Source organism: Streptomyces sp. NPDC001617 (genome assembly GCF_053596855.1).
In genome coordinates this window covers 171,251-225,510 of record NZ_JBSFHA010000003.1, presented here as the reverse complement: position 1 = coordinate 225,510, position 54,260 = coordinate 171,251, and the positions used below count along the sequence as shown (strand labels likewise).

Sequence of the window (54,260 nt, the reverse complement as noted above, 5' to 3'; positions counted from 1 at the left end):
CCCGAGGCAGCGGAGGGAGACCGCTCGCCTCTTGTCCAGGTACTGAACGGCGGTTCTCCTGTGCTGCGGCAGGAGGAGGCGGAGACGACGGCCCCGCCCGGCTCCCCCCTGGCCGCCCTCCACAGCGACTTCCTGCACACGGTGCACGCGACGTCGGTCATCACGGTGCCGCTGGGCTCCCGACGGCAGATCACCGGCGCGCTGACGCTGGTGCGCACCGACCCGGCGCACCCCTTCGACACCGCCGACCTGGACGTGGTGAGCGACATCGGCCGCAGGGTGGGCCTGGTCATCGACAACGCCCGCCGGTACGGCCGCCAGCGCGCCGTCGCCGAGGCCATGCAGCACAACCTGCTCGCCCCGCTGCCCCAGCCGGGCCGCCTGCGGCTGGCCGCCCGCTACCAGCCCGCTCCGGTCGGCTCCCAGGTCGGCGGCGACTGGTACGACGCGTTCGAGCTGAAGGACGGCGCGCTCGCGCTGGTCATCGGGGACGTCGTGGGCCACGATCTGACCGCGGCGGCCGGAATGGCCCAACTGCACGGCATCCTGCGGTCCCTGGCCTGGGACCGCACCGAACCGCCCAGCGCCATCGTCGACCGCGTCGACGACGCCATGCCCGCCATCACCACCGTCCCGATGGCCACCCTCGTCCTCGCCCGGATCGAAGGCCACCCGCACACCGGTCCCTGGACACTGCGGTGGACCAGCGCCGGGCATCCGCCGCCTCTCCTCCTGGCCCCCGGCGGACAGGCGCAGTACCTCGACGCCGGACAGGGACTCGTCCTCGGCGCTCCCCCGGCCACCGGCGCGAGCAGGCCCGACGCCACGCTGCCCCTGCCGCCGGCCGCCACCCTCCTCCTCTACACCGACGGCCTCATCGAGATCCCCGGCAGTGACCTGGACACCGGCCTGGTCCGGCTGCGCCGCCACGCCGTCGCGCTCGCCGACGCACCCCTGGACACGCTGTGCGACGAGCTGCTCGCCCGGATGCCGCCCGGCAGCACCGACGACGTGGCCCTCCTCGCCCTGCGTCTGCCGACGCCGTGAGCACCGCAGCCGGAGGAGCCGGTGTCAGTAGCCGTAGCGGGACTTGAGGGGACGTGTTGGACCGCAGTGGTCACCGCTGGGGAATCGGTTGCCGGTGCGGTGGTGCGGTTCAGTCGGTGAGGTGGGCGATCGACAGGGTCGTGGTGGTCGGGGAGGCGCCGGACATCGTCGAGCCGTAGTCGGGAGTCGAGGACGCGAAGGCCCAGGTGAGGCTCCCGTCGGGGAGGGTCGCGATGAGGCGCTGGACGGCCTTCGCACCGTCCGCGGTGGAACTCCCCGCGACCTCGAGCACCTTGCCGCTGCCGACCGACACCAGGCGGTAGTAGGCCGTGGGGTCGATCGTGGCGGCCTCGGACTTCGACTGCGACAGCAGCAGATACGGGCCCAGCACCGCCGGCACACCGAGCAGCAGGCCGGTCGCGGTCCAGCGTCTGCGGTGCCGGCCGCGCGGCCGATGCCCCGGTTCGGCCGCCCGGTCCGTGAGGGCGGGCGGGTTGGTGTCACTCATGCGACAGATCTCCTCGAACGCAGAACCTGGGAGACCCGGAAGGGAGACCTCCGAATCAGCCCGTAAGTGGTCGCCGAGGAAGCGAAGGCTGCCGTGCAGATCCCCCTCTTCACACACCCGGCAGGGCCCCCTCCTCGGTGAGTCCCGCGCCCGAAGATCGCGTGTCGTCGCCGCAGTACGCTGGGTGCACGGCCGCCCGTGACCCCGGCCCTCTCCGTGCAGTACCGTTCCGCGCAACAGAGGCCCTGCGCAAGGCGAAAGCCACTTCACCGGCAGAGGAGATGGGCGCGGATGAGCCCGTATCCCGATCTGTTCGACGAGTGCCGCGTGGTCCGGGTCGGCGGTGAGCTGGACGTGACGACCGCGTCGGCCTTCGCGCACGACCTGGAGGGCGCCCGGTGCGACGGCGGCCCGCCGTTCCTCATCGTCGATCTGCGCGGCGTGACGTTCATGGACCGCAGCGTCCTGGATCCGCTGTGCGCGGCGTGGCACGACTGCCGCCGGCGGGGCGGATGGGTGCGCGTCGTCCACGTCCGGCCGGGCACGACTCTCCTGTTCCGGGCCTGCGAGCTGCTGGCCCGTTTCCCCCGGTACGCCAGCCCCCGGCACGCCTGGCGGGGCATCCCCGCCGGCCGCAGGGCACCGGACCGGCCCACGTGAGGTGCGACGGCGGCCGCGCGGTGCCCCGTCGCACGGAGCCCCGCCCGTGGCAGAATCGGGCGCCGTGATCAGCGACGGCATGGCCGAGGTGCTGCGCCGACTGCACCTCGACGCGCCCCGTGATCCGGCGTCGGCCTGGGCGCGCGTGCTCGGCGCCGAGGGCGTCGCGCTGAGCCTGCTCGTGGGCGCCGAGCGGACGCCCGAGCCGATGTGGTGCCACCCCGAGCTGAGCGCGCGGTTCGAGGAGCTCCAGTTCACGTTGGGCGAGGGCCCGGCACCGGACGCGATCCGTACCGGCTCGCCCGTCCTGGAGCCGGACCTGGACCGGGTGCGCCCCGAGCGGTGGCCCGCGCTGCTGTCCGCCGCGGCGAAGCTGGGTGTGCACGGAGTCTGCTGCTTCCCGCTCGGCATCGGCGCCATCCGGGTCGGTGTACTGACCGTGCTGTGCGACGGGAAGCGGGGGATGGGCGCGCAGCAGTACGCGGACGCCGGCGCTTTGGCGGCGGCGCTGACCAGCGCGTTCCTGGGCGGGGACGTGCGCCGCGACGGGGACGGTTCGGCGCTCGGTGTTCCGGAGCCGCCGTCGGGGCTGCACCGCCCGGCCGTACACCAGGCCACCGGAATGATCAGCGTCCAGCTCGGCGTGTCCATGCAGGAAGCGCTGCTGCGCCTGCGGGCTCACGCCTACGGCAGCGAACGCCCCCTCGGCGAAGTGGCCCAGGACGTGGTCGCCCGCCGGCTCCGTTTCCACGGCGACCTCACCGACGACTTCACCGACGACTTCGACGACGATGGAAGCGGGCCGCATTCGCCCGACGGAGGAAAGGGATGATCGGCATGGCCCGCGAACGACGTCTGGCCGAGATCTTCGTGGAGGTCGCGGACTCCCTCGTCGACGACTTCGACGTGATCGACCTGCTGCAACGGCTGTCCACACGCTGCGTCGAGCTGCTCGACGTGTCGGCGGCCGGCATCCTGCTCGCCGACGCGTACGGCGAACTGCAGATCATCGCCGCCTCGGACGAACACACCCGGCTGCTGGAGCTGTTCGCGCTCCAGCAGGACCAGGGCCCGTGTGTGGAGTGCTACCGCACCGGCAACGCCCGCACCAACATCGACCTGACGCGCCCGGAGACGACCGTGGCCTGGCCGCGCTTCGCCGCCCGCGCCCGCGAGACCGGGTACGTGGCCACGCACGCCATCCCCCTGCGCCTGCGCAACCGGGTCGTCGGCGCGCTCAACCTCTTCCAGGCCACACCGCAGCGCCTCGGCGACGACGACATCGCGCTCGCCCGGGCTCTCGCCGACGTGGCCACCATCGCGATCCTGCAGCAGCGCACGCTGGAGCAGTCGCACGTCGAGAACAGCCAGCTGGAGACCGCGCTGAGCAGCCGCATCCTGATCGAACAGGTCAAGGGCGTGCTGGCGGAGCGCTGGAACACCTCCGTCGACGACGCCTTCGCCGCGTTCCGCTCGTACGCCCGCGCCCGTCATCTGCGGCTGTCGGAGTTCGCCAAGCAGATCATCTCGGGCGGCTTCGACACCGCGGACATCCCGCCACCGGCACAGGACCGGACCGGGGATCACCACGGCTGACCGCTCTCACGTCCCGGTGCCGGTGTCGATGAGGATCTGTGCGGCCTGGGTGACGTTGTCGGCGCGTACCGCTTCGGCCATCGCGGCGCGCGCCGCGTCGGGTGTCGCGTGCGGCGGGACCACCAGGAGGGAGAAGTGGTCCGCCTCGCCCCGGGTGACGAGGACGGTGTCGTCGCCGACCGGGAAGGAGTCGATGCGGACGACACGGTCGCCGACGACCAGACGCGTCGGCAGTTCCTCCCAGGCGCTCGCGTCCAGGCCGACCCGGGTGACCGGGCCCACCAGCGCGGTCAGCGCGGTGATCAGGGCGGGGAGTTCGGCCGCGATGTCACGGGAGCGCGGCCACCACGCCCCGTCGAGAACGCCCCGCCGGTCAGCTGTCGTCTTCAGCCGTACGACGGCCGTACCGGGCTTCACGGCCCGGTGGACGGCGTCCGGCGGGAGCGGGGTCACCCGCGGGGAACCGGATCCGGTACCCATGGCGAACCTCCCTCGACATCGGCCACCGCGGCCGCCATGAGCGGTTCCGCGGCCTCCTCGGTCGTGTCCGGGGGCACGACCAGCAGGTCCCAGCGCCCCCGGCCGGGGGCGAGCAGGACGACGGTGTGCGGGGCGGACGCGGCCAGGGTCCTGCGCAGCCGTACGACCTGGTTGGACACGAGCATCCGGCCGGCCGTCACGGGCCAGGCCGCCCCGTTGACGGTGACGCTGGTGATATGACCCCACTCCCGCGGCAACCCGGCGAGCAGACGCGGGAGTTCGACGAGGAGGTCGTAGGAGCGCGGCCACCACGCTCCGTCGATGGACCGGGGCATGCCGCCGTGGGGAGCCAGGCGCAGGCGCAGGACAGGGTGCGAGGGAAGCGGGGGTTGCAGTGCGGTGGTCATGGGCTGGGCTCCTGTCGACTGCCGTGCGCGAGTGGGTGGTTGACGTCAGGCGCGACGGGCCGCTACCCGGTCCGGCGTCGGCCAGCGCACGTCGTGCACCCAGCCGAGGCGTTCGAGGAGGCGGATGACGGCGGCCGACGGGTCGATCTGACCGCGGTCGACGCCGTGCCGGGCGCTGGTGGGGTCGGCGTGGTGGAGGTTGTGCCAGCTCTCGCCGAAGGAGAGCAGGGCCAGCGGCCACAGGTTGGTCGCCCGGTCGTGGCTCCGGGTGCGGAAGGGGCGCTCGCCGATCATGTGGCAGAGGGAGTTGACGCTCCAGGTGACGTGGTGGAGCAGGGCGATGCGGACGAGTCCCGCCCACAGCAGGGCGGTCACGCCGTACAGCCAGGTGCCGCCGATCGCCCAGCCCAGGCCGAAGGGCAGGGCGAGGGTGAGGACGCACAGCGCCGGGAAGGCGCGGTCGACGGCGCGGATGTCCGGGTCGGCGAGCAGGTCGGGGGCGTAACGCTCGGCGGGCGTGCGGTCGTTGCGGAACAGCCAGCCGACATGGGCGTGCGCCAGACCGCGCAACTGGCCGCGCAGGTGCGTGCCGTAGCGGTACGGCGAGTGCGGGTCGCCGGGGCGGTCGGTGAAGGCGTGATGGCGGCGGTGGGTGGCGACCCAGCCGATGACATCGCCCTGGAAGCTCATCGAACCGGCCACGGCGAGCGCGATGCGCACGGGGCGGACGGCCCGGTAGCTGCCATGGGTGAGTCCGCGGTGGAAGCCGACCGTGACGCCGAGGCCCGTGATCGTGTAGAAGACGGCGGCGAGCAGGATGTCGGCGGGGTGGATCAGGCTGCCCCACAGCAGCCGGCCGGCCAGGCCGAGGGCCACGAACGGCAGGACGACGATCACCGCGGTCACGGCCAGGTACAGCCGGTCCCCGCTCTCGCGCGCGGGCGCCGGGCCGTCCGGCGGGAAGGGTGAGGTGCCGTCGTAGGTCCGGGGCGGCGGGTCGGTGTCCGGCGGGGCTGCCGTGACAGGCGTGACCGGCGTGATGGGGCTGGCTGACATGGACGGGGCTCCTGCCCTCGATGAGGCCGCTCTGACGGAGGTGCGGCCGGGGTCACGGGCTGCCCCTGGGACGGGTGGTGTGCTGTGGACGACCTGTCGCGTTGGCACGACACACCCTCGTTCTCCCCACCGTACTCCTCGTGCGGGGGAACACCCGGACACCGCTGGTCAGCGCCGTCCGGCCGGTGTGCCCGGGCCGGCCGCGCGTTGACACCCACCGTCGCCGGACGTTGACTGGCAGCACGGCGCAGGGCCAGGAAGGGCAGGGCCGACCGGGTCTCCGGAAGCCTGCGGCAGACCGTCGAGAAGGCGAAGGGCGCCTTCGGGCGGTGACCCTCATCCCCAGGGAAGCGGTACACACGACCATGTACGACCAGACACGCGCCCAGCAGCCCGCGGACCGGCCCTCGGGCACCGTCGGGCACCGTGCCACGGGCCCGGAGCCGCTGCTCCCCTCGGACGGACGGGAGGAGATCGTGCGCCGCCTCGGACATGCCGTCAACACCTTCGCGGACAGCCCGCGCGAGGCACTGGAAGAGGCCGAGGGCGCGTTCGACGAAGCCGCCGCCCAGTTGGCGAACGCCCTCGCGGAGCGGCGGCAGGCCCTGCGCGCGGCCTGGGCGGACCTCGACCCCGAGACGCAGTCCACCGAACTCCGGTTCGCGCTGCGGGAGTACCGGGAACTCGCCGGGCGGCTGCTGCGCGCCTAGGCCGCGGGTCCAGCCGTCGGTGGGTGTGCCGCCGACCGCTGGAGTGTGCCCGGCACCGCGGCTTCCGGCGGCCGCCGCCGGTCTCTCGGACCTGGACGGCGGCCGTCGGGGGCTCCCCGCGCGACCGCTCCCCCCTCTTGGGCGCGCGATCGGGAGCCGGGTGCCCCGCGTCGGACCGTGCGACGGCACGCGGGAGTTGCCGCGTCGGTCTCGCGACGAAGGGAAGAGACGGGGTGAACACAGGGACGGCCGGAACGGCAGAAGAGCCGACTGCTCTGCAGGGGCCGGGAATCGGTCCTTGCCCGTGGTCAAGGGGCACGGGCAGCCCTCAGGGCTGCCGAACGGTGTGCGTCTCCCACGGGATCCCGCGGGCGGCCGAACACCGTAACCCTACGTGCACGCACCCCGGGTGAGAACCCTCCCGTACACCCGGCTCGCCCGACCGCGGGGCGGAGTAGCGTGGACCGCACCGGGAGTCACCCGTACGCCGGCCCTCCGTCGGCGTCGTTCTCGGCGCACCACGACACCGGTCCGTCGCACGGCGGCCCGGGGACAGGGACCGCGACATGAACGCGCCCACCGGTCGACGCGCCTCACCCGACCGGGAACCCCCCTCATCACTTCCCGCCGCCCGGCTCACCCTGCGCCCACCGACTTTTCCGCCCGGTCCGGTGAGCGGCGCCTGGTGGCCCCGTTCCGACGACCTGGCGGCCGAACTGCCCGCTCTCATCGAGGCGTTCGACACATCGTGGGGCCGTGTGACGCGGCTGGCCGCGCACCGCGGTGTCTGGCGCCAGGCGCCGTGCGACCTGCCCGTCGCCGGTCACACCGTGCGGGCCTCGTGGTACACGTCCGGGTTCGACCCGCATGCCGTCCGGCTCTTCGCCTACGGCGTCGGACGCCGGGACCTGCTGGTCGTCCCGCCCGGGACCGAGAAGGCCACGGCCCAACGGCTGATGAGAGCCGCGGCCGACCCCACGCACCACCTCACCGCGAGCGCGCTCCTGGCCCTGTGACGCGTGTCGAACAAGAAAACGGGCGGAATTGTTCCCGGCCCGTGATCGAGCACGCCGTGCTACTGTCGAACCAGGTTGCAGTTGTGGTTTGCCAAAAGGGTTCATTTTTCCGACGGGTTGATCATCACGGCGACACGGAGTCCGCACAAGGCGAACTCCGAGCCCCGTTTCCGAAGGAGAAATGACATGGCCACAGGCACTGTGAAGTGGTTCAACGCCGAAAAGGGTTTCGGCTTCATCGCGCAGGACGGCGGCGGCGCCGACGTCTTCGCCCACTACTCGAACATCGCCACCCAGGGCTTCCGCGAGCTGCAGGAGGGCCAGAAGGTGTCGTTCGACATCGCTCAGGGCCAGAAGGGCCCGACCGCCGAGAACATCGTTCCGGCCTGACACCGGCTCTGACGCTTTCGCAGCTGGGGCCCGCACCTGAGGGTGCGGGCCCCAGCTCGCTGCTTTTCCCAGGGGATTCACCCCAGTTGTCTTCGGCCCGTTCTCGCGATTCTCTGCGCCGTTCATCGTGCTGCGGGAATTCCTTGATACGAGCCCGCATCGAGGAAGGTTCCGCATGAACCGAGCACGCCCGTCCCGCAGTTCACGCACCACCCGCACCCACGACCGCTTCGAGGGCTCCGCCGCAGGCCGCTCCGGCACCCGGCACCGTCCCAAAGCCAAGCCCAAGGGCCACGGCGGCGGCCGACCCGCCGCGACCGGCGGCGAATTCACGCCGCCGAAGACGATCGAGCCCGCGCTGCCCGCTGTCGAGTCGTTCGCCGAACTCGCCCTGCCGGCACCGCTGCTGGCCGCACTCGGCCAGGAAGGCGTGACCGTGCCCTTCCCGATCCAGGCGGCCACCCTGCCGAACTCCCTGGCCGGCCGTGACGTACTCGGCCGGGGCCGTACCGGTTCCGGCAAGACCCTCGCCTTCGGCCTCCCGGTGCTGGCCCGTACGGCGGGCCGGCGCGCCGCACCGCGGCAGCCGCTGGCCCTCGTCCTCGTACCCACCCGCGAACTCGCCCAGCAGGTCACCGACGCGCTCACCCCGTACGCCCGCGCCGTACGGCTGCGGCTGGCCACCGTGGTCGGCGGGTTGTCGATCGGCAGGCAGGCGCATGCGCTGCGGGACGGGGCCGAGGTCGTCGTCGCGACGCCGGGGCGGCTCAAGGACCTCATCGACCGAGGTGACTGCCGACTGAGCGACGTCGCCATCACCGTCCTGGACGAGGCGGACCAGATGACCGACATGGGGTTCATGCCCCAGGTCACCGCGCTGCTGGACCAGGTGCGTGACGGCGGCCAGCGGATGCTCTTCTCGGCCACCCTGGACCGCAACGTCGACCTCCTGGTCCGCCGCTACCTGAGCGACCCGGTGGTCCACTCCGTCGACCCGTCGGCGGGTGCCGTCACCACGATGGAGCACCACGTCCTCCATGTGCACGAGGCGGACAAGCACCGCACGACCACCGAGATCGCGGCGCGAGACGGCCGGGTGATCATGTTCCTGGACACCAAGCACGCGGTGGACCGGCTCACCAAGCACCTCCTCGGCAGCGGCGTCCGCGCCGCCGCCCTGCACGGCGGCAGGTCCCAGCCGCAGCGCACCCGGACCCTCGCGCAGTTCAAGGACGGCCATGTCACGGTGCTGGTGGCGACCAATGTCGCGGCGCGCGGCATCCACGTCGACGACCTCGACCTGGTCGTCAACGTGGATCCGCCCGGCGACCACAAGGACTACCTGCACCGGGGCGGCCGTACGGCCCGCGCCGGCGCGTCCGGCAGCGTCGTCACGCTGGTGACCCCCGGCCAACGCCGTGACATGGCCCGGCTGATGGCCTCGGCCGGCATCGCCCCGACGATCACCGCGGTGCGTTCGGGCGAGGAGGCGCTGAGCCGTATCACGGGCGCCAAGGCCCCGTCCGGCGTCCCGGTCGTCATCGCCGTGCCGACGGCGGAGCCCGCCCGCCGGGCCGCGGCCGGTGCACCGGCTTCGGCCCGGGGACGGCGGGGGCGCACCACTCGGGGCCGGTCCGCGGGCAAGCGCCGCGCCGCGTGACGGGTCGGCGGTCCGCCGTCGACCCGGCGGCCGGTCCGCAGCCATCCCGACCTGAACGTCCACCCGTACCGCAGGAGGCAGCCGTGACACCGGTTCAGACGCATCGACACCCGGCCGCCCCCGGACTCACGACCAGGGCCGGCCACCTGGACCCGACCGAGCTGCGGGTCGGTGACGACATGACCGTCGAGGTGGCCCTGTCCGTCATGGCCGGTGCCGGGGTGGAGCACCTGCTCCTGTGCGACGAGGACGACGAGCGCACCGGCTCGGTCAGCCGGGCCGAACTCGTCGTGCACCGCGACAGCTCCGCCTACACGGACCGCGTCCGCCTGCGGGACGTCCTCGGCGCACCGTGCGCGGTCGTCGGCCCCTCCTCCTGCTCTCTGTGACTTCCCCTGACTTCTCCCTGTGAGGCAACATGCGCTGTGTCATCGCCCGATACCCGTTCGAACTGACCAGGGACGGAGTGCTGGCCTCGATGGCGGGCGTCAGACCCGAGATCGTCACCGGTGACTCCGTGACCATCGGCCGCCGCCGCTATCCCGTGATGCAGGTCGGTGAGGTCATCACCCGGCAGGACCGCCGCGACTTCAGCGGCGGCGAGGTGACCCGGGCCATGGTCCGCCTCGGCTTCACCTGCCACGCCGGCCCCCAGGCCGCGCCGCCCCTGGCTCCGGTTGCCCGCAGCCCCCTCCAGGTCGCCTCGGAACTGCTCGGGAGCCCTGACCCGCAGAACGCGTGACGCCTCGCGGCGGGCGGCACTCGGCCACCCTCCGGGAAGCTCCGACCGGACAGAGGAGCTGGGCATGTGCCCTCGTCCCGACGCGCCCGAGCCCTACCGCAAGCCCGAACTGTTCGACGAATGCCGGCTGGTGCGCGCCCACGGCGAGCTGGACCCGACCACCGTGGCACCCCTGGCGCACGCGCTGGAGGAGGCCCGCACCGGATACGGGCGGGTCTTTCTCATCGTCGACCTCCGTGAGGTGACCTTCACGGACGGAAGCATCCTGCGGCCGCTGTGTGCCGCGTGGGACGACTGTCGGGCCCGGCAGGGCTGGGTCCGGGTCGTGCACAGCAGTACGACGATCGACCTCGTCCTGCTGGGCGGCGGTGTGCTCGGCCGCTTCCCCGCCCATGCCAGCGCCCAGGACGCCTGTTGCGGAAGGACCACGGCAGCCTATGGCGCAGCACCCGCCCCCACATCGACGCGCACGGCCGGCCCAGCGACCCCGTGACGTACGGCAGCCCGTACCGGGCTCACCAGGGCACGACGCCCTGGTCCTCGAAGAACGAACCGGTCGGCCCGCCGTCGGGCAGGGTGGCGAGACGGATCGGTGTGGCCGCGCCCTGCTCGGGGGTGCGGGGTCCGTGGAAGCCGTTGAAGTCGGTCGCCACCAGGCCGGGGCAGGCGGCGTTGATCAGGATGTTCGTGCCGGCGAACTGTCTGGCGTACTGCACGGTGACGGCGTTGAGGTACGACTTGGACGGTGCGTAGGCCGCCATGACGGGACCGATCTCGATGTCCGGGTCCGCCTGCCGGGTCAGGGAGCCGACGGAACTGGAGACGTTGACGATGCGCGGCGACGGCGAGCGGCGCAGCAGCGGCAGCATCGCATTGGTCACCCGGATGACACCGATGACGTTGGTCTCCACGACCGTGCGGACCAGGTCGAGGTCGAGCGTGGTCGGGTCCTGCACCCACCCCGGCCCCATCTCTCCCGAGATGCCGGCGTTGTTGACCAGGACGTCCAGGCGCCCGGCCCGGCGTTGGATCAGTTCCGCGGCATCGGTGACGCTCTGGTCACCGGTCACGTCCAGCGGCACCCCGAACGCGTCCACCCCGGCGGCGCGCAGCTTCTCGACGGCCGTCTCGAGCCGGGCCTCGTCGCGGGCTCCCACGCCCACGCGGTACCCGAGGGCACCGAGCCCGCTCGCGATCTCGTACCCGATTCCCTTGTTCGCACCGGTCACCAGCGCGATCTTCGTTTCGCTCATGCCGTCGATGCTCGCTCGTGGACGAGCGGCGCATCCAACACCGATACGGTGCTCTGTCATACCCGGCAGGTATCACCGAGTTACGGTATGGCCATGGACACCTTGGAGACCCGCGAGCTGAGGTACTTCCTGGCCGTCGCCGAGGAGCTGCACTTCGGCCGCGCCGCCGAGCGCCTCGGCATGGCCCAGCCACCGCTGTCCCGGGCGATCCAGCAGCTCGAGCGGCGCCTCGGTGTCTGTCTGCTGCAACGCAACCGCCGCGGCGTCTCCCTGACCGGCGCCGGAGAGGTGCTGCTGCACGAGGGCCGCGCAGCCCTCGACGCTGCCACAGCCGCCGCTCGCCGCACCCGTCGCGCCGGTGACGCCGGCGGTCCGGGCCGTCCCCGCAACCGCCTGGTGCTGGCGGTGAAGGCCGCCGCGTCTCATGAACTGCTGCAGAAGCTCCTCGACGCCTACGCGGCCGAACCCGACGCCGCCGAGATCGAGGTGCTGCCGTGCGGGATGTGCGAGCAGGAAGAGATGCTGCGCGACGGCCGCGCCGATGTGGCGTTCATGCACAAGCCGTTCAACTCCCTCGCTGGGTTCGACAGCGAGGAACTGATGACCGAGGGGCAGATCGCCGTCCTGCCCGCCGGGCACCCCCTCGCCGCGCGCCAGAGCCTGTCCCTGGCCGACGTCGGCGACGTCCCCGATCTCCCACTCGCCCGCTGGCCCCGCCACGGCACGTACCCGCCCGGCCCGGGCCCCGAGATCCGCGACCAGACGCAGCTGGCCCAGCTGATCGCCCTGGGACGCACCATGGCCGTCGTCCCCGACTCCGCCCGCGCCTGGCTGTGGGCCGAGCACGCCGCCGTCCCCGTGACCGACGCACCCCCCGTCGTCACCCACATCGCCTGGCCCGCGCACAGCCGCTCCCTCACCCTCGCCGGGCTGGTCCGCACGGCCGTACGGCTGTGAACCTGACGCGCCTCCACGCGGCGAGCTCCGCCGCCGGTTCCATGGGCAGTTCCGGAACCGCGACCGTCGTGCTGACCGAGGGTACGACCATGACGTCGTCGGTCTACTCGTACCTCAACAAGTACAGCCCGAGCACGACGAACATCATCACGGTGGGGACCGACGCCGAGTCGGCGCTGGCCAAGGCGTACAACGCCGGCAAGATGCCGCACTGGCCCAGCAGGTACAGCTACTACCGGGTCGCCGGCGCCACGCCGCAGTCGAACGCCATGCGGCTTGCCGACCTGTGGTGGTCGCTGCCGTCGAACGCCGCGGTGGCCTCCGTGGGCAGCTGGCGCGGCGGTGTCTCCGCGTCGTCGGCGATGACGACCTACGGTCCGCTGCTGTGGACCGACGTCAGCTCGCTGTCGTACGACACCAAGCGGTACCTGATGCGGATGTCGGCGAGCGTGGACCATGTGGCCGTCTTCGGCGGCACCGGCTCGGTCGACGCGTCCGTCATCCCGAAGATCGGTGCGGCCATCGGCGTGGGCACCCACTACGTCTACACCCCGTACTACAAGGGAGCGGCCCCGCAGAACCCGACCACCCAGCCGCAGTCCGCCGCCGGCAGCAAGCCCGCTCCGACCCCTGACCTGGCCCCTCTCCGGGTGACGGTCATGAGGTGACCGCCGTGCCCGGGTCGCGGAGCGCCGCGGCCCGGGCCGCCGGCCCGTCCTGCGGTGCGTGTCCGCGGCGGAGGAGCGGGAATGCAGGTGTGAAGGAGCCAGGACAGGGGACTTGGTGCACAGGCCGGGTTTCAGCGGCGTTCCCATGGGGCTGGCTTGGCTCAGGCTTCTCTGGTTCAGCAGGGAGCCGGGGGAGCCGCCGGTGAACGGTCACGCGAGGTTGCCCTCTTCGCACACCCGGCGGGCGACCTCGCGAAGCTTGATGTTGTTCGCCTGCGAGTAGCGGCGCAGCACGTTGAACGCCGCCTCCTCGGTGAGGTGATGGGTGCCCATGAGGATGCCCATGGCCTCGCCGATGACATGGCGGGTGGCGATGGCCTGTTCCAGCTGGGCGTGGGTGCGGGCGCCGGAGAGGGCGACCGCCGCGTGGGAGGCCAGCAGCCAGCCGGCCAGCTCGCTGCTCTCGGTGAACGTCCCCGACTTGCGGGAGTAGAGGTTCAGCGCGCCGAATTCCTCGTCATCGGTGAACAGCAGGAAGCCCATCATGCTGCCGACGCCCAGCCCACGGGCCTGCGGGGCGAAGGAGGGCCAGCGCTGGTGCTCGGCGGTGACGTCGGCGATGCGGAAGACCCGACCGCCCAGCGAGCCGCGGGCCGCGTCGAAGCACGGCCCCTCCCCCAGCCGCTGTTGCAGCAGATCGCTCTCGGTGACCAGGTCGTGGGTGGGGGCGAGCGTCTCCACCTTCGAGTCGCGCAGCATGAGGATGCCGGCCGCGTCACACCCGTCGACCAGCTCCGTGGCCGAAGCGGTGATCCGCTCGAGTGTGGCGGTCACCGAATCCTGCGCCAGAAGATCCCGGGCCATCGACGCCATCTGCTGCGCGAACCGTTCCCAGTCCACCTCGCCCTCCACTTCTCACACGGCCTCGACACACCTGATACCCAGCTTTCCACGCAAGCTGCACAACCGTGGAGGGAGCTGCCGGGCCTCGGGCGAACGGATCGTGGTGGGCGGACGAGCGTGTCAGCCGAGCGTCCGGTCGACGGAGCCGTACGACAGGTCGGCGGCCGGCGCCGGCCGCGGTGACGCGGTCTGGCAGGTGAAGCCGAGCCGGACCAGCGCGCGGACCATCTCGGCGGCGGTGAAGTCGCGCGGGTCCTGGCGGGTGATCACCACGCCGACCTGCTTGACGGGGAACACCTGGTCCCCAATGGCGACACAGGCCCCGGTCGCGGGCTCGGGCCGGACGTTCTCCATCATCTTCTCCACCTCGGCCTTGGACAGGTCGAAGGGGAAGCGGGCGATCACACAGCGCATGGTGCCTCACCAGGGTCGGGGGGATCCGGGGCCGAAAGAGATCAGGCAAACGGAAGGGGCCCGCACCCAAGGTGCGGGCCCCTGTTTCGCCGTATGGGGCGGGGTCAGGCGGGGACGATGTTCTCCGCCTGCGGGCCCTTCTGGCCCTGCGTGACGTCGAAGGTCACCTTCTGGCCTTCCTGAAGCTCGCGGAAGCCCTGGGTGGCGATGTTCGAGTAGTGGGCGAAGACGTCCGGACCGCCGCCCTCCTGCTCGATGAAGCCGAAGCCCTTTTCCGAGTTGAACCACTTCACAGTGCCGGTGGCCATGTGTTTTCTCCTGTTAGGCAGTGCTGGAACCCGCACCTCGCGGGCTCCCTCATCGCTGTGATGATCACCTGCCCCGGAAAACCGGTAAGAATGGCAACCACAACTGCAACTGAGATTCAGCCTAGCACGGAGCAAATCCACGGCAAGGAAAGAAGAGAAGGCGGCGCGGAAAACAGTCCGCGCGTCGGAAAATACCTTTTGGGAACCGGTTGGATTTCTGCTCCGGCGCCGTCAGGTTTTCACTCCTCGCGGCGCAGCTTCTCGTTGACGCGCAGCGCGTCGGCCAGCTGGTCCTCGAGGCCGATGATCCGGCAGGCCGCCTCGATCGGTGTGCCCTGGCCGACCATGTCACGGGCCCGGGCGGCCAGGCGCAGCTGGTGGCGCGAGTAGCGGCGGTGACCACCCTCGGAGCGCATCGGTGTGATCAGCCCGGCCTCGCCGAGGGCCCGGAGGAACCCCGGGGTCGCACCGATCACCTCGGCGGCGCGGCCCATGGTGTAGGCGGGGTGGTGGTCGTCGTCGAGCCGGTCGGTGGCGTGCGACCGGTCTTCCGAGGGCATGTGTGCCTTCCCGCGGACCGCCGAACGTCACGGCCCGCAACAGGGAGCTTGTTCCCGTAGCAGAACTCTAGTCGGCCTCACCGAAATCCTGCCGCGGCGGACGCAGAATGTCCGCGGGCTTCAGCGGAGCACCAGGAGGCGGCGCGGAGCGAAGCGGGACACCCCGCGGCCCTCGCCCGGCAGGCAGCGCCAGCCCCAGGCCAGCAGCGCCCGGTAGGTGTCCGCGTCAGCGCGGTCGACCAGGGTGACGCCGAGCGCGCCGGCGTGGTCGTCGAGCAGCCGCCCCTGCAGACGCCGGGCGAGATTCCACTCGCGGGTCTGGTCCTGCGTGCGCACCCGGCCCTCGACGAGGATGCCGGCGACCGCGAACAGCCTGCCAAGGGCGGCGACGCGGAACAGGTCCTCCGGGAGATACCCGTCGAGCCCCTGCCACCACAGCCCGGCACCGCACACGGGAAAGCCGTAGGCACACGCCGTCAGGACGGTGACGCCCGCGGGGCCGGCGGTCTCCGCCACCAGCAGCTCGAACCCCGGCCGCCGCACATGACCCGCGAGCCGCCGCCGAAAGGCCGCGCACCGGTCCCGGTCCGACAGGTCCAAGAACCCCGACTCGCCCACCTCGACCGGCTCACTCGACGAGGTGCGCGCGGACAACGCACCGAGCTCCCCCATCCGGTCGTCGATCTGACGCCGGGTCAGTGCCCGGACGAGCTCACCCTTCTCGGGCGACGGCCCCTGCCGATGCCGCGGTGGGCGCGGCTCCTCGGGAAGCGTCCGGTCCGGCATCTGCGCGGCCATGCGGCGACCCTGCCCCGGGCCCGGACGGGGTCCGGCCCGGCGTCGTCGTTCGCCGAGAACGGCACCGGCGCAGGAGCCGGCGCACGAGAAGCCCTCGACGCCTTCGAGCCTACGCCCGGTGAGCCGTGGCCCGGTCGTCGATGGAAACCGTTCAACACCTACGCGAGCATCGTGGCCCGCGACCGGGGCGACGCTGAGGGACGTCACCTGCTCCGGTGCCACGACGGCGAACATCCTGACCGCGGGCCAGTCGGGGCAGCCGGCGCAGATCAAGGCCGTGAAGAGCACGACCCTGTCCCGCGAGGGCCGAGCAGGTGCCGTTCCGGTCGGCGCACGCCGATGGTGATCGTGACCAGGCGGTGCGCACTTCTTCAACAGGTGGGTTCGGGTGTCACCAGTTGATGGCGTCGTCCATCGACTGCTGCCAGTAGGTGACCTTGAGCGAGTCGTCGACGTAGACGCCCTTCGCGGGCAGCGAGGGGTGAGCGCCCGCGCCGACGCTCTCGGTGCCGGAGCGGCCGTAGAAGTAGACGGTGAGGGACTTCGAGGTGTAGCCGTGCTTGCCGCTGCCGTCGGTGGCGGACAGGCTGACCGACGCGTAGCCGGACTCGCCCGGCTCGAGCGTGACGACCGCCTGCGGCTGCGAGTCCTTGATGACCGGGGGCACGGACTGCTCCTGGCCGAAGTTGACGGCCGGGTAGTAATAGAGGAAGCAGGGCTTGCTGCCGGTGTTGGTGACCGTGAGCAGCATGTGGTTCACGGGGCGGGTCAGCGGGGCCGCGACCGTCTTGGTGTTGGAACCCTCGCAGGTGACCGGCTTGTTGGACGAGGTGGTCTTCGCAGGCGTCTTCGACGTGGCCGAGGTGTTCGCCGCGGGGTGGGACGTGCGGGTCGCCAAGCCGGCCTTCGGCGCCGGGGAGTGGGCGGCCGAGGCGGACGGCGAAGGGGCGGGCGAGGAGGACTTCGCGGTCGGCGTGGTGGCCGCCGAGACACCCTCGGAGTGAATGCCCGTGCCGTTGTTGCACGCGGTCAGGGAGAGCGCGGCGAGGACGACGGTCGTGGCGGCGGTGACGAGACGGGTGCGGGAGGTGCGGAGCTTCGACATGCGACGGATCCCCTTCGGTGTTCGGGTGGGGTGGTGATTGGATGACCGAAGCTTGTGAGGCGATCTGTCCCAACCGCCAGACGGACCGGGGAGTTGGGGACGCGGGAACGCCGAAACGGGCTCTGAACAGGGGGAACGCAGTGGTCCTGGAACGCGGGACTGGAACACGACGGGATGGGGAACGGGTGTCAGGGGCAACAGGGGCCGACGGGACGGAGGCGTTCGCACGGCTGCTGCGGGAGCTCAAGGACCGCTCGGGACTGAGTTACGGGACGCTCGCCAAGCGGCTGCACATGAGCACCTCGACACTGCACCGCTACTGCAACGGCACAGCGGTGCCCGTCGAGTACGCCCCGGTGGAGCGCCTCGCACGGGTCTGCCGGGCGACGCCGGACGAACTGGTGGAGCTGCACCGGCGCTGGATCCTGGCGGACGCGACACGGGGAAGCAGAGTCGAACCGCTCACGGTCGAACCGGCCACCGTGGATCCGGGCCCGTCGGCGTCACCCGCCCGGAGTGAGGAAGAGGACGAGGAGCCCGTCGTCGTCGACCTGCCGCGCGTGCCCGCCCGGTCAGGTCGTCGCCGTACCGTCCTGATCGCCGCCGTCGCGGTGGCCGCCGTGCTGGGAGCCGTCGCGCTCACCGTGCCGTTCGGCGGCGGGGACGACACGGGTGGCGATCGGGCCGCCGGTGACACCGCCCTCACCACCGGTACGCCGGACACCGCGAAGCCGTCCCTCTCCCCGTCCCCGAGCGCGACGGGACACAAGCCGTCCGCAGCGGCCTCGGCCGGCGCCACCGAGTCCCGGGGCACGGCGAAGAACGGCGGCGAGCAGGGCGGCGCCCAGGACACCGACGGCGGCGCCACCGACGTCGTCCCGCTCACCGTCGGCACCCGTCCCTATGTCTACGACGACCCGTGCAGCCAGCACTTCCTCGTCGACAGCGAGCCCGCGCAGGTCGGCCCGCCGGCGAGCGAGCAGGACGCGCCGCGCTGGGCCGCCGCGTACGGGGCGGTGTCCTCGGGCGGCCAGGAGGTCGCCCTCACCGTCCAGGGCACCGGCGCGCAGACCGTCGTACTGGAGGCGCTGCACGTGCGCGTCCTCAGCAGGGGCGCGCCGCTCGCCTGGAACGACTACTCGATGGGCGTCGGCTGCGGCGGTGGCGTCGAGACCAAGGCGTTCGACATCGACCTCGACAACGGCAGTCCCACGGTCACCGTCAAGGGCGGCCAGCGGGACTTCCCGTACAAGGTCAGCGAGTCCGACCCGGAGGTCTTCTACGTCACCGCCCACACCAAGGCCCACGACGTGCGATGGGACCTCACCCTGGACTGGTCCAGCGGCAGCCGGAGCGGGACGGTCCACATCGACAACGCCGGCACCGCGTTCCGCACCAGCGCCGATGTGAACCGTCCGGGCTACGACTACCCGCTGGGCGGCAGCGAGTGGATCAAGCGGGAAACAGGATGAATTGCGTTGGCTGCAACAGCCCGTAGGCCCTGGCCCCGAACGTTGTCCTTCTGGACCCAAAGCCAGCGATTTCCTCTGCAATGAAGACTTTCAGAGGTCGCGTGCAGGCGGCCCAGACGGACGACTCGCCCCTCGCGATCCCCAACCCGGGTCCCCCGCAGGGCCGTTCGAGCTTCGAACGCATTACCTTCCCTCGAAAGTCCGGCCCCGAGGGTCCCCCGGCGTGTCGGCCTGCCCGGTCGCGAGAACGCAGCGAGCCGCCGTACCGGCAGGTGACCGGTGTCGACGGCTCTTCGCCCACTGCGGTGCCGGAAAGACCGCTCTCAGCCCATGTACAGGAAGGGCGACGGTACAACTAGTGAACGTTCGGGGCCCAGCACTGCGGTTTCTGCCATGGCCAGTCGGTCAGTTGGCGGACCCGCTCATCGATGACGAAGGCGTCGCGGCGGTGAGCGAGGGGCTGGGGGGCGGTGAACTCGGCTGGGAAGAGGCGTTGTTCGCGGTGGGCGTCGGCGAGGAAGCGGGCGCTCCCGTGCTCGGTGTCGCCGAGGCTTGGCTCGCGGAAGGTGCTGCGGTACTCGGCGCCACGGTCGGGGACGGGGTGTTCGGGGGGTTGCTGGACGGCGGCGTCTGGCCGAGCGGCACGAGGACGGCGTCGGTCACCAAACCGGCCGCGTCCGTCGTGAGACCGACGGGGTTTCCGACGCCGAGGAGCCGGTCGCAGCCGAGGTTGGTGAAGGACTGGTTTGCCCGTGAGGCCAGGAAGCCGAAGAGGTTCGGGGCCGTCCCCGGGTCGGGTGAGGGCGCGTTCGTGAAGAGCGCCCTGTCCTGGAAGACGCGCCGGAGGCCGACGGGGTCGCCGAAGAGGGTGCTGCAGAAGGCCTGCCCGTCTCCGTCGTGGCCCGCGCCGATCGGGGGCATGTCGACGCCGGCGCGGTAGCGGTTGGTCTTGCGGACGCTGGTGTGGTCGTCGACGAGTGTCATCGGGTCGTTCTGCGGGACGAGCGCGATCGGGGCCCGCTGACGGGCCGCGGCGGACAGTTCGTCCAGGGACAGAGCCGAGGAGGCTTGGCCGTCGCTGGACTGGTTGGGCGCGGTGAAGGGGGTGCAGCCCAGGGCCGGGTCGATGAAGTGCGTCAGCAGGAGGTTGTCGCTGCCGTTGGTCAGGTCCGTGAGCGTCGCGCTGTTCGACGACCCCGCGTTGCCGTGGTGATGGTTGCCCGCCTGCGCCGCCTTGCGTATGGCTGCCCTGCTCGCGGCGTTGTTCTGGGCGATGCGGCCGTGGGCGTCGGCGAGGTAGTGGGTGACCACATTGTCGCTGCCGTCCTGATCCACGACGGAGAAGTCCCGGGTGGTCGGACAGGGCCGACCGTCCTTGGCGGTCCCCAGCGCGGGGATCCTGAGGTGCTTCTTGGCCGTCTGGGTGCCGGCGGCACGGAAGAAGGCGGGGGCGTTGCAGTAGGCGAACTGGCCGAAGACGGATCCCGGCACGCCGTTGACACACCTGCCCTGGGCGAGGCTGCCGGAGTGGCCGCTCGACTTCAGGGTGAGCTGGTCGCCGTTGAAGCCGAACCATACGCCGACCGTCGATCCCCTCGGCACGGTGGGCCGGACGGTGGGTGCGGCTGGTCTCGTCCCCTTGTCGATCACCAGCGGGTCATAGACGGTCAGTTTGCCGCTTTTGGTCACTATGGCCGCTTCGACGAACGCCGCCTGGTCGGGGTTGGCCTCGTGGCACGGGCCCTTGCCGGGGTCCGTGGCTGCGAGCTTGTAGGGCGTTGCCAGGCCCTGGGCGGTGAGGGGATGGCTGGGTACCACCAGCGTGCAGTTCGGATCGGGCACGGTGCCCTGCGCCGGTTGTGCGGCCGTGTTCCCGTCGGCCTGCGCCTGCTGATGGTGGCCACCCCCCGCCGCGAACACCGATCCGGCTACGACGGCCAGGATCACCGGCCCACCGATGACGGCGAGCGACCACTTCGACCGGGTCCGACGCCGGGCGTGCTCACGCCGCGCGGTAGGCGGTGACTGTATCGAGTTCTTCAGGGGCACTGGCCTGCTCCTTACTGTGCTTCCCCCCGGTGGACTGGCGGTGGCCGACCGGAGCGCACCGTGCGTGCCGGATTGGGCGCCAGAGACGTTAACAGCGCGCTACTGGACAACTCACAGCGCTTTGCCAACGAAATGCCCACCCGAAAGGATCACGAGGAAGTCGGCTGCGGCTCGATTGCAGCATTGGGTAAGGAGGTTCACCTGTTGCGACCGGAGGTGTTCACCAGTAATCCGAGGCGGAATGGCCACGAAATTTGCGGAAGCATACCCTCGAACCAGGATTCATTCGCCGCCGAACGCCTCCTTGCGGATCACATCGAGGATGCTCGGAACGCCTTCCGTCGTGCGGACATCGACGAATGCGCGCGCATGCCGGTCACCGGTGTCGGTCACCTCACGCAGGAGCGCGTTGCCCAGGTCCGCGCGCGAGGTGAACCGGCCGGGCAGGCGCGAGGTGGCGAGCCGGTAGTCGCTGACGGCGTCCGCGTCGAACAGGCCGGCGGGCCGATCGGCGTTGTCGGACAGCGCGACCTCGATGATCCGGTCGACGCCCCGCGGCGCGTACGCGCGGATGGCAGCGGCGGGCTCGCCAGTGTCCAGGGCGAGGACGGTCCGTCAGCCTGCGGCGGTCGTCACCGAGACCGCCTCGCCGAGGCCGATGCCCGCGTAGAAGCGCCGGGCGTCCTCGGGGGCGAGGACGACCAGACCCGCCCCGACCTTGTACTGGCTCAGGGCCTTGAGCTCCGACGTGAGGGAGCCGATGTACAGCGGCTGGCCCCTCCCGTCGCGCAGTTCGACCGTGTACGGCATGTCCACCGTGACGGCGCCCTTGGAGAGCACGTCCACGGGCAGCTCTCTGCTGGTCCGTTTCGCGACCACCGTCATCAGGCCCGTGGATCCGGGCAGGGCACCGGATTTCGAGTCGAACTCCAGGACGATGGGCAACGCCCGGCCGCCGACCGTGAGGGTGCGCCCCGGCAGGTCGAGCGTGCCGGAGACGGGTACCGGAGAAGCCGCGGACGGTGGGGCGGAGTGGGTCGGAGCCACCGCCGGGGTGGCGCGCCGGTCCGGGTGGTCCGGGTCGCCACCGAGCCGCAGGGTCAGAGCAAAGCCCAGCAGGGCGAGGGCGGTTGCCCCCGCGCCGAGGGTCACGGCCGTACGCCGCCGACGCCTGCGGCGCATCGCGCGGGCGCGTGTCGCGGGGCCGCCGACGACCGGCGGGGTCTCGTGATCGGCGGCCAACTCGCGCAGGGCGGACGAGAGTTCATCGGACACGGCCGCTCTCCTTCCCGAGGACCGGCTCGTCGGCCTCGTCCTCCGCGAGCCGCTCCGCCAGCGCCGCCCGCCCGCGCGACAGCCTCGCCTTGACCGTCCCCACGGGCGCGCCGGTCTCGGAGGCTACCTGCTCCACGCTCAGGTCGCACAAATGGTGCAGGACGATCGCCATCCGCTGAGCCGGGGGCAGTTCGCGCAAGGCGGCCACCAGCGCGGTGTGTTCGGGCCCCGGCCCCGGCGTGGAGTCCGGCGGCGGAGTGCGCCGCACCAGCTCCAGCCAGCGTCTCGCCCGCCGCCAGCGGCTCACCGCCAGCCGCATGGCGACCGTACGGATCCATGCCTCGGGAGCGCTGTCCGCCAGGAACCGGTCCCGCCGGTCCCAGGCCCGTACGAACGCTTCCTGTACGACGTCCTGGGCCTCGCCGTGGTCCCCGGTGAAGGCGTAGAGCTGCCCGGTCAGCCGGGGGAACGCGGTCGCGTAGAACGCGTCGAACTCGTCCTCGGTCATGCCCCCACCGGAATCCGTGCCCACTCCTTGCAACTCCACCGCCTCCGCCGTGCGTACAGGTCCCGTCCGGGAAGACGGCGCACAGGAGCTCCAGGCTCCCCTTTTCTCAACGGCGTTGGCCTCTCGGCTGCTCAACCTACCCGTACGACCGTCCGAGTTCCCGAGCCGAAGGACCCCCCACGTGCCACCGACCCACGCCGCACTCCCCGCAGGCCACGACTTCGCCGCCTATGCCCGGACCCGCTGGTCCGGCCTGCTGGCGACCGCGCGGCTGCTCACCGAAGACCCCGGTGCGGCACAGGAGTTGGCGCGGAGAACGCTGGTGCGGATGTGTGCCCGCTGGCGGCACGTCCCGCGCAACGACGTGGACTTCCACGTACGGCGCTGTCTGGTCCGGGGCCATCTGCGCCGGCTGCGCGGACGGCGGGCGGCGCGGCGGCGGGCCGTTCTGGTGCTGCGCGTCTGGGAGGGTCTGGCGGACGCGGAGATCGCCCAGGTGCTGGGGTGTTCGGTGGGCGCGGTGCGGGCCCATGCCCGGCACGGGCTGAAAGCGGCGGGCGCCGATCCGGGGCGACTGCGCGAGGGGTACGCCCGTGCCGTCGAGGGCCTCGCCCCGTCCGAGGTGCCGCTGGCCGAGGTCCAGTCGCGGGGGCGCGTCCGGCGGCGGCGCCGGGTCGCCGTGGCCGCCGCGGCCTGCGCGGCGCTGCTCACGCCCATCGGCGTTCTCACCGCCCACCGGCTCGGCGGCGACACACAGGACAGGGCGGCCGGGCTCGGGAGCGGCGGTGGTACGGCGGCGAGTCCGGTCCGGGTCGTGGCGCCGGGCGAGCGGGTGACCGCCGGGCCGGGGATACGGGTGTGGCTGACGGCCGACGGCGGTCACTGGTCGGTGCCCGTGGCCCTCGCGGGGAACGACGGCGACCGCCCGGGCGGCGCCCCGGGCGTCTCCCTGAGGGTGGACTCCGTGAAGGGCGGCTTCTTCCTGTCGGGCCTCTTCCAGGGCCTGAACGGCGAGCCGGGCCGGGTCGCGGTGCAGACCGGCGACGGCGAGGTCACCGCGAAGGTCCTCGTCCTGGCGGGCAGTCCGGGCTGGGGCATCTGGTACACGAGCGCGCTCGTGTCGGAGAAGGACGTGAAGACGGTCCTCGCCGCGCGCGGTGACGAGCGGATCGTCACGGTGTACGACGCCTCGGGCAGGGTCGCCGCACGGTCGGCCCGCGAGTGGTGGCGGATATGAGGACGACGACCAGGCCGCCGAAGAACCCCCGGCACCACGAACGCGTCCCGCTGCGGATCCGGCTCCGGCGCAACCGTGGCCGGCTGGTGCGCCGGCTGCTCTACGTCCTCCTCGCGCTGGTCGCGACATTGTGCGCGGCGGCCGTGGTGGCGTACCGGTTGACGGCCATTCCGAAGCCGCACCCCGAGACCGTCACCCAGAGCACGGTGTTCCTCGACGCGGACGGCGCCTATCTGGGCCGGCGCGGTCCGGTCGACCGCCAGGACGTGCCGTTGTCCGCGGTCCCCCGGCATGTGCAGGACGCGGTGATCGCCGCGGAGAACCGCTCCTTCCGTACGGACAGCGGGGTCTCGCCGAAGGCCGTCGTGCGGGCCGCGTGGGCGACGCTGACCGGCGGCGCGTCGCAGGGCGGCTCCACCATCACCCAGCAGTACGTGAAGAACGCCCTGCTGAGCCCCCAGCACACCCTCTCCCGCAAGGCGCGCGAGGCGCTGATCGCGATCAAGCTGGACCGCACCCGCTCCAAGGACGAGATCCTCGCGGGCTATCTCAACACCGTGTACTTCGGTCGGGGCGCCGCCGGGATCCAGTCCGCCGCGCGCAACTACTTCGGCGTGGACGCGAAGAGCCTGACCGTCGCGCAGGGCGCGGCGCTCGCGGCGATCGTCAACATCCCCTCGTACTACGAGAAGGCGGGCTCCGACCCGAAGGTGACCGCGAAGCTGGAACGCCGCTGGGAGTGGGTGCTCGATGCGATGGCGGCGAGCGGAAGCATCACGGCGAGGCAGCGGGCCGCGGCGCGCTTCCCGGCGTTCCGGTTCTATCCGCCGGGCGAGACCGACGGGCAGCGGCAGTATCTGATCGACGTCGCCGCGAAGGAGGCCGCCGACCGGCTCGGCATCACCGAGGACCAGCTCGCGAGCGGCGGCTACAACGTGACGACCACCTTCGACCTGGGCCTGCAGGACAGCGCCACGCAGCTGGTCCAGGACGGCCGTCCCGCGGGCAAGGGGGTCCGGGTGCACACCGCCGTGGTGGGGCTGGTGCCCGGCGACGGGGCGGTGCGGGTGCTGTACGGGGGCTCGGACTACGCGCGGCAGCCGTTCAACGACGCGGTGAGCGGGGCGGTGGAGGCGGGCACGGCGCTCGATCCGTTCCGTGCGGTGGGGCCGGTGGGCGAGCCGCTGGGCAAGCTGCTGAGGACGGCGGCACCGACCCCGATGAACCTCGCCTCGGCGTACGCCACGGTGGCGGCGGACGGCAGGTACGCCACCCCGTACACCGTCGCCCGCATCACGAGAGAGGGCCGCACGATCTACCGGGCGCACCCGGAGGTGCGCCAGGTCCTGGGCGAGAAACAGGCGTTGATGGCGGGCGCCCGCTCGGGGGCCGGGCCGACCCTGGTCGCCGTCACCGCCGGCCGACCGGCGGCGAAGGCGTTCGCCACCGGCGGGGCGGGCGGCGGGATCACCCGGCGGACCGTGTGGACCACCGGGTACGACGGCGAACTCGCCCTCACCGTCGCGCTGTTCGCCGACCGGCCGGGCACGAAGAAGGGCACCACCCTGCCCGCTCAACTGCCGAACGAGCCGCCACCGGCCGAGTTCGCACAGACGGTGGCGGCGGGCATCTGGAGCCGGACGCTCAGCTCACGGTGACCTTCACCGAGGGGCTGTGCGCGGCGGCGAAGTCGGCCGTCGCCACGGTGAGCAGCCGGTAGCCGAAGGTGCCCTTGGTGTTCTCGGCGACGGTGAAGGTGACCTGGCCGGTGCTGGACTGGGTCTTGGTGGCGAGGGTCGTCCAGGCGCCGTTGCGGTACACCTGCAGCTTCACCTTGGCGCCGGTCTCCTTCGAGGAGACGGTGCCGCTGAACTTCACCGTGGCGCCGCGCTTGACCGCGGTGGCGGACGCCTTCAGCGTCACCTTCGGCGACACCGACACCTTGACGGCGGCCGAGACGGGCTTGGTCCCGGCGGCGGCGACCAGGCGCAGGCTCTCGTTGCGGGCGGGGGTGGTCTTCAGCGCGATGACGCCGCTGCCGTCGGTCGTGCCGGTGGCCACCGTCTTCCATGCGGTGGCGCCGGCCGGCCGGGCCTGGAGGGAGACCGTGCGGTACGCCAGCGGGTTGCCCGTACCGGCGGTGAGCAGGCCGGACACGGTCACCTTCTGGCCGAGCACCACGCTGCCGGGTGCGCTCGCCGTCAGCTTGTCCGCGGTCACGACCGCGGTCACGTTCGCCGTGCCGACCGCTCCCGTGCTGTCGGTGACCGTCACGGTGACGGTGTGCGTGCCGACCGACCAGGCCGAGGTGTCGAGGCCGTCGCCCCACTTGGTGCTCGCGTAGTGGCCCTCGCTGCGCACCTGGAGCGGGGAGAACGGGGTGTCACCGTCGGCGTAGGACCGCACGGTCGTGCCGTCGACCGCGACCTCCTCCTTGGTCAGCCACACCTCGTAGTACTCGGGGTCGGAGACCGTCCGGTTCCAGCCGTAGGGCACGGCGGCCGTCCACTCGATGTCCATCGAGTCGGCGCCGCCGTAGGCGAGCTTCGGCGTGACCGTGGTGGCCGTGACGGTCGGGCCGGGGGTGGCCGTGACGCTCAGCGTCACCGGGGCCGACCGGTAGCCCTCCTTGTCGACGGCGACGGCCTGGACCTGCGGACGGTAGGCCATGGTCGCGTACGTGGCGGTGTACGCGTACGGCGCGGTGTCGTCCGTCCCGCTGGGTGTGCTCTTCTTGGTGAACGCGCCCGCGTAGAAGTCGACATGGTCGATGGCCGAACCGCCGGTCGCGGGCGCGGCGTCCACGGTGTAGGCGGTGGCTCCCCACACCAGCGCGTGCGGCTGCGGGGAGGTGAACACCGCGGACGGGTTGGCGACGGTGAGACCGACCGTGCCGCTCGCGGTCTGCTCCGTGGCCCCGGAGCCGGTGTCGTCCGGGGTCTCGGTGAGCGTGACGTCCAGGGTGTTGAGGCCGTCCGGCAGATTCCGGGTGTTCAGGGTGAAGTAGCCGGTGCCCACCGAACTGACCGTCACCGAGCTGGAGTTGCTCGCCCCGGTGCGCGTGGTGTACGCCGCCTTGCCCGTACCGGCGTCGAAGTGGAAGCCCGCGTCGGCGACCGGCGTGAAGCGGACCAGGACGTCGCCCCGGTACGCGCCCGAAGCGTTCTGCGCCTCCGCGGCACCGGTGATCGAGTCCGCCTGCTCGACGACGCTCACGTCACCGACCGCGCCGGTGCCGGAGGGGCCGTCGTCGGCCAGGGCGAGCCCGGCCGCAGGGGCGGAGAGGAACAGGGCCACACCCAGGGCTGTGGCCGCACGAAGGGAAGACCGCACGGTGGCGACTCCGAAGAAGAGGGAGCGGTTTTCGGCCACTCCGGATCACTGAGGAGCCATACCGTACATACGTTCCCTGTGCACCTGGATGCCGGGGTGGTTCATCCGAGGCATGGGCGGTGAAGCCGGTGTCGGGCAGCGGCAGCGGCAGCGGCAGCGAGTGAGAACGGCCGAGGACCCGGCGCGGGGTGGCCGGGTCCTCGGGGTCACCGGATCGGTCAGCGTTGGGTGTAGATGAAGCCGACCTTGTCGACCTCGTCGCCGGAGCGGCCGTGGAAGCCGGCGAGTTGCCAGCCGGAGGGGGCGGTGCGGGTGACGCAGTCGGAGGTGGTGGTGCCGCCCGACAGGGTACGGCCGAGGTTGGTGGTGAACTTGGCGTAGAAGATCCGGGTGTGGTCGTTGTACGTGCCCTGGCAGAGCTGCGTGCTCGTCACGTACTCGCCGCTGCCCAGGGTGAGGGAGGAGGCGGTGCCGCCGGTGCCGCCGTGGGCGAGCGTGGTGCCGGTGCTCAGGGTGACGCTCATCTGGTCGACGCGGGAGCCGGAGCGCAGGGCGATGGTGGTGGCGCGGGCGCCGGCCGGGACGCTGTCGATGTCGTTGTAGTAGTCGCCGTGCGGTCCGCCGAACTGGTCGCTGAGCTGGAAGGCGGCGTTGCGCGACCAGGTGAAGCCGACCGTGATCGGGTCGTGGTCGGAGAGCATGAGCCCGTCGTCGGTGAGGAACTTGGCGTGCTCGTTGTTGTACGACGTGGCGTTCAGGGAGACGAGCTTGCTGCTGCGGTAGAGGACCTTGTCGACGACCTCGCAGGTGTTGGGCACGGTCGCCCCGGACTGGTCGCAGACCAGCGCGTCGCTGCCCTTGGCCGGCGCGCTGCCGCCGCGGATCAGCTGCACCCAGGCGTCGGTGAGCCCGTTGGCCGCGCCGAACTCGGCGATGGTGTCGGCGCTGCGGGTGTAGCGGGTGTTGGTGTCGCCCATGACCACGACGGCGTTGCCGGCGGAGTGGGTCTGGATGAACGCGGTGAGCTGGCTCAGGTTGTCGGCGCGGGAGGCCTCGTCGCCGTCGTTGGTGCCGGCGTTGGTGTGCAGGTTGTAGAAGTCGACGTACACGCCCTCGGCCAGGCGCTCACGCATGAAGGTGAAGCCCTTGGGGGTCAGACAGTCGCCCGAGTCGACCTGGCAGGAGTTCCAGTGCACCCGCTCGAAGTCGTCCTCGTCGTAGGGGATCTTCGACAGGGTGTTCAGGCCGCTGCCGATGCCCGCGCCGCCGCTGGTGGGGGTGCGGTAGGCGTGCGCGGTGTCCGCGGCGTAGAGGTAGGCGTGGTAGTTGAAGTCCTCCTCGACATGGACGATGTCGTACGGGGCTATCCGCTGGCCGATCGCCGTGGTGCTGGTGTCGCGCGGTGTCGACGCGCTGGAGAGGCTCTCCGGCAGGCCCGCGACGTTGTAGCTGAGGACGTTGAAGGTGCCCGAGTCGGCGGCCGCCGCGGAGGGGGCGGCCGCGGTGAGCCCGCCGAGGGTGGCGGCGGCCACCGCGAGACAGGCGAGAAGTCTGCGCATGAGGGAGTGCCTCCTGGGGAGGGAAAGCGGTTTCGGGGAAGAACTCGACTGAAGTTACCGCCGGTTACCGCGCATGTCGTGTCCTTCGGCAGAACTTTGTGACGAGGAACGGGATACGGATGGCGAACGGGCGAACGCCGCGCGCACGCGGACGAGTTGGTCGGCCACCGGAGGCCGTCTCCTCGTGAAGGAGCGCCCTGGCTCTACGCCTTGGCGCCGGTCGGACCGGTTCCCGTCTCGGCGAACTGGTTCGTGTCGAACAGCTCGTTGATGTGGCCGCCGAGTTCGGACCAGTGGTGGCCGGAGAGTTCGGCGGCGGCGCGGGCGTCGCCCCCGGCGCAGACGGTGATGAGTTCGTCGTGGTGCTCGATGGTGTTGCGGCCGCCGAGCAGGCTGGAGAACTTGCGGTAGAGGATGCGGTGGATCTGCGGGTGCAGCTGCTCGACGATCCGGCTCAGCACGGGGTTGTCCGCGGCCTCGATGGGCACGGCGTGGAAGCGGTCGTCGGCGGCGAGCGCGGCGGTGGTGTCGTTGGCGGCGACGGCCCGTTCGAAGTCGCGGTTGGCCTCGCGCATACGGTCCAGGTCCCGCGCGGTCAGCACCGGGACCGCCGTCTCGATGGCCAGTTGGTCGAGCGAGCGCAGGACCGCGAGGGTCTTCTCCACGTCCCGGCGGTTGAGCGTGGTGATGCGCGTGTAGACACCGGGCTTGGCCTCGACCAGGCCGATGTCGGCCAGCCGCGCCAGCGCCTCGCGCACCGGGGTGCGGCTGAGACCGAGCCGCTCGGCGAGCTCGCCGTCCCTGACCTTCTCACCGGGGACGAGCTCGCCGCGCACGATGGAGTCGCGCAGCCGGTCGAAGACCTCGTCACTGAGGAGACGGCGGGAGACGGGACGGTCGAGTGACATATTGCGTACAGTACATCGGCCCGTCACTCGCCCCGCCCTGCCCCCGTTCCGGCCGTGGCCCTGCGGACCAGGGCCTGCGCCAGGACCAGCGCCGGGTCGACGACGGGCACGGCCACGGCGTCGGCGGGCAGGCCGAGGGGGATCTCGGTGCAGCCGGCGATCACCGCCTGCGCGCCCTGTTCGGTCAGGCGTCGTGCGGCGCGGGCCAGGAGTGCGGTCGTCGTGCCGTCGCGGGAGCCCGCCTTCACCGCGTGGATGGCGGTCATGACCTCGGTGTCCTGGCCTGCGGGGTCGGGCAGGACGAGGCGGATGCCGTGGCGGTCCAGCCACTCCTGGTAGAGGCCGGCCCGGACGGTGCCGGTCGTGGCCAGCAGACCGGCCGTGTGGATACGGGGCCTCAGCGCGGCGAGATGCCGGGCGACCTCGTCGATCATGTGGACGATGGGCAGGCCCACGTGGTCGGCGATGCGCGGGACGAAGGCGTGTGCGGTGTTGCAGGGGATGGCGATGACCGTGGCACCGGCCTCGCGCAGGACACGGCCGCCGTCGAGGAGCCAGGGCGTGGGATCGGGGCCGTCGCCCAGCAGGGCCTCGGTGCGGTCGGGGATGGTGGGGTCGGACCAGATGACCGTGCGGAGGTGGTCCTGGTCGCTGCTGCCGGGGGTGGTCGCGACGAGCTTGGCGTAGAAGTCGGCGGTGGCCGCGGGGCCCATGCCGCCGAGGATGCCGATGATCTCGCCGGTGGCCGTGCGGGTGCCGGTGGTCACTGCGCGGGTTCCTTCTGGAGTGGCGCGGCCTCGACGTGGAGCGTCGTGGCGTGTTTCGCCTCGCGGCGCTTCTCCGAGCTGTCGACCACGGCTGCCGCCAGCGAGTTGCCGATGACGTTCACGCCGGTGCGGGCCATGTCGACGATGAAGTCCACGCCGAGCAGCAGGGCGATGCCCTCGGCGGGCAGGCCGATCGAGTTGCCCGCGGCGATCAGCACGACGATGGACGCGGAGGCGACGCCCGCCATGCCCTTGGAGAGGATCACCAGGACGCCGACCATGAGCAGCAGCGCGGGCAGAGAGGTGTCGGCGCCGTAGGCGTTGGCGAGGAAGACCAGCGCGGCCGCCTGGTAGAGGACGGAGCCGTCGGTGTTGAAGGAGTAGCCGAGCGGGACGACGAAGGAGGTCGTGGACCGGCTCAGGCCGAACGCCTCCAACCTGCCCATCAACGGGGCCAGTACGGACTCCGAGCTGCGGGTGACGAAGGCGATGCCGGCCAACCCGCCCACGGACCTGAGCAGTTCGACGTACCGGACGCGCCAGACCGTGGCGATCAGCGGGAAGAGCACGCCGATGACGATCGCCAGGCCCGCGTAGACCACCGCGATGAAGCCCAGCAGGCTGCGCAGGTTGCCGAAGCCGTAGTACGCGACGTCGTAGGAGATGAAGCCGAGCACACCCAGCGGCGCGACCCTGATGACGTAGCCGACGACCTTGAACATCACCGCGGCGACGGACTCCAGGACGGCGGCGAAGGGCTCGGACTTCTCGCCGAGCGCGGCCATGGCGACGCCCACGAGGAGGGCGAAGACGATCGCGCCGAGCAGGTTGCCCTCGCCGAACGCGGCGAAGATGTTCTTCGGTACGGCGTGCAGGACCAGTTCGTGGAAGTCGATGCCCCGGCTCAGGCCGTCGAGGTCCTTGGCGTCGGCCGCGTGGACGGGGGCGCCCCTGCCGATGCCCGTGACCTTGGCCAGGCCCACCGCGATCAGCAGGATCACGGTGGTGACGAGCTCGAAGTAGAGGATCGCCTTGCCGGCGATCCGGCCGACCTTCCTGACCGACTCCATGCGGGCGATGCCCAGCACGATGAGCGGGAAGACCAGGGGCAGCACGACGACCTGCACCAGGTTGAGGAACACGTCCCCGAGGATCTTCAGCTGCTCGCCCGCGGACGGCGCGAGGGATCCGATGAGGGCGCCGAGGCCTACGGCGATGACCGACTGGATGCCGATCGGCATGCGCAGACAGCGCCTCCAAAGGGTTGGTGGGCTGGTGGGGCGGGGGTGAGCGGTGTTCATGGGACCTCCTGCCATATGCAGTATATTGCGTACTGCGTGGTGGCCGGTAACACTGAGGCCGGAGGAGGTGACCTGTCAAGGGGGCCCGGAGGTTCCGGCCGACGCGCTCAGACTCGCTCCATCACGGAGTAAAGGGTTCGGCATCGTCCGTTCAACGGTCTTGTTCTGTCCATGACTCGTTCGATGGGATGCGCGGAGACCACGAACCACAGGGGGGACCCATGCCCATAGCCCGTTCCGCGAGAGGCCTCGCGGCCGCCACCTCGGTCGCCGCCCTCTCCGCCGCCGCGCTGACGGCCGCCGCACCGGCCGGCGTCGGCGCCGCCGCTCCCGCCGTACCGCACACCAAGGCGGTACCGGCGATCGTCGGGCACAACCTGGTGCGCGGGGTGAGCAGCCCGCTCTCCAACGCGCAGTGCCAGGCCAAGTGGCAGATCAACTGCTACAACCCGCTCCAGTACCGCACCGCGTACGACCTGAACGCCCTGTACCGCAAGGGTGTCACGGGCAAGGGGCGCACCATCGTCATCGTCGACTCGTACGGCTCTCCGACCGTGCAGCACGACCTCGACGTCTACAGCAAGCAGTTCGGTCTGCCCAGCACCAAGGTGAAGGTCGTCAAGTGGGGGCACGTGCCCGCCTTCGACCCCACGAACTCCGACATGACCGGCTGGGCCGGCGAGACCACCCTCGACGTCGAGATGGCGCACGCCGTCGCGCCCGCCGCCAAGATCGTCGTGGTGGAGACGGCGGTCTCCGAGACCGAGGGCACCACCGGTCTGCCGGAGATGATGAACGCCGAGAAGCACCTGATCGACCAGGGCGTCGGCGATGTCATCAGCCAGAGCTTCGGCGCCACGGAGAACACCTTCCCCGGCTTCTCCCAGGGGAACTTCTCCAGCATCAAGAACCTGCGGTACGCCTTCAAGGACGCCGACAAGAAGCACGTGACCGTGCTGGCCGCCTCCGGTGACGGCGGCGCGACCGACCTGCAGGCGGACGGGAAGACGTACTACAAGAAGCGCGTCAATTCCTGGCCCTCCTCGGACCCGCTGGTCACCTCGATCGGCGGCACCCAGCTGCACCTGAACGACAAGGGCGAGCGCGTCAAGCCGGACAGCGTCTACAACGACTACGGCTCCGGTGGCGGCGGCCAGTCCCACGTCTTCACCCGCCCCTCCTTCCAGGACGGCGTGAAGAGCAAGGTCGGCTCCCGCCGCGGCACCCCGGACGTCTCGATGACCGCCGCGGTCAACGGCGGCGCCTGGATCTACTCCAGCTTCGACCCGACCGCGGTCGGCTGGGACGTCTCCGGCGGCACCAGCGAGGCCACCCCGCTCTTCGCGGGCATCATCGCCCTCGCCGACCAGGCGGCCGGCCACCGGGTGGGCAACATCCAGAAGGCCCTCTACGGCCTCTACGCCCACCACGCCAAGGCCAACGGCGTCGTCGACGTCAACGACGGCACGAACAACACCTACGAGGGCGTGACCGGCTACAAGGCGGTCAACGGCTATGACCTCGCGACCGGTGTCGGCACCATCGACGCCCTCCGCTTCGTCCCGGCCCTGGCCAAGGCCAGCAAGCACTGACATCAGCCGACCTCAGTTGACCTCACGTGACGGACGGCCCGGGTTCACCCCCGGGCCGTCCGTCTCTCAACTCCCGTAATTCTCATGCGTCTTGCTCCCGGCGCCCCTTACGATCCCCTCGCTGCCCGAACACCAGTGCCCCATCAGGGCGCCGGACAACGGGCATCCGAACGGGAGGGACCACTTGACCATGTCCTTTGGCAGCATGTCCTTTGGCAGCATGTCCTTGGGAAGCATGTCCTTGGGCGCACGCTCGCGTGCCCTGCTCGCTTCTCTGGGAACCCTCGGCCTGGCACTCGTCGCCGCCGCGTCACCCGCGAGCGCGGCCGCCGGGGTGCCCACCACGCCCACGCAGCTGTTCAACGGCAACCGGCACTGCTCGACCGACGCGGACCGGCCCACGTATCTCTGGGCCCGCAACGGCCTGGTCGTCGAGGGCATCCCCGCGACCACCGACGACTCCGACCACTCCTCGCTCACCGTGCAGTACCAGGTCTGGCCGGTCACCGACCCGACACGGACCACGACGGTCACCCGCACCCACGCGAGCCCCGGCTTCGAGTCCCCCGGCACCCTGCCCGCCGACGTGCTCACCGACGGGCAGACCTACGCGTGGCGGGCGCAGACGGTGGCCGGGAGCGCGGCCTCCGACTGGTCGGCTCCCTGCTACGTCACCATCGACAACTCCGGCCCGTCGAGCGCGCCCACCCTCACCTCGCCGAACTACCCGCCGGACGAGTGGAACCCGGGCGGCGAGCCGGTCGAGTTCCAGCTGAGCGCGAACGGCGTCGACGACGTCACCGGATTCGAGTTCTCCTGGCAGCAGGACCTCCCGGTCATCGGCACCAGCATCGGCGACCACGGCGTTCCGCAGCCCGTCGACCCGTACGAGGACACCCGGTACTTCAAGCGCGCCGATTCCCTGGGCGGTTCGGCCACGCTCCGCCTCGTCCCGCCGAGCGGCGCCGGTGTGCTGACCCTGTGGGTGCGCAGTCTGGACCGCGCCTACACCGGGTCGGCGATCACCAGCTACACCTTCCGTGTCCGCTCCACGGCGCCCACCGTCACCCCGGCCGTCCCGTCACCCGAGTTCGGCGAGCCGACCGAGTTCACGCTCACGCCGGACGCCACGCTCCAGTCGACGAGCCCGGTCGTGAGCTACTCCGTGGAGACCATCGGCGGACAGGACGGCGGCAGGACCGTCGAGGTCGCGGCCTCGGCCGACGGCACGGCCGAGGTGGAGCTCGCACTCGACGGCATCTACGGCGAGCGCCTCCGGGTGACCAGCACAAGCGCCAACGGCTGGGTCAGTGACGCGGGATCGTGGGGCATCGGCTACGACACCACGCCGACCGTCGCCTCGGACGTCTACCCCGAGAACGGCTCCGGCGGCGGCGTGGACGTCCCCGGCACCTTCACGTTCACGCCGAAGGTGAAGGACGTCGTGAGCTACACGTACTCCTTCAACGGCGACCCGGAGGCCACCGTCCCCGCGGACGACCAGGGCACCGCGAGCCTCGACTGGACCCCGGCCACGGACGGCTCCTACGACCTCACGGTCTACGCGACGACCCGCTCGGGCATCCAACTGGCGCCCTACTACTACTCCTTCACCGTGAACTGACGGCACCTCCTACGCGGCGACGACCGCGACCCCGATCCTGCCCCCGTCCACGTCCACCACCGTCCCGTGCACGAACGCGGACTCGTCGCTCGCCAGCCAGACCGCCGCGTGCGCGACGGCGTCCGGCGTGCCGACCCGGCCTGCCGGGGTGCCCTTCATCATGACCTCGCCGGGGTGCGGGTCGGCGCCCTCCGGGGACGGGGGCAGGATCACGCCCGGCGAGATGGCGTTGACCCGTACGCCCAGCGGGCCGAACTCGGCGGCCCACGCGCGCGTGAGCGTCTCCATGGCTCCCTTGGTGGAGCTGTAGAGGGCGCCGAGCGGGACGCCCAGGCGGGCGATCCATGACCCGAGGTTGATGACGACCCCGCCGCCCGACTCCGCCATCGCCGGGACGACGGCGGCGGTGAGGAAGAAGGGGGCCTTCACATTGACCCCGTAGACCTGGTCGAAGGTCTTCTCGTCGGTGCCGGTGGTGCCGGGGGCCGGGTAGACGCCGGCGTTGTTCACCAGGATGTCGATCCGCCCGCCCAGGGCCGCGCGGGCCCGCTCGGCCAGGTCCCGCGAGGCCTCCGCGCTTCCGTCGAGGTCGGCCGGCAGGAAGTCGCCCCGTCCGCCGGCGGCACGGATGCCCTCGACGACCTGTGCTCCCCGTTCCCGGTTGCGCCCGGAGACGAGGACGTGGGCGCCCTCGGCCGCGAAGGCCTCGGCGATCGCCTGTCCGATGTTGCTGGTCGACCCGGTGACCAGCGCCGTCTTGTTCCGCAGTCGTTCCGTCATGCCGCCACTGTGCTGCGTATAAAATGGACCGGCAAGTCCAGAATCTCAACCGGGGAGGCCGGATGCCGGACGTGGAGGCACTGACCACCAAAGGGCGTGCCACACGCGCGCGTATCGTCGCGGGGGCCGCCGAGGTGCTGCGCGAGCAGGGGGTCGCCTTCACCACGCTCGACGACGTCCGCGCCCGCACCGGCACCAGCAAGAGCCAGCTCTTCCACTACTTCCCCGACGGCAAGGACGAACTGCTGCTGGCGGTGGCCGAGTTCGAGGCGGAGCGGGTGCTGGAGGACCAACAGCCGCATCTGGGGCGGCTGGACTCGTGGGAGTCCTGGCAGCAGTGGCGGGACGTCGTGGTGGAGCGCTATGAACTCCAGGGCGACCACTGCCCGTTGGGGTCGCTGTTCCTGCAGGTCGGGCGGGACCGGCCCGGCGCGCGGGCGATCGTGACCGAGCTGATGCGCCAGTGGCAGGAGCAGCTCGCCCGCGGCATGAGTGCGCTGCGAGCGAAGGGGCTGGTGTCCGCGTCCCTGGACGTGGACCGGACGGCCGCCGCACTGCTGGCGGGCATCCAGGGAGGCGTGGTCATCCTGATGTCCACGGGCGACTCGACCCACCTCAGGGCCGCACTCGACACCGGTATCGAGCAGTTGCGCGCGACGGCCGGTTTCACGTCACCTTCCTGAGAGGTGACCGGGGCGAGAGGCGAGCCGGGTGTCTCACATGCGGTCCACGTCCACGACGGCCTGCGCGAAGTCGGCGGGCGCCTCCTGCGGGAGGTTGTGGCCGATGCCCGTCAGGGTCCGGTGCTTGTACGCGCCGGTGAACCTGTCCCGGTACGTCGACCCGTTGCCCGGCGCCGTGAAGGGGTCGCGTTCGGGGTCGAGGGTGATGGTGGGGACGGCGATCGTCGGCCGCTGGGCGAGGCGGCGCTCGTAGGTGTCGTAGCGGCGCTCGCCGTCGGCGAGGCTCAGGCGCCAGCGGTAGTTGTGGACGACGACGGCCGCATAGTCGGGGTTCTCGAAGGCCTGTGCGGTGCGCTCGAAGGTGGCGTCGTCGAAGTCCCAGGTCGGGGAGACGGTGTCCCAGACGAAGCGGGTGAGGTCGTGCCGCAGGTCCGGCGTCTCCATGGCCGTACGGCCGCGCTCGGTGGCGAAGTAGTACTGGTACCACCAGGTGTGCTCGGCCTGCGGGGCGATCGGCGAGAGCTGGGCCTCGCGGTTGGTGATCAGATACCCGCTCACCGAGACCAGCGCCTTGCAGCGCTCGGGCCACAGCGCCGCGATGATGTCGGCGGTGCGCGAGCCCCAGTCGAAGCCGGCCAGCACGGCCCGTTCGATCTTCAGGGCGTCCATCAGGGCGATGACGTCGAGGGCGATGGCCGACTGCTGGGCGTTGCGGACAGTGCGGTCGGACAGGAAGCGGGTCGTGCCGTGGCCACGCAGATACGGGACGATCACCCGGTATCCCCGCTCGGCCAGCAGCGGGGCGACATCGACGTAGCTGTGGATGTCGTACGGCCATCCGTGCAGGCAGATGACGGCGGGGCCGTGGGCGGGGCCCGACTCGGCGTAGCCGACGTCCAGCAGGCCGGCCCGGATCTGCTTCGGCGACGGGAAGGCCGACACCGAGGACGTGCCGCGCCGGGGGGCCGCGGAGGCCGGCTGCGGGCCCTGGAGGCCGGTCAGGGAAAGGGCCGTCGCGCTGGTGCCGAGCCCGACAGCCTTGCTGAAACCACGCCTGTTGATCACGGGAATCCTCCGCGGGGGTCACGTGCGCCGACTTGCGCGATGCCTGACTTTTGCACGAACAGCGTCACCGGTCAAGGCGGTGACGTCTGCTCCTCAGTAGTCTTTGCCGACAGGCTTCGCACCGGAAGGGCCGTTCCATGATCATTTTCTTTGGTACCAAGGGGTACCTCTACCAGCTGGCGATACTGACCCTGGTCTGCGGCCAGTGCGGGAACCCCGCCGCGCACACGCTCCGCAAGCGCGTCACGAAGTTCACGCTGTTCTTCGTGCCGCTGTTCCCCATCTCGACGAAGTACGCGACGCAGTGCACGTTCTGCGGTGCGGAGCAGAAGGTGACCAAGGAGCAGGCGGAGCAGTTGCAGGCGCAGGCCGCCGGCGGGCAGGGCGGTCAGCAGTACGGGCAGCCGCAGCAGCAGCCCTACCAGGGTTGAGGAGCGCTGGGCGGCCCCGGCCGTTCGGCCGGCTCGGTGCCGGAATCGCCCGCTGTCGGTGACCGTTCGACCGAGGCGGGCCGGACTGATCGCGAGCCTGAATCATCAATTCCGCATATGGCCGCGGCGCAGGGTGCGGGCGCACCAGCCGATGACCGCGGCGTTGACCTCCGCGCCGATCGCGACGGCGGTGACGAACATGACCATGTTGTCCGACAGCACGTCCGGCAGCAGGAGGAACACCAGGCTCGCCGGTGCGGTGGTGTGACGCTGGAGAAGATCGGTGATCTCCTCGCGGACGCCACGCTGCCGCCCGAGCTGGACGCCGCTCTCTGCCGTGCCGCCGCGAAGGTCCCCGGCGTCTCGGTGGTCGAGAACGCCAGGGACTTCAGCGGCCGTCCGGGCGTCGGCCTGCGCTTCAAGGACCGTGACGGACAGGCCACTTGGGTCTTCGACGAGAAGGCCCTCACCTACCTGGGCTCGGACAAGGAGGCCCTGCTGGGCACGGGGGTCGCGGACCAGGTCGGCCGGACACCGGGCGGTTGAGGGCTCAGGCCGCCGAGCCCCAGAGCGCCTTGAACCTGGCCGTGTAACCCTGGGTGTATCCGGTCAGGTTGGGGTGGAAGACCTCGGACGCGTTGGTCAGGTCGTTGAACCACGAGTCGGAGCCGCAGGCACCGTGCCCGTTGAACTGCGTGCGCATGTCGACGTAGTAGACGGCCGACTTGATCGAGGCGGCGAGGGTGCCGTCGGAGAGGGCGTCGGCGAAGCCGTTCATGTAGCCGCGCTTGGCGGCGCTGAGGTCGATCACCGGGCATGCGGTGGACGAGGTGGAGAGCACCCGCGGGTAGCCGAAGGCCCAGACGACGGCGTTGGGCGCCTTCGTCCTGATGTCCTTGTACAGGGCGGCCAGGTCGTCCACCATCTGGTTCCTGGCGTAGGACGACATCCAGGTGGTGGCCGTCTGGCAGTAGCTGTCGCTCTGGGTGAGGCAGCCCTGGACCACCGACGAGAACTGGGCGTCGTTGCCGCCCACCGTGATGGTGACGAGCTTGGTGTTCGAACTCAGCGCGGACAGCTGGTTGTTGCGCACGTCGGCGATGGTCGCGCCGCTGCAGCTCACGTCCTTCAGGGTGTACGACGGGTGCGCGGCGGCCCACTGGTGCGGGTAGTTGTTCGTGCTGCGCTTGCAGGCGCCGCTCGCGCTGTCGTACGAGCCCGCGCCGACACCGGAGGCGTACGAGTCGCCGAGCGCCACGTATTCGGGTTGCGTGGCCGCCTGGGCGGGGGCGGCCGTCCCGGCCGAGATACCGGCGAATGCCATGACGGCGCCGAGGACAGCCGTCGTGAATCTACGCATGAGTTCCTTCATGATCGGGCACGAATGCACGGAAGCGGTGATCGCAAGCATGTGTGCTGATCACCGCCGTCTCCACGACTTGCCCCCTTTCCTGGCCACTTGGGCACATGGTCCGGCCCGCGGGAACACGGAAGTGGCGGATTCGTCCATCAACCGGTCGGTCGATGGACTGATCCGCCACTTCACCCGCCATCCCGTCACGGCTACGTTCGGTGACCATGACGACCGAGACGCCCGAGACGACCGAAGAGATGACCGCTGAACTGCGCCTGCGCGGCGAGCTCGCCGCCGTCTACCGGCTCGTGGCGCACTTCCGGATGACCGACCTGATCTTCACGCACATCTCGGTCCGCCTGCCCGGGCCGGAGCACCACTTCCTGATCAACCCGTACGGCCTGCTCTTCGAGGAGATCACCGCCTCGAACCTGGTCAGGGTCGACCTGTCCGGCCGGCCCGTCGAGGAGACCCCGCACCCGGTCAACCCGGCCGGCTTCGTCATCCACGGCGCGATCCACGCGGCCCGCCCCGACGCGCACTGCGTCCTGCACACCCACACCCGGGCCGGTTGCGCGGTCGCCGCCCAGGCGGAGGGCCTGCTGCCCCTCAACCAGATCTCCATGGAGTTCTACGGCCGCCTCGGCTACCACGACTACGAGGGGGTCGCCCTCAATCTCGCCGAGCAGGAGCGCCTGGTCGCCGATCTCGCCGGCCACCCGGCGATGATCCTGCGCAACCATGGCCTCCTCACCGTCGGCGAGAGTCCCGCCCGGGCCTTCCTCCGCATGTACTACCTGGACAAGGCCTGCGAGATCCAGACCACCGCGGCGGCCGGCGGCGCCAAGCTGGTGGTGCCCGCCGCCGACGTCTGCGAACTCACCGCCCGCCAGCTGACCGGCCAGGACGACAGCTCCGACCTCCAGGACACGGAGGCGTACGACCTCGCGTGGGGGGCGCTGCTGCGCCTGGTGGAGCGGATCGCGCCCGACTACAGGGACTGAGGGCCGCCGGTCCGGGGCCGTCAGGACCAGCCGGGTCCTGGATGAGCCGGTCGTGCTGTACGTCTGGCTGCACGAGGGCCGTGCGGACGCGGTTCGTGGTCTCCCAACTCCCGCCCTGTACCCGCATGTTCGGGGCGATCTCGCCCAGGGGCACGTGATAGAAGGAGTTCCGGCGAAGGCCGGGTACGGCCCGCTTCCCGGGCTTGGGTACGAGTGACGCTTCGGTACGAGGGACACCAGGACGGAGTCAGGGACGATGAGCTCTCCCCACGGCGGCGGACAGGGCGCGCAGCCGTTCGCGATCGACACGAGCAAGCCCCATCCGGCCCGGATGTACGACTACTTCCTCGGTGGGAAGGACAACTACGAGGTCGACCAGGCGGCCGCCGAGCGGGTCATCGAGGCGGCGCCGGAGGTGCGGCTGGCCGTGCGGGAGAACCGGCGGTTCATGCAGCGCGCGGTACGGCATGTGGTGGGGGAGGGCGGCATCCGGCAGATCCTCGACATCGGCACGGGTCTGCCGACCGAGCCCAACGTGCACCAGATAGCGCGGGCCGTCGCCCCCGGCACCCGGGTGGCCTACGTCGACAACGACCCGATCGTCAGCGCCCATGCGCGGAGCCTGCTGGGCGACGACGACACCGACACGTCCGTCGTCCTGGGCGATCTGCGCGACCCCCGGGCCGTCCTGGACCATCCGGACGTGCGCCGGGTCATCGACTTCGACGAGCCGGTGGGGCTGCTGCTGGTGGCGATCCTGCACTTCATCACGGACGCGGAGGATCCGGCAGGCATCGTCGCCACCCTCCGCGACGCACTGCCGACCGGCTCGTACGTCGTCCTGTCCCACGCGACCGTCGAGGTCCACGAGGACGGCCGGGAGGACGCGGTGAAGGTCTACAAGGGTGCGACCGCCACCATGAACCCCCGCTCCCACGCTCGTGTCCTGGACTTCTTCGACGGCCTCACCCTGATCGACCCCGGCCTGGTCCTCGTCCCGGACTGGCACCCCGAGACGCCCCTTGAGCCCGGCTCCCCACCGGTCGGCATCTACGGCGGGGTGGCACGCAAGGAGAGCTGACGCCAAGGGCCTCGGACCCGACCGGAGTTCACCGGTCAGCCCGTCACTCCCCCGCATCCTCCGTCGTCCCCACGTCCTTGCGCGACACCGCGAGATACGCGACGAGGACCAGGATGGCGGCCGTCCAGGCCAGGGTCACCGGACCCAGTCCCCACCCGAGCCCGCCCCGGGCCCGGCTCACGGCCATCCAGTCGGCGACCGACGCGCCGAGGGGGCGGGTGATGACGTAGGCGGACCAGAAGGCGGTGACGGGGCCGAGGATGCCGCGGCGGTGGGCGAGGGCCGGGACGGCGATGGCGGCGGCGTAGAGGACGCCGGAGCCGAGATAGCCGAGGCCGAGGGTGGCGGAGAGGTCGCCGGCCGCGGTGCCGAGGGCGAAGGTGGCGAGGACGGCGGCCCAGTAGAAGACCTCGCGGCGGCGGGTGCGGATGCTGTGGATGGACAGGGTGCGCTCACTGCCGTACCAGAGGGCGAACACCGCGGCGAGCGCGACCAGGAAGAACGGCGTGGACAGGAGATACGGCACCCCGAGCCCGACGTGCAGCACGTCCGCGGCCATCGTGCCGAACACGCTCACCATGACGATCGCCGTCCAGTACACCCAGGCCACGTACCGTCGCACGGCGAACTGCACCGCGAGCGCGGCCACGAGCGCCAGGCCCCCCAGGGCGACCGCCGGGATCGGCCCGAACAGATGGGCGAGCCAGTCGGAGGCCGTCTCGCCCATCCCGGTGGTCAGCACCTTGATGACCCAGAACCAGACGGTCACCTCCGGCACCTTGCTGAGGGCACGTCGTACGGGAGGAAGGCGAAGCTGATCCGTGGTCGTCATGCCGCGCACGATGACATGCCGAACGGCTCCTCCCCCAGCCCCCTTTGCCATTGTTTTGGTGCTTCTGGTGCGCAAGTTGGCCCGACACCCGCCGGGCCTGAACACAACCTGAACGCGTCGGCTACTTCAGCCCGATCGCGGCGCAGTCCGCCGCATACTGGGCGGTGCAGATCTCCTTGACGGTGTAGACGCCGTCCTTGATCACCGTGGACTTGATGTTGCTCTTGGTGAGAGCGACGACGGGCACCAGCATCGCCGGAATGTCCTTGTCCGTGGGGCTGTCGACGCTGTCCTCGGTCAGCGCGTCGAACGCGATGTTCCGCCCCTGCACCTTGGCGACGGCCATCTCCGCCGCGCTGGTCGCCTCGAGCAGGAAGGACTTGTACACGGTCATGCTCTGCTCACCGGCGACGATCCGCTGCACCGCGTCCAGGTTGGCGTCCTGCCCGGTGACCGGCGGGATCCTGGTGGCGCCGGCGCCCTTGAGCGCCTCGATGGCGGCGCCGGCCATCCCGTCGTTGGCGGAGTAGACGGCGGCGATGTTGCCGAGCCCGACCGACTGGATGGCCTTCGCCATGTCGGCCTTGGCGGTGGCGGGCAGCCACTCGTTCACGTCGTACGACTTGGCGATGACGACGCGCCCCTTGAGCTCACTGAGCGCACCGCTCTTGAACAGCGCGGTGTTCGGATCGGCGGGCGACCCATTGATCATCACGATCTTGCTGGTGGCGGCCTTGTCCCCGAGCGCGTCGGTGATCGCCCTGCCCTGCACCTCGCCGACGAGCTCGTTGTCGTGGGACACGTAGGCGTCGATGGGGCCCTGGGCGAGCCGGTCATAGGCGATGACCGGAATCCCCGCGTCCTTGGCCTTCTTCACATCGGGCGCGATGGCCTTGGCATCCACCGCGTCGACGACGATGATGTCCACCTTCCGATCGATCATCGCCGCGAACTGCTTGCTCTGCTTCGCCGCGCTGGCCTCGGCGTTCTCGTAGACGACCTGGCCCTTGCCGCTCGTGAGCGAGGCGACCCGCTGCTTGAACAGGGGGTAGTCGAACTTCTCGAACCGCGCGGTGTCCTTGTCCGGCAGCAGCAGCGCGACCTTGATGTCGTTCCGCTTGTTCGGCTTCGCGGAGCTCCCCCCTCCGCCCACGGCATCGAGCGCACCGCATGCGGTCAGCGTCAGCGCCGAGGCAACGGCGACGACCGGCAGAGCGACGGCGCGAAGAGCCGCTGATCTGCGGGGATTTGAAGCGGAGGGGGCGGTTCGAACGTTCACGTGCGGGTGCCTTCCAGGCGAATGAGCAAGGTGCGACAGGGCCACCGGATGACTGAGTAGCCAAACGGCGCCGGGGAGTCACGTCAAGACATCCCGTTGTCGTTCCGACACATCTACGGAATCTTCCCATCCGAGCGGGGGTTCCGGTCCTGGACGACCCACCCCCCCGGAACCGAAAAGTCAGATAAGCGTAAAGAACCTTGACAGTGAATTGGTCTAGTCCAAATATGGTCGCTGTTCGCCCCCACCCCCCTCCCCTCGCCTCCCCGGGAGCGTCAATGACCACGTCCAGACGGCCTCGCCCGCTGCTCCGCGCCCTGCTGTCCTGCCTCACCGTCACCGGCCTGTCCGCCGGCCTCCTCGCCCTCGGCGGAGGTGACGCCCTCGCCGCCGGGACACAGCAGGCCCTCCCCGAGGTGAAGCCCCTGCCCAGCCACCTCTCCGCGCCGTACTTCGAGGCCTGGACCGGCGACAGCCCCGCCGCTCTCGCCGCCGCCTCCGGCAACAAGTACCTGACCATGGCCTTCCTCCAGACGGACAAGGCCGGTTCCTGCGACGCGTACTGGAACGGCGACACCACACAGCCGATCGCGAAGGACACCTTCGGCGCCGACATCGCCGCCCTCCAGTCCCGCGGCGGCGACGCGATCCCCTCCTTCGGCGGCTACGGCGCCGACACCACCGGCACCGAACTCGCCGACAGCTGCACCAGCGTCGACGCCATCGCCAAGGTCTACGAGAGCCTGGTGACGACGTACGGCATCAAGCGCATCGACCTCGACGTCGAGGCCGACTCCATCACCAACGCGGACGGGATCGACCGGCGCAACAAGGCCATCGCCCAGGTGGAGTCCTGGGCCCGGCGCACCCACCACTGCGTGCAGTTCTCGTACACGCTCCCCACCACCGCCACCGGCCTCGCCCCCAGCGGCGTCGCCCTCCTCCAGAACGCCGTCGACAACCACGCGCGCGTGGACGTCGTGAACATCATGACGTTCGACTACTGGGACGGGGCCACCCACGACATGGCCGCCGACACGAAGACGGCCGCCGACGGACTCGTCGCCCAACTCGCCGCCCTCTTCCCCGACAAGAGCACCGACGCGCTCTGGCACATGGTCGGCATCACCGAGATGCCCGGCATCGACGACTTCGGGCCCGAGGAGACCTTCACCACGCAGGACGCCGTGAAGGTCGAGCAGTGGGCCGAGGCCAAGGGCGTCAACACCCTCTCCTTCTGGGCGCTTCAGCGCGACAACGGCGGGTGCGTCGGGACCGCCGGTGCCAACTCCTGCTCCGGAATCGCCCAGGACACCTGGTACTTCAGCCACGCCTTCGAGCGGTTCAACCGCGGCTGAGCAACGCCTTGGAGGAGAGCGGGATCCGGGCTCTCGTCTCCCAGCCGGGGCCCGTCTCCCTCGGCCCCGCCCGCAGCTCGCCGCCCAGCGCCGTCACCCGCTCCCCCAGGCCCACCAGGCCGAAGCCGCCGCCGTGGGCCGCGGCGGGGAGCTGGGTGCCGCCGCGGCCGTCGTCCGTGACCGTCACCAGCAGACCGGCCGCCTCGGTTCGCAGTTCCACGGTGATCTCGGTGGCGTCGGCGGCATGGCGGCGTACGTTCGTCAGGGCTTCCTGGACGACGCGGAAGGCCGCCGCCTGGACCTCGTGGGGCAGGTCGTCGGAGACCGTCGGGGAGCGGTGCAGGGTCGCCTTCTGCTGCGGGGTCGCGAAGCCCTCGACCAGTTCCCCGATGCCGGCCAGGTCTCCGACCGGCCGGCGTTCGGTCTCTTCCGTGGTGTCCCGCAGGACCCCGACCGTGCGGCGCATCGAGGCCAACGCCTCGGTCGCGGCGCGTTCGACGCCCGCCAGGACCGGGTCGAGGTCGTCCGGCTGGGTCGTCGCCATCATGCGGGCCATCTGCGTCTGGACCAGGATGCCGGTGACGTGGTGGGCGACGAAGTCGTGCAGGTCGGCGGCGATCGCCAGGCGCTCCTCGCGGCGCGTGTCGGCCACGGCGACCGTGCGGCGGTAGTCGAGGGAGCGGAGGTAGGCGGCGAGGCCGGCCACCAGGCCGGTCAGGACCAGGCCCACGATGACGTACATCTGCGCGTCGTTGTCCGACCACAGCGTCCGGTAGAAGCGGAGCGGCGTGAGCAGCAGGGCCGCCGCGTCGAGCACCGCGCACACCACCGCCCAGCGCGGCGCGCAGTGCCGTACGGCCACGAAGAGCAGACACAGCAGTACGGCGATCTCGCCGGGGCCGAAGGGGGCGTCCCGGTGACGGACGTAGGCGGCCGCCGTGTAGAGCAGGGAGACGAGGGCGGGGGCCGTCGTGCGCAGGGGCGGGGTGAGCCAGGCGGGGCGGTACGCGGCCGGGCAGAGGACGGCCGTCAGGCCGAGGGCGAGGACGACCGCCGGACGCCAGACCGGGTAGTCCACGTCGCTCGCGATCAGTAGGTCCACGACGCACAGGGCCAGCAGGGCGCCCACGCCGGCGCCCCGGGCGACACCTCGCGGCCGGCTCGACTTCATGCACGTCACCGTATGCGCCGCGACCCGTGCCCGTATCGGCCGAAAGGTCGAGTCGGCGCGCCCCACCCGACTGCTACCTTCCCCGTCATGCCGGACAGCAGGTTCCTCGTCGGCGTCGTCGCCGGCGCGTCCGCCGTGCTGCTGCTCGGTGGTCTCGTCACGCGGCTGGCCTCCGGCACCGAGTCGACCACCGAGCTCAACCAGTACGACACCACGACCGTGGACGGTCACAAGGCGCTGAAGCCGAAGATCGTGGCCGGGCGGACGGAGGGCAAGTATCACCCGCTGCCCTGGGTCGGGGTGAAGGTGCAGGTGTCCTGCCCGACGGGGCTCAAGGCCGTCAGGGGTACGACCATGACCTGCATCGGCCGTAAGAACGACGGGACAACCCTGGACATCCCGGTGACCGTGATCAAAGCCACAGGGTCACACATCACCTGGAAGTTTCAACGCTGACCTGGGAGTTCGACCGCCGTGCGCACGGCGTGCGAAGAACCCACGCAGGAGCACCACACAGAGCCCACACAGTCTTTCGAATCCCTCGTTACCGTTGCTGGCCATTCGACCCTCGTGTCAGACAACCGTCAGGATTACAGCGGATGGACTACTGCTCCTCGTGCCGCCGGCACCTCAACGGCGCTCTGGTGTGCCCCGGTTGCGGTGCCTACGCCCCGGACATCGCGCCGATGGCTCCCGGCGGCCGTACCTCCCAGGCCCCCGCCGCGGCGGAGTTCTGGCCGGAACCGGAGGAGACCCCGGGCGCCGACGCGCCGTTCGACGACCCCGAGGGTGCGATACCGCTGTCCGAGGGGCGGGCCGCGCGGCGCCGGCAGAAGGCGCGGTGGAAGAAGAACCAGCGCCGGGCCGTGGTCGCGACCGCCGTCGCGCTCGTCGGCGGCGGGCTGACCGTCTCGGCGATGAACCGCGGCGGTTCGGGTCAGCACACCCAGGCGTCCTCGACGCCGGCGGACGTCACGAGCATGGGCGTCGCGGAGACGGCCGACCAGCAGACCAGCGTGGTCCCGTCGGCCGGCACGGGCAAGCACCGCAAGCCGGACACCACGTCCGACTCCGCCGCGAACGCCGGTACCTCGCACCGGAGTTCCTCCGCCACCCACACGGACTCGGCGCACACGCGGCCCTACACCGCGTCGACCCCGACGACGGCCGCCTCGACGTCCGCGCACCAGACCACCACGACGTCCGGCACGAGCACCGGCACGGACACCTCGGCGTCCACGTCGACCTCGTCGACGTCGACCGACACCTCGACGTCGAACTCGACCTCCACATCGGCGAGTTCGGGCTCCTCGGACTCCTCGGGGACGTCGAGCTCGTCGGGTTCGACCTCGAGCACCTCCGACTCGAGCTCCTCCACGGCGACGACGTCCCCGTCGGGGATCTGCCTGCTGGGCCTGGTCTGCGTGAGCTGACCGGTTACGTCAACCGCGGTTCCGTACGACGCAGTTGTACGGCGGTGATGGCCCGGACAACGAAGATCCCGGCCACCGCCGCTCCCACGACGGCCGCGTCGGAGACGACGGGAATCCATACGTCGTTGTAGGCAAGGTCGATGACCTGGTCCGTGTCGCCGCTGGACCAGTAGCCGACGCCGCCGAGAAGGCCGATCAGCCACAGGGCCCACCAGATGTTCACAGAGCGCGGCAGCCGCTCGCCGGGCGCGCTGTCCTGGTGAACCTGCGCGACGATACTGCGCGGGATCCAGAGGTTGGCGACGGGCAGCACCCAGGCGAGGTAGAGCCAGAGGCCGGAGTAGTGGGGCATGCTCCCGGACAGCTCACGCGCGTTGTCCCGCACCCGGTCCAGCCAGACCAGGAACGCGAACACGCACGCGACCCCCACGAACCCACCCGCCGCGCTCACCAAGTGGTACGAGTCCTCCAGCGAGGTCAGCGGCCGGTGCACGCCGCCGCCCTGGTCCGGCGGCCCGGAGGCCGGCTCACCGGCCACGGCCAGCCGGATCTCCCAGACGGCCCGCGCGGCCCAGGCGGCACCGGCGAGACCCAGGGTGGCGATGGCGATCCGAGCGGCGCCGCGGACGGGGCGCAGGGCCGGGGCGGAAGTGGCCGCCGCGGTGGGGGACGGTGTCGCTATGTGATCGTTCACCGGGGCATCTTCGCCGACGACGGTCCACCACCGCCAGATCGACATGCCGGGTCTCCAGCTCCGGACGGGGCCTTCACCCACCCTTCGCAGCCCGGCCCCGCACCGGCGTGCGGTGCGGACCCAACTCCGTGAGTACGTCGCCGAGTTGGGCGGCACTGAGAGCAGACGCCGGCAGCGGCTCCGGCGCGGGCCGCAACCCGTCCAGGAGCAGGGCGAGCGGTCGCCGCTGGGCATCCGGGACGGACGGATCCTTGATCGCACCCGGCACCGAACACGGAAGAACGCCGAGTAGGGGCCTTCGCCACCCACCCGGCGTTCATCATCCATCTCTCCCCATAGGTCAGTTGGAGAAGTAGATGTACTTCCAGCCCGTGTACGTCGTCGAGTTGACCGTGTCGCCGGACGAGCCGTTGATGTAGGCGGCCCGGACCCGGGCCTTGATGCCGGACTCGCCTGCTGCGCCCAGGCTGACGGCCGACTTGCCGTTCGTGCCGAGCGTGAAGTACTGCGGGCTGCCCTCGGTCGGGTACCACTGGCCCTGGTAGTAGACCTCCAGCTCGAGGCGCTGCTGGCGGCCGGGGTAGTACGTCATCGTCGTGGTGACGATCGGGGACGTGTTCTTGTGGAACCAGTAGTACGTGTGCGTGCCGATCTTGGCCGTCTTGTAGTGCTTGGTGACGGCCGTGGACACCTTCACCTTGGCGTAGGCCGTGGACTTGACCGTCTTGGGCTTGTAGCGGGAGTCGCCCTTGAAGACCGCCGTGACGTCGGTGTCACGGGTCATGTCGACCGTCGCGGAGAAGTTGCCGCTGGAGTTGACCGTGCCGCTCTTGATCAGCCTGTTGGGCTTGTCCGAGCCGAAGGGGTTGGCCCAGATCTCGACCTTGCGGTTCTTGTACGTCGTGCCGAGGTGCGCCGTGAACTTCACGTCGGCGCCGTACGAGTAGAGCTTCTTGTTGTTGTTCAGGGTGAGGGTCGTCGCGTTGCGGGAGACCTCGACCGCGTCGGAGCCGGAGGCGGCCGCGTGGGTCGCGTCGCCCGCGAAGGACACCTTGTACGTGACCTTGCCGCCGGCCGGCGGGGTGTCCGTGAAGGAGAAGCTGCCGTCCGCCTTGGTCTTGACCGCGGGCAGGGTCTTGCCATTCGGCGAGTCGAGGTCCGTGCGGGTCACGGTGAGGGCGGTACCCGCCGGCAGGGCCGTCCTGGACGTCAGCTTGCCCGTGACCGTGAGCTTCTTCGCCCGGTCCGCCTTCGCAGGCGCCGACACCTTGACGGTGGGCAGTTCCTTGGTGGGGTCGGTCAGGGCGCGCAGGGTGAAGACGCCGAGGTTGTTCTCGGACACGGCGAACACACGGCTGTCGTCCGGCGCCCAGGCCAGCGCACCGGCCACGAGGGTGTCGGAGCCGCTGCTGGTACCGGTGTTGGGGAAGTCGTACTCGCGCACCGGCTTCTGGTCGCCGGGCTTGTAGATGTGGACGTCCGGGTCGTACCAGGAGTCGCTGCCGCCCGCCACGGCCCCGTCCGGCGCGACCCGCACGGCGTTCGGGTACGCGTCGATCGGGTAACCCGTCTCCTTGCTCAGGTCGGTGGCCGAGTACTCGCCGATCCCGTAGCCGGTGCCCGGGTCGCCCCACGAGGTGAGGACGTGCTTGCCGTCGGGCGTGAGGTCGAGCTGGCTCGTGCTGGTGTCCATGCTGCCCTTGGTCCGCAGCGTGGCCCCGTCGGCCGTGACGTCGTACACCGCGAGGTCGCCGCCGTTGCCGGCCACGAGGACACCCGGTACGGCCGGGTCGGAGGCGAGGAAGGTCCCGTAGGAGCCGGAGAAGTCGACGTCCCCGCGCTGGGCGAGATGGACGACGGGCTCGGCGCCGGAGATGTCCAGCGAGCCGAAGTCGGTGGCGGTGGAGAACCAGATCCGGCCGTCCACGATCTCCAGGTCGCTCGGCGCGGTCGTGCCCAGCGTGTAGCTCGTCGTCGGCGTGGCCGTCTGCGTGTCGATCGCGACGATCCGCTGGTCGTTCTTGACGGCCGCGTACACCGTGCTCGAGTCCGCCGACAGCGCCAGGCCGGTCACCCCGGGCTCGTTGGGAAGCGTCGCCCGGACAGTGCCCGAGTAGTCGGCGACGACGATCTTGCCGCTGTTCGGGTCGGAGACGTAGACCCGCTTGTGGACGCCGTCCACGACCATGTCGCCGACGGACTTCACCGGCAGGACCTTGGCGGAGTCGGCCGAGGCCGTGCCCGCCGTGCCGACGGCGAGCGCCGCCGAACCGAAGAGGACCGCGAGCGCCGTCGCGGTCGAGATGCTGCGCCTGCGCACAGTACTGATACCCCCACGAAGAAACCCGGCGGATGGCCGGGTGGTACACGAGTGCGCCGCGCAACGCCCGGACGTGACCGCCGTACGGCGGTGACGCGCGGGGCGCGGCTGCCCGGGCAGCCTATGTCATGTCTGTGACAGTTGTGAAAGGGGTTTCACATCCGGCAAGGAGGGGCGAGCCGGTGGCTCACTCGCCGTCGGCGTCGTCCCGCGGCAGCACGGTCACCCGGTGGAAGTTGCACACGGCCGCCGGCAGCATGTCGGCGGCCGGCGTGCCGCCCTGGTGCGCATGGGCCTTGAGGGCGACGCTGACCAGGCCGAGCAGCAGATCGACGTCGGCGTCGCAATCGAGGTGGACGGTGACCCAGCGGGAGCCCGGGACCAGACGGATCGCGGTCGACTCGGCGAAGTCGTAGTGCAGCCGCTGGATCGCGCGGGCGGTGAGGTGCAGGTCCACGTCCCGCTCGGAGTGGAAGTGCACGATCTCGTCCCCGACGGAACGCAAGGCCCGCCCCGTGCCGCAGCCGGCCTCGCACGGGGTGAGGTCGGGCCACGCCGCGAGCCGCTCCATGGCCTTCTGCGCCGGTGTCATGTGCCCATGGTGCGGTGCTCACCGCGGGGACACCAGGGATTGAGACATCCGTAACCCTCAAGAGACTCGGCGCGGCATACCGAACGGCAGTTCTCCACAGCAGCCCCACTGAAGTGACATGGATCGTTCACGCATCATCCATATCACGCGCCTCGGAACGACAGGATCCGGCCATTGACTCTCCCCGCTCGCCCCGATCACGGGGCGACTTGGGGAGAACCGTTTCCTTGGGGGGCCCGCAGTGGTGTCCGCAGTGGAGGCTTCCGGCGAACCGGAACCTGACAGACCCGAGTTCCGAAGGCCCTACGCGGCCCGCGGACTCGGCGACCGGATCTTCCGGTACCAGCTGACGGCCACCGGGGTCGTCGTCCTCGGCATCATGGCGGCGGTCGGCCTGTTCCTGCTGCTGAGAGCCGGTCAGGCGCTGGACGCCCGGGGGTGGAGGTTCCTCACCACCGCCGTCTGGCAGCCGGACGTCCACAACTTCGGCATCGCCGCGGTCCTCACCGGTACTCTCCTCATCGCCGCCGTAGCGGTGACGATCTCAGTACCACTGGCGGTCGGCACCGCCCTGTTCATCTCCGACGTCGCCCCGCGCCGGCTGCGCCACACCCTGGTCACGATGGTCGACCTGATGGCGGCCGTGCCCTCGGTGGTCTACGGCCTGTGGGGGCTGTTCTTCCTCCAGCAGCACGTCATCGGGCTCTCGCGCTGGCTGTCCGACTGGCTCGGCTGGATCCCGCTGTTCACGGTGGACGGCGCCCAGCCCGGCCAACCGCTCGCCTCGGACAGCGTCTACACCGCCTCCACCTTCGTCGCCGGGATCGTCGTCGCCCTGATGGTCGCGCCGATCCAGTGCTCGGTGATGCGCGAGGTCTTCGCCCAGGCACCGGCCGGCGAACGCGAGGGCGCCTACGCGCTCGGCGCGACCCGCTGGGGGATGATCCGCGCGGTCGTCCTGCCGTACGGCAAGGGCGGCATCATCGGCGGCACGATGCTCGGTCTCGGCCGGGCCCTCGGCGAGACGATCGCCGTCTATCTGATCATCTCTCCCGTCTTCACCATCCAGCCGCACATCCTGCAGACCGGCTCGAACTCGGTCTCCTCACTCATCGCCCTGCACTACGGCGATGCCTCCACCTTCGGCATGTCGGCGCTGATGGCCGCGGGCCTGGCGCTGTTCCTGCTCACCCTGGCGGTCAACTTCACCGCCTCCTCCATCGTGGCCCGTTCCCGGTCCGGCGCGCAGAGCGAGGCCTGAGATGACCGTCGTAGAAGAGATCACGCCGGTGGCCGAGACTGCCGCCACCGCCGGCGCTCCCGCCGAACTCCCCGACCGACCGCGCCGGATCGGCGGACTCAGCCGCTCCGGCGTGCTGTCCCTGTGCGGCGCCGCGGTCTCCGGCCTCTGCGTGGCGGTACTGCTCTTCGGCGAACTCGCCCCGTTCTCCGGCGCGTTGGGCTTCACCGTCACCGCCTACACCGCCTTCCTCACCGTCTACGCCGTGCTGACCGGCCTGGAGGAGGACGGTCAGGCCGTACGGGACCGGGTGATGACGGTCGTGCTGTGGACGGCGGCCGGACTGCTGTTCTCCGCCCTCGTCCTGGTCGTCGGCTTCACGGCCTGGCGGGGCCGGGAGGCGCTCCCGCACGGCAACTTCTTCACCCAGGACATGCAGGCGGCGGGCCCGCTCGACCCGCTCACCAACGGCGGTGTCGCCCACGCGATGCTCGGCTCGCTCATCATGATCACGATCGCCCTCGCGATCACGGTCCCCCTGGGCCTGGCCTGCGCGGTCTACCTCAACCAGATCCCCGGCCGCTTCTCCCGCTTCGTCCGCACGATCGTCGAGGCGATGACCGCGCTGCCCTCGATCGTCGCCGGTCTGATGGTGTACGCGGTCTGGATCCTCGGCCTCGGCATGCAGAAGTCGGGCCTCGCGGCCGGCTTCGCGATCAGCGTGATGATGCTGCCGATCGTGATCCGGGCGGCGGACGTCGTACTCCGCCTCGTCCCCGGCACATTGACCGAGGCGGCCGAAGCACTGGGCGCCCCGCGCTGGCGGACCGTCTGGCACGTGGTCCTCCCGACAGCACGCTCGGGCCTGGCCACGGCCGTCATCCTCGGCACGGCCCGAGGCATCGGCGAGACGTCCCCGGTCCTGCTCACGGCAGGCTTCACGGCAGCCCTCAACGCCGACCCGACCAGCGGCCCGATGATCTCCCTCCCCCTCGCCGTCTTCAACTTCGTCAAGTCCCCCGAGCCGACGATGATCGCCCGCGGCTTCGGAGCGGCGACGGTCCTCATGGCGCTCGTACTGATCCTGTTCGCCATCGCACGAGTGATCGGCGGCAGGGGCCCGGGCCACCAGAACAAGCGCCAGGCGCGCAAGGCAGCACGGGCGTCGATGCGGGACGCGGAGCGCTTCGCAGAACTCCACGCGCCGGGGCTGGAGCTGTTCGAGACCGGTTCCTCCGAAGACGCCGAGCAGCCCGACGCCCCAGGGGGTGCCAGGCCGCATCGAGCAGCGGCTCCGCCGCGGGGCGCGACAAGCCCCCACACACCCGCTCCCGACCACGAGACCGAAAGCGACCCTCACTGATGTCCAGCCTCGCCATGAACGCCCTACGCCGGCTGGGCATCCTGGCCGCACTCATAGCCATACTCACCTCAGCCACCCCCGCACAGGCCGACTCCTACACCCCCATCGCCGGCGCAGGCTCCACCTGGGCCGAGAACGCCGTCGACGAATGGCGCCGCGCGGTCAACCAGTACGGCATGCGCATCAGCTACGCCGGCACCGGCTCCTCCGACGGCCGCCGCCAGTTCCTCTCCGGCACCGTGGACTTCGCGGTCTCCGACATCCCGTTCCAGACCCACCCCACCGACGGCAGCGCGGCCGAACGCCCCGGCGCCGGCTCCTACGCCTATATGCCGATCGTGGCCGGCGGCACCGTCTTCATGTACCACCTGACCGTCAACGGCAAGCGGGTCACCAACCTCCGCCTCTCCGGCGACAACGTCACCAAGATCTTCACCGGCGCCATCAAGACCTGGGACGACCCGGCGATCAAGGCCGACAACCCCGGCCTCCAGCTCCCGCACCGCCCGGTCGTCCCCGTAGTCCGCTCCGACGGCTCCGGCTCCACCGCCCAGTTCACGATGTGGATGGCCAACCAGCACAAGGCGCTGTGGCAGGCGTACTGCAACAAGGTCGGCCGTTCCGGCGCCTGCGGCCAGACGTCGTACTACCCGACCGTCTCCGGCATGATCGCCCAGTCCGGCGACCTCGGCGTCGCGGGCTACGTCGCCCAGAACT

57 protein-coding genes and 1 pseudogene (2 of these 58 running past the window's edge) are annotated in these 54,260 nt (G+C 70.9%); 29 read left to right on the top strand and 29 right to left on the bottom strand.

Annotated features, from left to right (window positions below; genetic code table 11):
• Positions 1 to 1,047, top strand: partial view of a SpoIIE family protein phosphatase gene (locus tag ACWC09_RS04000; RefSeq protein ID WP_450848219.1) — the 3' portion only. It extends 675 nt beyond the left edge of the window; 1,047 of the gene's 1,722 nt are visible here — the last part of the coding sequence; its start codon lies beyond the left edge, outside the window; the stop codon is at positions 1,045 to 1,047.
• Between the two features lie 241 nt (positions 1,048 to 1,288).
• On the opposite strand, the pseudogene ACWC09_RS03995 reads toward ACWC09_RS04000, so the two are convergent.
• A pseudogene (locus ACWC09_RS03995) lies at positions 1,289 to 1,555 on the bottom strand (hypothetical protein); the annotation flags it as partial.
• 291 nt (positions 1,556 to 1,846) lie between these two features.
• On the opposite strand from ACWC09_RS03995, the gene ACWC09_RS03990 reads away from it, so the two are divergent.
• The 3 genes from ACWC09_RS03990 to ACWC09_RS03980 are packed head-to-tail and all read left to right on the top strand — an operon-like array spanning position 1,847 to position 3,811.
• Positions 1,847 to 2,215, top strand: a complete 369-nt coding sequence (locus tag ACWC09_RS03990; protein ID WP_450848217.1) for an STAS domain-containing protein — start codon at positions 1,847 to 1,849, stop codon at positions 2,213 to 2,215.
• A gap of 46 nt (positions 2,216 to 2,261) precedes the next feature.
• Entirely contained in the window at positions 2,262 to 3,047 is a 786-nt protein-coding gene (locus ACWC09_RS03985) for an ANTAR domain-containing protein (protein ID WP_450848215.1), read from the top strand.
• A complete protein-coding gene (locus tag ACWC09_RS03980; RefSeq protein ID WP_450848213.1) occupies positions 3,044 to 3,811 on the top strand; it encodes a GAF domain-containing protein in 768 nt (255 codons plus the stop codon). Before ACWC09_RS03985 ends, ACWC09_RS03980 begins: the two co-directional genes overlap by 4 nt.
• A 6-nt stretch (positions 3,812 to 3,817) precedes the next feature.
• On the opposite strand, the gene ACWC09_RS03975 is transcribed toward ACWC09_RS03980, so the two are convergent.
• From ACWC09_RS03975 to ACWC09_RS03965, 3 genes are read right to left on the bottom strand one after another with little or no spacing between them, the layout of a single operon-like run.
• Complete coding sequence (locus ACWC09_RS03975) at positions 3,818 to 4,291, bottom strand: DUF5994 family protein (RefSeq protein ID WP_450848211.1); 474 nt, start codon at positions 4,289 to 4,291, stop codon at positions 3,818 to 3,820.
• Positions 4,261 to 4,698 carry a DUF5994 family protein gene (locus ACWC09_RS03970; RefSeq protein WP_450848209.1) on the bottom strand — a complete coding sequence of 146 codons (438 nt, stop codon included), beginning with the start codon at positions 4,696 to 4,698 and terminating at the stop codon, positions 4,261 to 4,263. Before ACWC09_RS03970 ends, ACWC09_RS03975 begins: the two co-directional genes overlap by 31 nt.
• 45 nt (positions 4,699 to 4,743) lie before the next feature.
• Positions 4,744 to 5,754, bottom strand: a complete 1,011-nt coding sequence (locus tag ACWC09_RS03965) for an acyl-CoA desaturase (protein WP_450848207.1) — start codon at positions 5,752 to 5,754, stop codon at positions 4,744 to 4,746.
• Positions 5,755 to 6,119: 365 nt separating this feature from the next.
• Here ACWC09_RS03965 and ACWC09_RS03960 point away from each other — a divergent pair, with 365 nt between their 5' ends.
• The 7 genes from ACWC09_RS03960 to ACWC09_RS03930 all read left to right on the top strand — a co-directional run bounded on the left by ACWC09_RS03960 (position 6,120) and on the right by ACWC09_RS03930 (position 10,765).
• Positions 6,120 to 6,464 carry a hypothetical protein gene (locus ACWC09_RS03960; protein ID WP_450848205.1) on the top strand — a complete coding sequence of 115 codons (345 nt, stop codon included), beginning with the start codon at positions 6,120 to 6,122 and terminating at the stop codon, positions 6,462 to 6,464.
• 566 nt (positions 6,465 to 7,030) lie between these two features.
• On the top strand, positions 7,031 to 7,480 hold the full coding sequence (locus tag ACWC09_RS03955; RefSeq protein WP_450848204.1) for a DUF5994 family protein: 450 nt from the start codon (positions 7,031 to 7,033) through the stop codon (positions 7,478 to 7,480).
• 186 nt (positions 7,481 to 7,666) lie between these two features.
• Positions 7,667 to 7,870: a cold-shock protein gene (locus ACWC09_RS03950; RefSeq protein ID WP_030952702.1), complete on the top strand. Its 204-nt coding sequence runs from the start codon at positions 7,667 to 7,669 to the stop codon at positions 7,868 to 7,870.
• A 175-nt stretch (positions 7,871 to 8,045) separates the two neighbouring features.
• Entirely contained in the window at positions 8,046 to 9,530 is a 1,485-nt protein-coding gene (locus tag ACWC09_RS03945) for a DEAD/DEAH box helicase (protein ID WP_450848202.1), read from the top strand.
• Between the two features lie 83 nt (positions 9,531 to 9,613).
• Positions 9,614 to 9,919, top strand: coding sequence for a CBS domain-containing protein (locus ACWC09_RS03940; RefSeq protein ID WP_450848200.1), 306 nt, complete (start codon positions 9,614 to 9,616; stop codon positions 9,917 to 9,919).
• 29 nt (positions 9,920 to 9,948) lie between these two features.
• Entirely contained in the window at positions 9,949 to 10,272 is a 324-nt protein-coding gene (locus ACWC09_RS03935; RefSeq protein WP_450848198.1) for an SCO5918 family protein, read from the top strand.
• Between the two features lie 64 nt (positions 10,273 to 10,336).
• Positions 10,337 to 10,765: an STAS domain-containing protein gene (locus ACWC09_RS03930; RefSeq protein ID WP_450848196.1), complete on the top strand. Its 429-nt coding sequence runs from the start codon at positions 10,337 to 10,339 to the stop codon at positions 10,763 to 10,765.
• Positions 10,766 to 10,787: 22 nt separating this feature from the next.
• On the opposite strand, the gene ACWC09_RS03925 is transcribed toward ACWC09_RS03930, so the two are convergent.
• On the bottom strand, positions 10,788 to 11,525 hold the full coding sequence (locus ACWC09_RS03925) for an SDR family oxidoreductase (protein WP_450848194.1): 738 nt from the start codon (positions 11,523 to 11,525) through the stop codon (positions 10,788 to 10,790).
• 93 nt (positions 11,526 to 11,618) lie between these two features.
• Here ACWC09_RS03925 and ACWC09_RS03920 point away from each other — a divergent pair, with 93 nt between their 5' ends.
• On the top strand, positions 11,619 to 12,482 hold the full coding sequence (locus ACWC09_RS03920; protein WP_450848192.1) for a LysR family transcriptional regulator: 864 nt from the start codon (positions 11,619 to 11,621) through the stop codon (positions 12,480 to 12,482).
• The gene (locus tag ACWC09_RS03915; RefSeq protein WP_450848190.1) at positions 12,479 to 13,150 is read left to right on the top strand and encodes a hypothetical protein; all 672 of its coding nucleotides are present in this window, start codon (positions 12,479 to 12,481) and stop codon (positions 13,148 to 13,150) included. Before ACWC09_RS03920 ends, ACWC09_RS03915 begins: the two co-directional genes overlap by 4 nt.
• A 210-nt stretch (positions 13,151 to 13,360) precedes the next feature.
• Here the strand turns inward: ACWC09_RS03915 and ACWC09_RS03910 are convergent, their stop codons facing one another.
• From ACWC09_RS03910 to ACWC09_RS03885, 6 genes are all read right to left on the bottom strand, one after another.
• Positions 13,361 to 14,050, bottom strand: a complete 690-nt coding sequence (locus tag ACWC09_RS03910) for a GAF and ANTAR domain-containing protein (RefSeq protein WP_450848189.1) — start codon at positions 14,048 to 14,050, stop codon at positions 13,361 to 13,363.
• A 123-nt stretch (positions 14,051 to 14,173) separates the two neighbouring features.
• Positions 14,174 to 14,467: an SCO5918 family protein gene (locus ACWC09_RS03905; protein ID WP_450848187.1), complete on the bottom strand. Its 294-nt coding sequence runs from the start codon at positions 14,465 to 14,467 to the stop codon at positions 14,174 to 14,176.
• Between the two features lie 104 nt (positions 14,468 to 14,571).
• Positions 14,572 to 14,775, bottom strand: coding sequence for a cold-shock protein (locus tag ACWC09_RS03900; protein WP_356349206.1), 204 nt, complete (start codon positions 14,773 to 14,775; stop codon positions 14,572 to 14,574).
• Positions 14,776 to 15,014: 239 nt separating this feature from the next.
• Positions 15,015 to 15,335, bottom strand: coding sequence for a MerR family transcriptional regulator (locus ACWC09_RS03895; RefSeq protein ID WP_450848185.1), 321 nt, complete (start codon positions 15,333 to 15,335; stop codon positions 15,015 to 15,017).
• A gap of 120 nt (positions 15,336 to 15,455) precedes the next feature.
• Positions 15,456 to 16,133 carry a hypothetical protein gene (locus ACWC09_RS03890; RefSeq protein ID WP_450848184.1) on the bottom strand — a complete coding sequence of 226 codons (678 nt, stop codon included), beginning with the start codon at positions 16,131 to 16,133 and terminating at the stop codon, positions 15,456 to 15,458.
• Positions 16,134 to 16,524: 391 nt separating this feature from the next.
• The gene (locus ACWC09_RS03885; protein ID WP_450848182.1) at positions 16,525 to 17,238 is read right to left on the bottom strand and encodes a DUF4232 domain-containing protein; all 714 of its coding nucleotides are present in this window, start codon (positions 17,236 to 17,238) and stop codon (positions 16,525 to 16,527) included.
• Positions 17,239 to 17,423: 185 nt separating this feature from the next.
• Between ACWC09_RS03885 and ACWC09_RS03880 the strand changes: the two genes are divergently transcribed.
• Entirely contained in the window at positions 17,424 to 18,710 is a 1,287-nt protein-coding gene (locus ACWC09_RS03880; RefSeq protein ID WP_450848180.1) for a helix-turn-helix domain-containing protein, read from the top strand.
• Between the two features lie 405 nt (positions 18,711 to 19,115).
• On the opposite strand, the gene ACWC09_RS03875 is transcribed toward ACWC09_RS03880, so the two are convergent.
• The 3 genes from ACWC09_RS03875 to ACWC09_RS03865 form a co-directional block, all read right to left on the bottom strand.
• Positions 19,116 to 20,759: a hypothetical protein gene (locus ACWC09_RS03875; RefSeq protein ID WP_450848178.1), complete on the bottom strand. Its 1,644-nt coding sequence runs from the start codon at positions 20,757 to 20,759 to the stop codon at positions 19,116 to 19,118.
• A 615-nt stretch (positions 20,760 to 21,374) separates the two neighbouring features.
• Positions 21,375 to 22,034 carry a hypothetical protein gene (locus ACWC09_RS03870; RefSeq protein WP_450848176.1) on the bottom strand — a complete coding sequence of 220 codons (660 nt, stop codon included), beginning with the start codon at positions 22,032 to 22,034 and terminating at the stop codon, positions 21,375 to 21,377.
• Entirely contained in the window at positions 22,024 to 22,542 is a 519-nt protein-coding gene (locus tag ACWC09_RS03865) for a SigE family RNA polymerase sigma factor (protein ID WP_450848174.1), read from the bottom strand. The genes ACWC09_RS03870 and ACWC09_RS03865 overlap by 11 nt, the downstream gene beginning before the upstream one ends.
• A gap of 181 nt (positions 22,543 to 22,723) precedes the next feature.
• On the opposite strand from ACWC09_RS03865, the gene ACWC09_RS03860 reads away from it, so the two are divergent.
• Positions 22,724 to 23,779 carry a sigma factor-like helix-turn-helix DNA-binding protein gene (locus tag ACWC09_RS03860; RefSeq protein WP_450848173.1) on the top strand — a complete coding sequence of 352 codons (1,056 nt, stop codon included), beginning with the start codon at positions 22,724 to 22,726 and terminating at the stop codon, positions 23,777 to 23,779.
• Positions 23,776 to 25,437 (top strand): transglycosylase domain-containing protein, encoded by a 1,662-nt coding sequence (locus ACWC09_RS03855; RefSeq protein ID WP_450848171.1) that lies wholly within the window; start codon positions 23,776 to 23,778, stop codon positions 25,435 to 25,437. Before ACWC09_RS03860 ends, ACWC09_RS03855 begins: the two co-directional genes overlap by 4 nt.
• Here ACWC09_RS03855 and ACWC09_RS03850 read toward each other — a convergent pair.
• The 5 genes from ACWC09_RS03850 to ACWC09_RS03830 all read right to left on the bottom strand — a co-directional run bounded on the left by ACWC09_RS03850 (position 25,424) and on the right by ACWC09_RS03830 (position 31,647).
• Positions 25,424 to 27,112 (bottom strand): hypothetical protein, encoded by a 1,689-nt coding sequence (locus ACWC09_RS03850; protein ID WP_450848169.1) that lies wholly within the window; start codon positions 27,110 to 27,112, stop codon positions 25,424 to 25,426. The two genes, ACWC09_RS03855 and ACWC09_RS03850, sit on opposite strands and share 14 nt — an antisense overlap.
• A gap of 218 nt (positions 27,113 to 27,330) precedes the next feature.
• Positions 27,331 to 28,671 (bottom strand): jacalin-like lectin, encoded by a 1,341-nt coding sequence (locus ACWC09_RS03845; RefSeq protein WP_450848168.1) that lies wholly within the window; start codon positions 28,669 to 28,671, stop codon positions 27,331 to 27,333.
• A gap of 203 nt (positions 28,672 to 28,874) precedes the next feature.
• Complete coding sequence (locus tag ACWC09_RS03840; protein ID WP_450848166.1) at positions 28,875 to 29,579, bottom strand: GntR family transcriptional regulator; 705 nt, start codon at positions 29,577 to 29,579, stop codon at positions 28,875 to 28,877.
• Between the two features lie 23 nt (positions 29,580 to 29,602).
• A complete protein-coding gene (locus ACWC09_RS03835; protein WP_450848164.1) occupies positions 29,603 to 30,346 on the bottom strand; it encodes an aspartate/glutamate racemase family protein in 744 nt (247 codons plus the stop codon).
• The gene (locus ACWC09_RS03830) at positions 30,343 to 31,647 is read right to left on the bottom strand and encodes a dicarboxylate/amino acid:cation symporter (protein WP_450848162.1); all 1,305 of its coding nucleotides are present in this window, start codon (positions 31,645 to 31,647) and stop codon (positions 30,343 to 30,345) included. Before ACWC09_RS03830 ends, ACWC09_RS03835 begins: the two co-directional genes overlap by 4 nt.
• 221 nt (positions 31,648 to 31,868) lie before the next feature.
• Here ACWC09_RS03830 and ACWC09_RS03825 point away from each other — a divergent pair, with 221 nt between their 5' ends.
• Complete coding sequence (locus tag ACWC09_RS03825) at positions 31,869 to 33,239, top strand: S53 family peptidase (protein ID WP_450848160.1); 1,371 nt, start codon at positions 31,869 to 31,871, stop codon at positions 33,237 to 33,239.
• Positions 33,240 to 33,474: 235 nt separating this feature from the next.
• Positions 33,475 to 34,863 (top strand): hypothetical protein, encoded by a 1,389-nt coding sequence (locus tag ACWC09_RS03820; protein ID WP_450848158.1) that lies wholly within the window; start codon positions 33,475 to 33,477, stop codon positions 34,861 to 34,863.
• Between the two features lie 9 nt (positions 34,864 to 34,872).
• Here the strand turns inward: ACWC09_RS03820 and ACWC09_RS03815 are convergent, their stop codons facing one another.
• Positions 34,873 to 35,643 carry an SDR family NAD(P)-dependent oxidoreductase gene (locus tag ACWC09_RS03815; protein ID WP_450848156.1) on the bottom strand — a complete coding sequence of 257 codons (771 nt, stop codon included), beginning with the start codon at positions 35,641 to 35,643 and terminating at the stop codon, positions 34,873 to 34,875.
• A 62-nt stretch (positions 35,644 to 35,705) separates the two neighbouring features.
• On the opposite strand from ACWC09_RS03815, the gene ACWC09_RS03810 reads away from it, so the two are divergent.
• The gene (locus tag ACWC09_RS03810; RefSeq protein ID WP_450848154.1) at positions 35,706 to 36,326 is read left to right on the top strand and encodes a TetR/AcrR family transcriptional regulator; all 621 of its coding nucleotides are present in this window, start codon (positions 35,706 to 35,708) and stop codon (positions 36,324 to 36,326) included.
• A 33-nt stretch (positions 36,327 to 36,359) separates the two neighbouring features.
• On the opposite strand, the gene ACWC09_RS03805 is transcribed toward ACWC09_RS03810, so the two are convergent.
• Positions 36,360 to 37,391, bottom strand: coding sequence for an alpha/beta fold hydrolase (locus ACWC09_RS03805; RefSeq protein ID WP_450848152.1), 1,032 nt, complete (start codon positions 37,389 to 37,391; stop codon positions 36,360 to 36,362).
• 140 nt (positions 37,392 to 37,531) lie between these two features.
• Between ACWC09_RS03805 and ACWC09_RS03800 the strand changes: the two genes are divergently transcribed.
• Entirely contained in the window at positions 37,532 to 37,822 is a 291-nt protein-coding gene (locus ACWC09_RS03800; RefSeq protein ID WP_450848299.1) for a zinc-ribbon domain-containing protein, read from the top strand.
• A gap of 105 nt (positions 37,823 to 37,927) precedes the next feature.
• On the opposite strand, the gene ACWC09_RS03795 is transcribed toward ACWC09_RS03800, so the two are convergent.
• Complete coding sequence (locus ACWC09_RS03795) at positions 37,928 to 38,110, bottom strand: SCO4225 family membrane protein (RefSeq protein WP_450848297.1); 183 nt, start codon at positions 38,108 to 38,110, stop codon at positions 37,928 to 37,930.
• Between ACWC09_RS03795 and ACWC09_RS03790 the strand changes: the two genes are divergently transcribed.
• Positions 38,087 to 38,368, top strand: coding sequence for a hypothetical protein (locus tag ACWC09_RS03790; protein WP_450848151.1), 282 nt, complete (start codon positions 38,087 to 38,089; stop codon positions 38,366 to 38,368). The genes ACWC09_RS03795 and ACWC09_RS03790 overlap by 24 nt on opposite strands.
• 4 nt (positions 38,369 to 38,372) lie before the next feature.
• Here the strand turns inward: ACWC09_RS03790 and ACWC09_RS03785 are convergent, their stop codons facing one another.
• Entirely contained in the window at positions 38,373 to 39,182 is an 810-nt protein-coding gene (locus ACWC09_RS03785; protein WP_450848150.1) for an SGNH/GDSL hydrolase family protein, read from the bottom strand.
• A gap of 218 nt (positions 39,183 to 39,400) precedes the next feature.
• On the opposite strand from ACWC09_RS03785, the gene ACWC09_RS03780 reads away from it, so the two are divergent.
• On the top strand, positions 39,401 to 40,180 hold the full coding sequence (locus ACWC09_RS03780; protein ID WP_450848149.1) for a class II aldolase/adducin family protein: 780 nt from the start codon (positions 39,401 to 39,403) through the stop codon (positions 40,178 to 40,180).
• A gap of 256 nt (positions 40,181 to 40,436) precedes the next feature.
• On the top strand, positions 40,437 to 41,261 hold the full coding sequence (locus tag ACWC09_RS03775; protein WP_450848147.1) for an SAM-dependent methyltransferase: 825 nt from the start codon (positions 40,437 to 40,439) through the stop codon (positions 41,259 to 41,261).
• Between the two features lie 43 nt (positions 41,262 to 41,304).
• Here ACWC09_RS03775 and ACWC09_RS03770 read toward each other — a convergent pair whose 3' ends face one another.
• Positions 41,305 to 42,093 (bottom strand): COG4705 family protein, encoded by a 789-nt coding sequence (locus ACWC09_RS03770; RefSeq protein ID WP_450848145.1) that lies wholly within the window; start codon positions 42,091 to 42,093, stop codon positions 41,305 to 41,307.
• Positions 42,094 to 42,214: 121 nt separating this feature from the next.
• On the bottom strand, positions 42,215 to 43,372 hold the full coding sequence (locus ACWC09_RS03765) for a sugar ABC transporter substrate-binding protein (protein WP_450848143.1): 1,158 nt from the start codon (positions 43,370 to 43,372) through the stop codon (positions 42,215 to 42,217).
• A 278-nt stretch (positions 43,373 to 43,650) separates the two neighbouring features.
• Between ACWC09_RS03765 and ACWC09_RS03760 the strand changes: the two genes are divergently transcribed.
• Positions 43,651 to 44,730 carry a chitinase gene (locus ACWC09_RS03760; RefSeq protein WP_450848141.1) on the top strand — a complete coding sequence of 360 codons (1,080 nt, stop codon included), beginning with the start codon at positions 43,651 to 43,653 and terminating at the stop codon, positions 44,728 to 44,730.
• Here the strand turns inward: ACWC09_RS03760 and ACWC09_RS03755 are convergent.
• The gene (locus ACWC09_RS03755) at positions 44,717 to 45,901 is read right to left on the bottom strand and encodes a sensor histidine kinase (protein ID WP_450848140.1); all 1,185 of its coding nucleotides are present in this window, start codon (positions 45,899 to 45,901) and stop codon (positions 44,717 to 44,719) included. The genes ACWC09_RS03760 and ACWC09_RS03755 overlap by 14 nt on opposite strands.
• Before the next feature lie 87 nt (positions 45,902 to 45,988).
• On the opposite strand from ACWC09_RS03755, the gene ACWC09_RS03750 reads away from it, so the two are divergent.
• Positions 45,989 to 46,357 (top strand): hypothetical protein, encoded by a 369-nt coding sequence (locus ACWC09_RS03750; RefSeq protein WP_450848139.1) that lies wholly within the window; start codon positions 45,989 to 45,991, stop codon positions 46,355 to 46,357.
• Positions 46,358 to 46,500: 143 nt separating this feature from the next.
• Entirely contained in the window at positions 46,501 to 47,334 is an 834-nt protein-coding gene (locus ACWC09_RS03745; protein WP_450848137.1) for an SCO2400 family protein, read from the top strand.
• A gap of 4 nt (positions 47,335 to 47,338) precedes the next feature.
• Here the strand turns inward: ACWC09_RS03745 and ACWC09_RS03740 are convergent, their stop codons facing one another.
• The 3 genes from ACWC09_RS03740 to ACWC09_RS03730 all read right to left on the bottom strand — a co-directional run bounded on the left by ACWC09_RS03740 (position 47,339) and on the right by ACWC09_RS03730 (position 50,940).
• Positions 47,339 to 48,073: a DUF4328 domain-containing protein gene (locus ACWC09_RS03740; protein WP_450848136.1), complete on the bottom strand. Its 735-nt coding sequence runs from the start codon at positions 48,071 to 48,073 to the stop codon at positions 47,339 to 47,341.
• Between the two features lie 295 nt (positions 48,074 to 48,368).
• Positions 48,369 to 50,348: a YncE family protein gene (locus ACWC09_RS03735; protein WP_450848134.1), complete on the bottom strand. Its 1,980-nt coding sequence runs from the start codon at positions 50,346 to 50,348 to the stop codon at positions 48,369 to 48,371.
• A gap of 187 nt (positions 50,349 to 50,535) precedes the next feature.
• The gene (locus ACWC09_RS03730; RefSeq protein ID WP_450848133.1) at positions 50,536 to 50,940 is read right to left on the bottom strand and encodes a luciferase domain-containing protein; all 405 of its coding nucleotides are present in this window, start codon (positions 50,938 to 50,940) and stop codon (positions 50,536 to 50,538) included.
• Positions 50,941 to 51,184: 244 nt separating this feature from the next.
• Between ACWC09_RS03730 and pstC the strand changes: the two genes are divergently transcribed.
• The 3 genes in view from pstC to ACWC09_RS03715 are tightly spaced (at most 14 nt apart) and all read left to right on the top strand, a layout consistent with a single transcriptional unit that may run on beyond the window.
• A complete protein-coding gene (pstC, locus tag ACWC09_RS03725; RefSeq protein ID WP_450848131.1) occupies positions 51,185 to 52,201 on the top strand; it encodes a phosphate ABC transporter permease subunit PstC in 1,017 nt (338 codons plus the stop codon).
• 1 nt (position 52,202) lies between these two features.
• A complete protein-coding gene (gene pstA, locus ACWC09_RS03720) occupies positions 52,203 to 53,543 on the top strand; it encodes a phosphate ABC transporter permease PstA (protein ID WP_450848129.1) in 1,341 nt (446 codons plus the stop codon).
• A gap of 14 nt (positions 53,544 to 53,557) precedes the next feature.
• On the top strand, positions 53,558 to 54,260 hold the start of the coding sequence (locus ACWC09_RS03715; protein ID WP_450848127.1) for a phosphate ABC transporter substrate-binding protein PstS. It continues 950 nt past the right edge of the window; 703 of the gene's 1,653 nt are visible here — the first part of the coding sequence; it begins with the start codon at positions 53,558 to 53,560; its stop codon lies beyond the right edge, outside the window.

Excerpts from the sequence above, each read along its gene's own strand:
- ACWC09_RS03990 (WP_450848217.1), top strand. The coding sequence starts at position 1,847 with ATGAGCCCGTATCCCGATCTGTTCGACGAGTGCCGCGTGGTCCGGGTC.
- ACWC09_RS03980 (WP_450848213.1), top strand. The coding sequence starts at position 3,044 with ATGATCGGCATGGCCCGCGAACGACGTCTGGCCGAGATCTTCGTGGAG.
- ACWC09_RS03975 (WP_450848211.1), bottom strand. The coding sequence starts at position 4,291 with ATGGGTACCGGATCCGGTTCCCCGCGGGTGACCCCGCTCCCGCCGGAC.
- ACWC09_RS03970 (WP_450848209.1), bottom strand. The coding sequence starts at position 4,698 with ATGACCACCGCACTGCAACCCCCGCTTCCCTCGCACCCTGTCCTGCGC.
- ACWC09_RS03965 (WP_450848207.1), bottom strand. The coding sequence starts at position 5,754 with ATGTCAGCCAGCCCCATCACGCCGGTCACGCCTGTCACGGCAGCCCCG.
- ACWC09_RS03960 (WP_450848205.1), top strand. The coding sequence starts at position 6,120 with ATGTACGACCAGACACGCGCCCAGCAGCCCGCGGACCGGCCCTCGGGC.
- ACWC09_RS03955 (WP_450848204.1), top strand. The coding sequence starts at position 7,031 with ATGAACGCGCCCACCGGTCGACGCGCCTCACCCGACCGGGAACCCCCC.
- ACWC09_RS03950 (WP_030952702.1), top strand. The coding sequence starts at position 7,667 with ATGGCCACAGGCACTGTGAAGTGGTTCAACGCCGAAAAGGGTTTCGGC.
- ACWC09_RS03945 (WP_450848202.1), top strand. The coding sequence starts at position 8,046 with ATGAACCGAGCACGCCCGTCCCGCAGTTCACGCACCACCCGCACCCAC.
- ACWC09_RS03935 (WP_450848198.1), top strand. The coding sequence starts at position 9,949 with ATGCGCTGTGTCATCGCCCGATACCCGTTCGAACTGACCAGGGACGGA.
- ACWC09_RS03930 (WP_450848196.1), top strand. The coding sequence starts at position 10,337 with ATGTGCCCTCGTCCCGACGCGCCCGAGCCCTACCGCAAGCCCGAACTG.
- ACWC09_RS03925 (WP_450848194.1), bottom strand. The coding sequence starts at position 11,525 with ATGAGCGAAACGAAGATCGCGCTGGTGACCGGTGCGAACAAGGGAATC.
- ACWC09_RS03920 (WP_450848192.1), top strand. The coding sequence starts at position 11,619 with ATGGACACCTTGGAGACCCGCGAGCTGAGGTACTTCCTGGCCGTCGCC.
- ACWC09_RS03905 (WP_450848187.1), bottom strand. The coding sequence starts at position 14,467 with ATGCGCTGTGTGATCGCCCGCTTCCCCTTCGACCTGTCCAAGGCCGAG.
- ACWC09_RS03900 (WP_356349206.1), bottom strand. The coding sequence starts at position 14,775 with ATGGCCACCGGCACTGTGAAGTGGTTCAACTCGGAAAAGGGCTTCGGC.
- ACWC09_RS03895 (WP_450848185.1), bottom strand. The coding sequence starts at position 15,335 with ATGCCCTCGGAAGACCGGTCGCACGCCACCGACCGGCTCGACGACGAC.
- ACWC09_RS03890 (WP_450848184.1), bottom strand. The coding sequence starts at position 16,133 with ATGGCCGCGCAGATGCCGGACCGGACGCTTCCCGAGGAGCCGCGCCCA.
- ACWC09_RS03885 (WP_450848182.1), bottom strand. The coding sequence starts at position 17,238 with ATGTCGAAGCTCCGCACCTCCCGCACCCGTCTCGTCACCGCCGCCACG.
- ACWC09_RS03865 (WP_450848174.1), bottom strand. The coding sequence starts at position 22,542 with ATGACCGAGGACGAGTTCGACGCGTTCTACGCGACCGCGTTCCCCCGG.
- ACWC09_RS03855 (WP_450848171.1), top strand. The coding sequence starts at position 23,776 with ATGAGGACGACGACCAGGCCGCCGAAGAACCCCCGGCACCACGAACGC.
- ACWC09_RS03845 (WP_450848168.1), bottom strand. The coding sequence starts at position 28,671 with ATGCGCAGACTTCTCGCCTGTCTCGCGGTGGCCGCCGCCACCCTCGGC.
- ACWC09_RS03840 (WP_450848166.1), bottom strand. The coding sequence starts at position 29,579 with ATGTCACTCGACCGTCCCGTCTCCCGCCGTCTCCTCAGTGACGAGGTC.
- ACWC09_RS03830 (WP_450848162.1), bottom strand. The coding sequence starts at position 31,647 with ATGAACACCGCTCACCCCCGCCCCACCAGCCCACCAACCCTTTGGAGG.
- ACWC09_RS03825 (WP_450848160.1), top strand. The coding sequence starts at position 31,869 with ATGCCCATAGCCCGTTCCGCGAGAGGCCTCGCGGCCGCCACCTCGGTC.
- ACWC09_RS03820 (WP_450848158.1), top strand. The coding sequence starts at position 33,475 with ATGTCCTTGGGCGCACGCTCGCGTGCCCTGCTCGCTTCTCTGGGAACC.
- ACWC09_RS03815 (WP_450848156.1), bottom strand. The coding sequence starts at position 35,643 with ATGACGGAACGACTGCGGAACAAGACGGCGCTGGTCACCGGGTCGACC.
- ACWC09_RS03810 (WP_450848154.1), top strand. The coding sequence starts at position 35,706 with ATGCCGGACGTGGAGGCACTGACCACCAAAGGGCGTGCCACACGCGCG.
- ACWC09_RS03785 (WP_450848150.1), bottom strand. The coding sequence starts at position 39,182 with ATGCGTAGATTCACGACGGCTGTCCTCGGCGCCGTCATGGCATTCGCC.
- ACWC09_RS03780 (WP_450848149.1), top strand. The coding sequence starts at position 39,401 with ATGACGACCGAGACGCCCGAGACGACCGAAGAGATGACCGCTGAACTG.
- ACWC09_RS03775 (WP_450848147.1), top strand. The coding sequence starts at position 40,437 with ATGAGCTCTCCCCACGGCGGCGGACAGGGCGCGCAGCCGTTCGCGATC.
- ACWC09_RS03770 (WP_450848145.1), bottom strand. The coding sequence starts at position 42,093 with ATGACGACCACGGATCAGCTTCGCCTTCCTCCCGTACGACGTGCCCTC.
- ACWC09_RS03760 (WP_450848141.1), top strand. The coding sequence starts at position 43,651 with ATGACCACGTCCAGACGGCCTCGCCCGCTGCTCCGCGCCCTGCTGTCC.
- ACWC09_RS03755 (WP_450848140.1), bottom strand. The coding sequence starts at position 45,901 with ATGAAGTCGAGCCGGCCGCGAGGTGTCGCCCGGGGCGCCGGCGTGGGC.
- ACWC09_RS03750 (WP_450848139.1), top strand. The coding sequence starts at position 45,989 with ATGCCGGACAGCAGGTTCCTCGTCGGCGTCGTCGCCGGCGCGTCCGCC.
- ACWC09_RS03745 (WP_450848137.1), top strand. The coding sequence starts at position 46,501 with ATGGACTACTGCTCCTCGTGCCGCCGGCACCTCAACGGCGCTCTGGTG.
- ACWC09_RS03740 (WP_450848136.1), bottom strand. The coding sequence starts at position 48,073 with ATGTCGATCTGGCGGTGGTGGACCGTCGTCGGCGAAGATGCCCCGGTG.
- ACWC09_RS03730 (WP_450848133.1), bottom strand. The coding sequence starts at position 50,940 with ATGACACCGGCGCAGAAGGCCATGGAGCGGCTCGCGGCGTGGCCCGAC.
- pstA (WP_450848129.1), top strand. The coding sequence starts at position 52,203 with ATGACCGTCGTAGAAGAGATCACGCCGGTGGCCGAGACTGCCGCCACC.